The 53,781-nt window shown below is 55.2% G+C and carries 44 protein-coding genes, 1 other RNA gene and 2 pseudogenes (1 of these 47 running past the window's edge); 37 read left to right on the plus strand and 10 right to left on the minus strand.

What is annotated here, in order from left to right; genetic code table 11:
- Both ACQ4N7_RS10120 and ACQ4N7_RS10125 read left to right on the plus strand, forming a co-directional pair.
- Nucleotides 1–2,557, plus strand: the 3' portion of a protein-coding gene (locus ACQ4N7_RS10120) for an MHYT domain-containing protein (RefSeq protein ID WP_430711483.1). 794 nt of this gene lie to the left of the window's left edge; 2,557 of the gene's 3,351 nt are visible here — the last part of the coding sequence; its start codon lies beyond the left edge, outside the window; the stop codon is at nucleotides 2,555–2,557.
- A 12-nt stretch (nucleotides 2,558–2,569) separates the two neighbouring features.
- Nucleotides 2,570–3,769: an adenylate/guanylate cyclase domain-containing protein gene (locus tag ACQ4N7_RS10125; protein ID WP_430711484.1), complete on the plus strand. Its 1,200-nt coding sequence runs from the start codon at nucleotides 2,570–2,572 to the stop codon at nucleotides 3,767–3,769.
- A gap of 19 nt (nucleotides 3,770–3,788) precedes the next feature.
- Here ACQ4N7_RS10125 and ACQ4N7_RS10130 read toward each other — a convergent pair whose 3' ends face one another.
- Nucleotides 3,789–5,435 carry a CTP synthase gene (locus tag ACQ4N7_RS10130; protein ID WP_430711485.1) on the minus strand — a complete coding sequence of 549 codons (1,647 nt, stop codon included), beginning with the start codon at nucleotides 5,433–5,435 and terminating at the stop codon, nucleotides 3,789–3,791.
- 121 nt (nucleotides 5,436–5,556) lie between these two features.
- Complete coding sequence (gene hisD / locus ACQ4N7_RS10135; protein WP_430711486.1) at nucleotides 5,557–6,885, minus strand: histidinol dehydrogenase; 1,329 nt, start codon at nucleotides 6,883–6,885, stop codon at nucleotides 5,557–5,559.
- Nucleotides 6,886–7,109: 224 nt separating this feature from the next.
- Between hisD and rpsT the strand changes: the two genes are divergently transcribed.
- Nucleotides 7,110–7,412 (plus strand): 30S ribosomal protein S20, encoded by a 303-nt coding sequence (gene rpsT / locus ACQ4N7_RS10140; RefSeq protein WP_106866929.1) that lies wholly within the window; start codon nucleotides 7,110–7,112, stop codon nucleotides 7,410–7,412.
- Nucleotides 7,413–7,472: 60 nt separating this feature from the next.
- Nucleotides 7,473–8,315: a TatD family hydrolase gene (locus ACQ4N7_RS10145; protein ID WP_430711487.1), complete on the plus strand. Its 843-nt coding sequence runs from the start codon at nucleotides 7,473–7,475 to the stop codon at nucleotides 8,313–8,315.
- 8 nt (nucleotides 8,316–8,323) lie between these two features.
- On the opposite strand, the gene ACQ4N7_RS10150 is transcribed toward ACQ4N7_RS10145, so the two are convergent.
- Entirely contained in the window at nucleotides 8,324–8,473 is a 150-nt protein-coding gene (locus ACQ4N7_RS10150; protein ID WP_430711488.1) for a hypothetical protein, read from the minus strand.
- Between ACQ4N7_RS10150 and rpoB the strand changes: the two genes are divergently transcribed.
- The 12 genes from rpoB (at nucleotide 8,472) to ACQ4N7_RS10210 (ending at nucleotide 25,476) form a co-directional block, all read left to right on the plus strand.
- Nucleotides 8,472–11,780: a DNA-directed RNA polymerase subunit beta gene (rpoB, locus tag ACQ4N7_RS10155; protein WP_430711489.1), complete on the plus strand. Its 3,309-nt coding sequence runs from the start codon at nucleotides 8,472–8,474 to the stop codon at nucleotides 11,778–11,780. The genes ACQ4N7_RS10150 and rpoB overlap by 2 nt on opposite strands.
- Nucleotides 11,781–11,883: 103 nt before the next feature.
- Nucleotides 11,884–13,758, plus strand: coding sequence for a DNA-directed RNA polymerase subunit gamma (locus tag ACQ4N7_RS10160; protein ID WP_430711490.1), 1,875 nt, complete (start codon nucleotides 11,884–11,886; stop codon nucleotides 13,756–13,758).
- A 47-nt stretch (nucleotides 13,759–13,805) separates the two neighbouring features.
- A complete protein-coding gene (locus ACQ4N7_RS10165) occupies nucleotides 13,806–17,801 on the plus strand; it encodes a DNA-directed RNA polymerase subunit beta' (protein WP_430711491.1) in 3,996 nt (1,331 codons plus the stop codon).
- A 195-nt stretch (nucleotides 17,802–17,996) separates the two neighbouring features.
- Nucleotides 17,997–18,542 (plus strand): hypothetical protein, encoded by a 546-nt coding sequence (locus ACQ4N7_RS10170; protein ID WP_430711492.1) that lies wholly within the window; start codon nucleotides 17,997–17,999, stop codon nucleotides 18,540–18,542.
- 42 nt (nucleotides 18,543–18,584) lie between these two features.
- Nucleotides 18,585–18,962: RNase P RNA component class A (gene rnpB, locus ACQ4N7_RS10175), an RNA gene on the plus strand.
- A 21-nt stretch (nucleotides 18,963–18,983) separates the two neighbouring features.
- On the plus strand, nucleotides 18,984–19,706 hold the full coding sequence (gene rnc, locus ACQ4N7_RS10180) for a ribonuclease III (protein ID WP_430711493.1): 723 nt from the start codon (nucleotides 18,984–18,986) through the stop codon (nucleotides 19,704–19,706).
- Nucleotides 19,681–20,757, plus strand: coding sequence for a Gfo/Idh/MocA family protein (locus ACQ4N7_RS10185; protein ID WP_430711494.1), 1,077 nt, complete (start codon nucleotides 19,681–19,683; stop codon nucleotides 20,755–20,757). Before rnc ends, ACQ4N7_RS10185 begins: the two co-directional genes overlap by 26 nt.
- A 299-nt stretch (nucleotides 20,758–21,056) precedes the next feature.
- Nucleotides 21,057–21,401 carry a hypothetical protein gene (locus tag ACQ4N7_RS10190; RefSeq protein ID WP_430711495.1) on the plus strand — a complete coding sequence of 115 codons (345 nt, stop codon included), beginning with the start codon at nucleotides 21,057–21,059 and terminating at the stop codon, nucleotides 21,399–21,401.
- A 97-nt stretch (nucleotides 21,402–21,498) separates the two neighbouring features.
- Nucleotides 21,499–22,143: a hypothetical protein gene (locus tag ACQ4N7_RS10195; protein ID WP_430711496.1), complete on the plus strand. Its 645-nt coding sequence runs from the start codon at nucleotides 21,499–21,501 to the stop codon at nucleotides 22,141–22,143.
- A 344-nt stretch (nucleotides 22,144–22,487) separates the two neighbouring features.
- Nucleotides 22,488–23,111: a fasciclin domain-containing protein gene (locus ACQ4N7_RS10200; protein ID WP_430711497.1), complete on the plus strand. Its 624-nt coding sequence runs from the start codon at nucleotides 22,488–22,490 to the stop codon at nucleotides 23,109–23,111.
- 416 nt (nucleotides 23,112–23,527) lie between these two features.
- A complete protein-coding gene (locus ACQ4N7_RS10205; protein WP_106872081.1) occupies nucleotides 23,528–24,172 on the plus strand; it encodes a response regulator transcription factor in 645 nt (214 codons plus the stop codon).
- A 98-nt stretch (nucleotides 24,173–24,270) separates the two neighbouring features.
- A complete protein-coding gene (locus tag ACQ4N7_RS10210; protein ID WP_430711498.1) occupies nucleotides 24,271–25,476 on the plus strand; it encodes a glutathione S-transferase family protein in 1,206 nt (401 codons plus the stop codon).
- Nucleotides 25,477–25,567: 91 nt separating this feature from the next.
- On the opposite strand, the gene mutL is transcribed toward ACQ4N7_RS10210, so the two are convergent.
- A complete protein-coding gene (gene mutL / locus ACQ4N7_RS10215) occupies nucleotides 25,568–27,283 on the minus strand; it encodes a DNA mismatch repair endonuclease MutL (RefSeq protein ID WP_430711499.1) in 1,716 nt (571 codons plus the stop codon).
- Between the two features lie 331 nt (nucleotides 27,284–27,614).
- Between mutL and ACQ4N7_RS10220 the strand changes: the two genes are divergently transcribed.
- The 3 genes from ACQ4N7_RS10220 (at nucleotide 27,615) to ACQ4N7_RS10230 (ending at nucleotide 29,398) form a co-directional block, all read left to right on the plus strand.
- A complete protein-coding gene (locus ACQ4N7_RS10220) occupies nucleotides 27,615–27,995 on the plus strand; it encodes a rhodanese-like domain-containing protein (RefSeq protein ID WP_430711500.1) in 381 nt (126 codons plus the stop codon).
- 30 nt (nucleotides 27,996–28,025) lie between these two features.
- Complete coding sequence (gene cofG, locus ACQ4N7_RS10225) at nucleotides 28,026–29,039, plus strand: 7,8-didemethyl-8-hydroxy-5-deazariboflavin synthase subunit CofG (protein WP_430711501.1); 1,014 nt, start codon at nucleotides 28,026–28,028, stop codon at nucleotides 29,037–29,039.
- Nucleotides 29,040–29,179: 140 nt separating this feature from the next.
- The gene (locus ACQ4N7_RS10230) at nucleotides 29,180–29,398 is read left to right on the plus strand and encodes a hypothetical protein (RefSeq protein WP_430711502.1); all 219 of its coding nucleotides are present in this window, start codon (nucleotides 29,180–29,182) and stop codon (nucleotides 29,396–29,398) included.
- Between the two features lie 78 nt (nucleotides 29,399–29,476).
- Here ACQ4N7_RS10230 and mazG read toward each other — a convergent pair whose 3' ends face one another.
- The 3 genes from mazG to ACQ4N7_RS10245 are packed head-to-tail and all read right to left on the minus strand — an operon-like array spanning nucleotide 29,477 to nucleotide 30,921.
- Nucleotides 29,477–30,319, minus strand: coding sequence for a nucleoside triphosphate pyrophosphohydrolase (gene mazG / locus ACQ4N7_RS10235; protein WP_430711528.1), 843 nt, complete (start codon nucleotides 30,317–30,319; stop codon nucleotides 29,477–29,479).
- Between the two features lie 39 nt (nucleotides 30,320–30,358).
- Nucleotides 30,359–30,661, minus strand: coding sequence for a type II toxin-antitoxin system RelE/ParE family toxin (locus ACQ4N7_RS10240; protein ID WP_430711503.1), 303 nt, complete (start codon nucleotides 30,659–30,661; stop codon nucleotides 30,359–30,361).
- On the minus strand, nucleotides 30,658–30,921 hold the full coding sequence (locus tag ACQ4N7_RS10245; protein ID WP_430711504.1) for a type II toxin-antitoxin system ParD family antitoxin: 264 nt from the start codon (nucleotides 30,919–30,921) through the stop codon (nucleotides 30,658–30,660). The genes ACQ4N7_RS10240 and ACQ4N7_RS10245 overlap by 4 nt, the downstream gene beginning before the upstream one ends.
- 851 nt (nucleotides 30,922–31,772) lie before the next feature.
- Between ACQ4N7_RS10245 and ACQ4N7_RS10250 the strand changes: the two genes are divergently transcribed.
- Complete coding sequence (locus ACQ4N7_RS10250) at nucleotides 31,773–32,078, plus strand: hypothetical protein (protein ID WP_430711505.1); 306 nt, start codon at nucleotides 31,773–31,775, stop codon at nucleotides 32,076–32,078.
- Nucleotides 32,079–32,189: 111 nt separating this feature from the next.
- Here the strand turns inward: ACQ4N7_RS10250 and ACQ4N7_RS10255 are convergent, their stop codons facing one another.
- On the minus strand, nucleotides 32,190–32,522 hold the full coding sequence (locus tag ACQ4N7_RS10255) for a type II toxin-antitoxin system PemK/MazF family toxin (protein WP_430711506.1): 333 nt from the start codon (nucleotides 32,520–32,522) through the stop codon (nucleotides 32,190–32,192).
- Nucleotides 32,523–32,524: 2 nt separating this feature from the next.
- Nucleotides 32,525–32,743 (minus strand): hypothetical protein, encoded by a 219-nt coding sequence (locus tag ACQ4N7_RS10260; RefSeq protein ID WP_430711507.1) that lies wholly within the window; start codon nucleotides 32,741–32,743, stop codon nucleotides 32,525–32,527.
- 422 nt (nucleotides 32,744–33,165) lie between these two features.
- On the opposite strand from ACQ4N7_RS10260, the gene ACQ4N7_RS10265 reads away from it, so the two are divergent.
- The 15 genes and pseudogenes from ACQ4N7_RS10265 to ACQ4N7_RS10335 all read left to right on the plus strand — a co-directional run.
- Nucleotides 33,166–34,368 carry an argininosuccinate synthase gene (locus tag ACQ4N7_RS10265; RefSeq protein ID WP_430711508.1) on the plus strand — a complete coding sequence of 401 codons (1,203 nt, stop codon included), beginning with the start codon at nucleotides 33,166–33,168 and terminating at the stop codon, nucleotides 34,366–34,368.
- Nucleotides 34,369–34,770: 402 nt separating this feature from the next.
- Entirely contained in the window at nucleotides 34,771–35,904 is a 1,134-nt protein-coding gene (locus ACQ4N7_RS10270; protein WP_430711509.1) for an SLBB domain-containing protein, read from the plus strand.
- A gap of 168 nt (nucleotides 35,905–36,072) precedes the next feature.
- On the plus strand, nucleotides 36,073–38,385 hold the full coding sequence (locus tag ACQ4N7_RS10275) for a GumC family protein (RefSeq protein WP_430711510.1): 2,313 nt from the start codon (nucleotides 36,073–36,075) through the stop codon (nucleotides 38,383–38,385).
- 60 nt (nucleotides 38,386–38,445) lie between these two features.
- Nucleotides 38,446–40,497: a hypothetical protein gene (locus ACQ4N7_RS10280; protein WP_430711511.1), complete on the plus strand. Its 2,052-nt coding sequence runs from the start codon at nucleotides 38,446–38,448 to the stop codon at nucleotides 40,495–40,497.
- Nucleotides 40,498–40,574: 77 nt separating this feature from the next.
- Nucleotides 40,575–41,573 (plus strand): hypothetical protein, encoded by a 999-nt coding sequence (locus ACQ4N7_RS10285; RefSeq protein ID WP_430711512.1) that lies wholly within the window; start codon nucleotides 40,575–40,577, stop codon nucleotides 41,571–41,573.
- Between the two features lie 913 nt (nucleotides 41,574–42,486).
- Nucleotides 42,487–43,746: a glycosyltransferase family 4 protein gene (locus tag ACQ4N7_RS10290; protein ID WP_430711513.1), complete on the plus strand. Its 1,260-nt coding sequence runs from the start codon at nucleotides 42,487–42,489 to the stop codon at nucleotides 43,744–43,746.
- 275 nt (nucleotides 43,747–44,021) lie between these two features.
- A complete protein-coding gene (locus ACQ4N7_RS10295) occupies nucleotides 44,022–44,447 on the plus strand; it encodes a hypothetical protein (protein ID WP_430711514.1) in 426 nt (141 codons plus the stop codon).
- Between the two features lie 60 nt (nucleotides 44,448–44,507).
- Nucleotides 44,508–45,782 carry an ABC transporter ATP-binding protein gene (locus ACQ4N7_RS10300; protein ID WP_430711515.1) on the plus strand — a complete coding sequence of 425 codons (1,275 nt, stop codon included), beginning with the start codon at nucleotides 44,508–44,510 and terminating at the stop codon, nucleotides 45,780–45,782.
- Nucleotides 45,783–45,807: 25 nt separating this feature from the next.
- Nucleotides 45,808–46,551, plus strand: a complete 744-nt coding sequence (locus tag ACQ4N7_RS10305; RefSeq protein WP_430711516.1) for an FkbM family methyltransferase — start codon at nucleotides 45,808–45,810, stop codon at nucleotides 46,549–46,551.
- A gap of 1 nt (nucleotide 46,552) precedes the next feature.
- Nucleotides 46,553–47,311 carry a DUF268 domain-containing protein gene (locus ACQ4N7_RS10310; protein ID WP_430711517.1) on the plus strand — a complete coding sequence of 253 codons (759 nt, stop codon included), beginning with the start codon at nucleotides 46,553–46,555 and terminating at the stop codon, nucleotides 47,309–47,311.
- Nucleotides 47,312–47,423: 112 nt separating this feature from the next.
- Complete coding sequence (locus ACQ4N7_RS10315) at nucleotides 47,424–48,068, plus strand: hypothetical protein (protein WP_430711518.1); 645 nt, start codon at nucleotides 47,424–47,426, stop codon at nucleotides 48,066–48,068.
- A 12-nt stretch (nucleotides 48,069–48,080) separates the two neighbouring features.
- Nucleotides 48,081–48,953 (plus strand): alpha-1,2-fucosyltransferase, encoded by an 873-nt coding sequence (locus ACQ4N7_RS10320; RefSeq protein WP_430711519.1) that lies wholly within the window; start codon nucleotides 48,081–48,083, stop codon nucleotides 48,951–48,953.
- A 27-nt stretch (nucleotides 48,954–48,980) separates the two neighbouring features.
- Nucleotides 48,981–49,928, plus strand: a complete 948-nt coding sequence (locus ACQ4N7_RS10325) for a glycosyltransferase family 2 protein (protein WP_430711520.1) — start codon at nucleotides 48,981–48,983, stop codon at nucleotides 49,926–49,928.
- Nucleotides 49,929–49,940: 12 nt separating this feature from the next.
- Nucleotides 49,941–50,984, plus strand: coding sequence for a sulfotransferase family protein (locus ACQ4N7_RS10330; protein WP_430711521.1), 1,044 nt, complete (start codon nucleotides 49,941–49,943; stop codon nucleotides 50,982–50,984).
- 85 nt (nucleotides 50,985–51,069) lie between these two features.
- A pseudogene (locus ACQ4N7_RS10335) lies at nucleotides 51,070–51,375 on the plus strand (transposase); the annotation flags it as partial.
- Nucleotides 51,376–51,382: 7 nt separating this feature from the next.
- On the opposite strand, the pseudogene ACQ4N7_RS10340 reads toward ACQ4N7_RS10335, so the two are convergent.
- Nucleotides 51,383–51,616: pseudogene (locus ACQ4N7_RS10340) on the minus strand (transposase); the annotation flags it as partial.
- Nucleotides 51,617–51,705: 89 nt separating this feature from the next.
- Between ACQ4N7_RS10340 and ACQ4N7_RS10345 the strand changes: the two are divergent.
- Nucleotides 51,706–52,764 carry a glycosyltransferase family 2 protein gene (locus ACQ4N7_RS10345; protein ID WP_430711522.1) on the plus strand — a complete coding sequence of 353 codons (1,059 nt, stop codon included), beginning with the start codon at nucleotides 51,706–51,708 and terminating at the stop codon, nucleotides 52,762–52,764.
- A gap of 7 nt (nucleotides 52,765–52,771) precedes the next feature.
- On the plus strand, nucleotides 52,772–53,656 hold the full coding sequence (locus ACQ4N7_RS10350; protein ID WP_430711523.1) for a hypothetical protein: 885 nt from the start codon (nucleotides 52,772–52,774) through the stop codon (nucleotides 53,654–53,656).
- The last annotated feature ends 125 nt before the right edge of the window (nucleotides 53,657–53,781 follow it).

A 53,781-nucleotide genomic window follows, 5' to 3' on the forward strand; every position in this document is an offset into this window, starting at 1 on the left:
GGCTCTGGTCGATAGCGAACAACGCTTTCGGGCCTTGATTCGTGACATGGGAGTTGGGGCGCTGCTGCTCAACGCCAAAGCCGAAATTTTAATCTATAACCAGGCGGCTCAGCTGCTGCTGCACCTGCCCGAGGGCAAGAGCTATCCTCTGGTATTTGGTCAGGCTGGCTACATCCAAAAGGAGAACGGCACACCTTTTTTGGCGGCGGAGCTGCCGGTGCAGCAGGCGATCGCCCAAAAAGCACCCCTGGGGGATGTGGTAATTGGGGTCAGTGCTGCCGAGGCCGATCCGCCGCGCTGGCTGCTGGTAAACGTTGACCCGCAGCTCAATGAGGCGGGGCAGGTCGAACGGGTGGTGTGTACCTGTAGCGACATCACGATGCAAAAGCAGGCCGAGGTAGCCGTACGAGCCGTGGCCAACCGCGAAAAAGCGGTCATGCAAATCGTGCAGCGCATGCGCCAAACCCTCGATCTAGAGGCTATTTTTGCCGCTACTACCGAAGAATTGCAGCAGGCGCTCGGCTGCGAGCGCGTCTGGATCTACCGCTTTAACCCTGACTGGAGCGGTACCGTCGTGGCCGAAGCGCTCACCGACCCCACCGCCCCCTCCACACTGGCGACGGCGACAGTCGACCGCCTCATTGACCAGGATGACTGCGGCGCTCGCCAGCTGCAAAACGGCGGGTTTGACGACGGCTACCTGCTGCTTGAAGACACCTATCTGCAGGAAACCCAGGCAGAAACCTATCGCCATGACCGCACCTACCACCGCGTCAACGACATTTACACCGAAGGGTTTAACACCTGTTACCTGGAGTTCTTGGAGCGCTGGCAGGTGCGCGCCTACGTGATTGTGCCTATTTTTGCGGGCCATCAGCTCTGGGGGCTGTTGGGCGTCTATGCCCACCACTACCCACGAACCTGGGCCCGCAACGAAGTCAAAATGGTGCTTCAGGTTGGTACTCACCTGGGTACAGCTGTACAACAGGCCGACCTGCTGCGGCAAACCCAGCAGCAGGCCCAGGCGCTAGCGGTGGCCAAGCGCGCTGCCGACGCCGCCAGCCAGGCAAAGAGCGACTTTTTAGCCAGCATGAGCCACGAACTGCGGACTCCCCTCAACGCCATTCTGGGCTTTACCCAAATTCTGCACGACGACGACAGTTTAGATGCGGCCCACCGCGACCTAATTGCCATTGTCAACCGCAGCGGCAACCACCTGCTGGGGCTGGTCAACAATGTGCTGTCGCTGGCCAAAATTGAGGCCAACAAAATCACCCTTAACAATGAGGCCTTTGATCTGCACCAGCTGCTGCAGGCCGTAGATGATCTGCTGCAGCTCAAGGCCGAGGCCAAAGGAATTCAGCTAGTCGTGGTGCCACCGCCGCTGCCTTACCAGCTGTGGGCCGACGAGAGCAAGCTGCGGCAGATTTTAATCAACCTGATTGGCAACGCGATCAAATTTACGCACCAGGGCAGCGTTGTGGTGCGATCGCGCCTGTATCAGAACCTGAGCGATTCGGTTCAGCCCTACCGACTCAGCATTGAGGTGCAAGATACAGGCGTAGGCATTAACTCAGAAGAAATTGCCCACCTGTTTCAGCCCTTTCACCAAACGCAGTCAGGGCGACGATCCGCTGAAGGCACTGGTTTAGGACTCTCGCTCAGCTACAACTTTGCCCAGCTGATGGGGGGCGACATCACCGTGACGAGTCGGCCAGGAGTAGGTTCGACCTTTACGGTCAGTTTGCCTGTGGGTATGGCCGTGATGGTCAAAGACCAGACCTCGGAGGCCGTCGCCGCTCGCCTGGCGCAGCTAGACCACGACATTCTCCACCTGGCTCCGCACCAGCCCACTCCCCGCATTCTAGTCGCTGACGACGTGGCTGAGAGCCGACTGCTAATTCGCCACTGGCTTGAGGGGGCCGGGTTTGAGGTGCGCGAAGCCAGCCAGGGTGAAGAGGCTATTGCCCTGTGGCAATCGTGGCAACCTCACCTGATCTGCCTTGATATGCGCATGCCTGTGCTTGACGGCTATGCCGTAGCGCGTCAAATTCGCCAGCTACCCGGGGGTGCTACCACTGCGATTATTGCGGTGACCGCCAGTGTCTTTGAGGAGCAGCGCTCAGAATGCATTACGGCGGGCTGTGATGCGGTGCTGCCAAAACCCCTGCAGCGTCAGGTGCTGCTTGAGCACATTGGCCGTAGCCTCAATCTTGCTTACCAGTACACCGCTGAGTTGCGGCCAGACGACGACTCGACAGGCGAAGACCGCTTCCAGAGAGCGACGGCGGCCTCGCCTGACTACAGTGGACAAAGCTCAATTAAAGACCATTGCCCCCTCACCGAGGCTGACTTTAATTTGCTTACCCCCGACTGGCTCAGCCAGGTTCACCAGGCTGCCCAGGCCGCTGACGACCGCCGCGTGCGCCAGCTCATCGCCCAGCTTTCCCCCGAACAAGACGCTCTAGCGCAGCGGTTAAATCGTTTAGTCAACGATTTTCGCCTCGATGTGATCATTGACCTGACCGCTGTTTCCTCCTCAACGCTTTCCCTGTAGCCGATCGAACCTATGACCACCGCTGTACCCCCTCGCCATCAGGATACAGACTTTAAAGATGCAGACATCTTGTTGGTAGACGATATCCCCGACAACCTGCGGGTCTTGTCTACCATTCTGGAAGCTGAGGGCTACCGCTGTCGCAAGGCCATTAGCGGTGCTCTAGCTCTCAATGCCATTGCGCTGGCTCCCCCAGACCTAATCTTGCTCGACATCACCATGCCTACGATGGATGGTTTTGAGGTTTGCCGTCAGCTCAAGGTGAGCGCGGGTACTCAGAGTATCCCAATTATTTTTCTGACCGCCCGTGATGCCGAAACTGAAAAAGAGCAGGCCTTTGGCCTGGGGGCCGCCGACTACATCGTCAAACCCTTTATGGCCTACGAGGTACTGCTGCGGGTGAAGCATCAGCTGGCCCTGCGGCGACAGCAGCAGCAGCTAGAGGCTCAAAATCAGCAGCTCCAGGCCGAAATTAAAGAACGTCAGCAGGTTGAAGTCGAACTCCGCCGTCAGCGCCAGCGTTCCGAGGAGCTGCTGACTAACGTGCTGCCTTTTCAAATTGCCCAGCGCCTCAAAGAACGGGAGCAGGCGATCGCCGATCAGTTTGACGCCGTCACGATTTTGTTTGCCGATATCGTGGGCTTTAGCCCCGTGGCGGCTCAGCTTGCCCCCTGCGAACTGGTGCACTTGCTCAACCAAATGTTTTCTCGCTTCGACGAGCTGGCCGCCATCTACAAGCTAGAGAAAATTAAAACCATTGGGGATGCCTATATGGTGGCGGCTGGGGTGCCCTGCCCCCGGCCCGACCACGCCCAGGCGATCGCTCAGATGGCGTTAGACATGCAGGCCACCATCAGCGACTTCCAGCGACCCGACGGCCATCCCTTCCGGCTGCGCATTGGCATTAACTCAGGCAGTGTTGTCGCTGGGGTGATTGGCATTCGCAAATTTATCTACGATCTTTGGGGAGACACCGTCAACATCGCCAGCTTTATGGAAACGACCGGCGAGGCTGGCAAAATTCAGGTGTCAGAGCTGGCCTACGCCCACCTCAAAGACCACTTCACCCTCAAACCTCGCGGGCCAGTGTGCCTCAAAAATGGCGACAGCATGACCACCTACTGGCTGACTCCCCAGGAGCAGGCTACCCCCCGACCCACCCAGCTCACGGCCCTGGACTATCCCCCTGGCCCGGCCCTGTGCTGCGGCTAAGGTCTGCTGCGGCTCACCCCTAAGTATCGGCGGTAGCTCCCACTTCTACCGGCACTGGCGTCAGCGGTTTGGTGGCGCTAAGTGCCGCATTCACGAGCCCCAAAAACAGCGGATGGGGCGCGCTGGGCCGCGACTGAAACTCGGGGTGAAACTGGCTAGCAATAAAGAAAGGATGGCCAGGTAGCTCAATAATTTCCACCAGGCGGCCGTCGGGAGAAGTGCCGCTGACGGTATAGCCCGACTCCACAAACAGGTTGCGGTAGGCATTGTTGAACTCGTAGCGATGGCGGTGGCGCTCGTAGACCACCTCAGCCCCATAAAGATGACTGGCCAGGGTATCGGGAGCCAGTCGACAGGGGTAGAGCCCTAGCCGCATAGTGCCGCCCAGATCGACCACATCCTGCTGCTCAGGCAGCAGGCTAATCACCGGGTTGGGGGTTTCGGGGGTAAATTCTGAACTGTCGGCTCCGTCGAGCTGGGCCACATGGCGAGCCCACTCGACTACCGAGCACTGCATGCCCAGGCACAGCCCCAAAAAGGGAATGCCCTTTGTGCGGGCATACTCGATCGCCTGCACCTTGCCGCCGATGCCGCGCGAGCCAAACCCACCCGGCACCAAAATGCCGTTAACGCCGCTCAGGTGGGCCTCTGGGCCGTTGACTTCGATATCTTCAGAATTGATCCAGCGCACATTGAGGGCGGCTCGATGGGCGATCGCCGCATGGCGCAGGGCCTCCACCACCGACAGGTAGGCATCGTTGAGGCTGACGTACTTGCCCACAATCGCAATGTCAACCGGGTGACTGGAGCTGTAAAGCCCCTCTACAATGGTCTCCCACTGGCCCAGGTGGGGCTGGCGCTGGTCTAGGGCCAAAATTTTCAACGCCTGGTGGGCCAGCCCTTCGTGCTCTAGCTTCAGGGGCACCTCGTATATGCTGCTGGCGTCCTGGCAAGTGACCACGGCCTCGGCGGGCACGTCGCAAAACTCGGCAATCTTTTCCTTCATGGGCTGGGGCAGCGGACATTCGCAGCGGCATACCAAAATGTCGGGCTGAATGCCGATCGATCGCAGCTCTTTCACCGAGTGCTGAGTCGGCTTGGTTTTCAGTTCTCCCGCTGAGGCAATGTAGGGCACCAGGGTGACGTGCATGTAGAGCACGTCCTGACGACCCACATCCTTCCGAAACTGCCGAATCGCTTCTAGAAAGGGCAGCGACTCAATATCGCCAACGGTGCCGCCAATTTCGGTAATTACCACGTCGGGGTTGGTGTTGCGAGCTACCCGGTGAATGCGCTCTTTAATTTCATTGGTGATATGGGGAATCACCTGCACCGTGCCCCCCTGGTAGTCGCCCCGGCGCTCGCGGTTGATCACCGCTTGGTAAATAGAGCCGGTGGTGACGCTGTTCAGCCGCGACATAGCCGTATCGGTAAAGCGCTCGTAGTGGCCCAGGTCGAGGTCGGTTTCGGCCCCATCTTCGGTCACAAACACCTCCCCGTGCTGAAAGGGGCTCATCGTGCCGGGGTCGACGTTGATATAGGGGTCGAGCTTAAGAATAGAAACGGAGTAGTCGCGCGACTTGAGCAATCGGCCCAGACTGGCCGCGACAATGCCCTTGCCGATGCTCGACACCACGCCGCCGGTTACAAACACAAACTTCGTCATAGCAGCTTAACCCAGACCCCAGGAGCGTTAACCCGTTAATTGTGCCACAGGGGCCAGGTGATTCGTGCCAATCCCAAAGGCTGCTCCAGCAGACTGAAGGAAACGCGAGTGAGAGAGGGGCCTAGGCGCTGGGAGAACCCTCGCCACCGCCCGCTTCGGGCTGAACTCGTCGCTGCACCGAGTCGCCGTGGGAGGGCAACCCCTCAGTCTCGGTCAGCACCGCGATCGCATCCGCTACCCGCCGCAATGCCTCAGGCGAGTACTGCATCAGGCTGGAGTGCTTCATAAAGGTTTCGGTTGACAGGGGTGAGGCGTAACGGGCCGCGCCCGAGGTGGGCAGGGTGTGGTTGGGGCCAGCCAGGTAGTCGCCCACCGCCTCAGGGGTGGAATGGCCTAAAAAGATCGCTCCGGCGTGGCGAATGTGCTCTAGCAAATCCCAGGGCTCGTCTACTTCGAGCTGCAGGTGCTCGGGGGCAAAGCCGTTGGATAGCTCAGCCGCCCGCTCCAGGCTGTCGACAACAACCGCCAGGCCGTAGTTGGCGATCGCCTTTTCGGTCAGGGTCTGGCGCGGGTGCCCCGCCAGCTGGCGGTCAACCTCAGCGGCCACTCGTTCAGCCAGCACTTCACTAGTCGTAATTAGAATGGCGGCGGCAATGGGGTCGTGTTCCGCCTGAGCCAGCAGATCGGCAGCGACATGGGCGGGGTTGGCCGTATGGTCAGCAATTACCAAAACCTCAGACGGCCCTGCCAGCGAGTCAATGCCCACCGTGCCAAACACCAGTTTTTTCGCCAGCGTGACGTAGATATTGCCGGGACCCGTAATCACATCTACCGCCGGCACTGTCTCAGTTCCGTAGGCCAGCGCCGCGATCGCCTGGGCTCCGCCAACTCGGTAAATTTCGGTAATGCCGGCCTCCTGAGCCGCCACTAGTACCGCCGGGTTCACCGTGCCCGTCTGACCAGGCGGGGTGACCATGACCACCTGCTTGACCCCCGCTACGCGGGCCGGAATCGCGTTCATAATCACAGTGCTGGGGTAAGATGCCCGCCCTCCGGGGACATAAATCCCGGCTCGATCGACAGGCGTGTAGCGCTTGCCCAAGACCACACCATTGTCTTCGAACTGCACCCAGCTCTGGGGTACTCGCTGGCTATGAAAGGTCTCGACATTTTTGCAGGCCAGCCGAATGGCATCCAGCAGCCCCTTACTCACCTGCTGATAGGCCGCATCTAGCTCAGCTCCCGAAAAGCGTAGCCCATCGGCGGCCAGGGTAACTCCGTCAAAGTCCGCAGTATACTGAATAAGGGCCTGGTCTCCCTGGCGGCGAACGGCGTGTAGAATTTCTCGAACTGTGGCTTCCTTATGGACGACTTGGTCGTCGTGGGTGCGGGCACAGATGCGTTGCAGCTCTGTTTTTGCCTCAGGTAGCTGATGGGTGATGCGCAGCATTACAGCCAGGAATCCAGATAAGCCAGCAAGGTGCGATGCGCTAGGTTAGCTGCCTGGGAGTGGTAAAACATCCCGGAAAGGCAGTCAACACCAGCGTTCTAACATCCTAGTCGATCTACAGACTAATTTGGTAGTTAACGAACGCATTCAATTACACCAATCGGCACCAATTGGTGCTAACATGCTTTATCCAGTCAATTAATCTTGTTAAGCTAGGGCGAACTGTGGCAAACATCAAGTCTGCACTAAAACGAATTGAAATTACCGAGCGCAATCGGCTGCACAACCGAGCCTATAAGTCGGCGGTCAAAACGTTGACCAAAAACTATCTCTCTGCTGTTGACGCCTACCGGGCTGACCCTAGCGCCGATGCTCAGAAGCAGGTCGAAGCCACTATGGCCGCTGCCTACAGCAAAATTGATAAGGCCGTAAAGCGCGGCGTGCTTCATCCCAATACCGGTGCCCGTAAAAAGTCTCGTCTGGCTCGGGTGCTCAAAGCTCAAGAGACGGCAGGGGCTGCATCTTAGGTTCCCCTGGGCTCCAGATCCGCTGGGCCGCCTGCTGTTTCTCGTGGCTGCGCACTTGTTATGCCTTTGGTTGATACCCACGTACACCTCAACTTTGATACGTTTGCTGGGGATCTCGACGAACTAACCCAGGCCTGGAGACAGGCCGGGGTTTTGGCTTTGGTGCATTCCTGTGTCGAGCCTGGCGAGTTTGCGGCCATGCAGGCGATCGCCGATCGCATCCCAGAGCTGTATCTATCGGTAGGGCTACACCCCCTCGATATGGATAAATGGACTGGCGCTACGGCCGCCCAGATATTTGAGCTGGCCGCCTCTGATCGGCGGGTAGTTGCCATTGGCGAAACCGGGCTCGATTTCTTCAAGGCGGACGATGAAGCCGTTCAGCGCGAGGCCTTTTGGCAGCAGCTAACCATTGCTCACAGCCTGGGTCTGCCGGTTATCGTTCACTGCCGAGACGCTGCCCAGGCGACAGCTGAGGTGATTGATAAGTTTCAGCGTCAGGTTGGCCCTGTTGCTGGTGTGATGCACTGCTGGGCAGGAACTCCGGCAGAGACTCAGCAGTTTCTTGATCTGGGGTTCTACATTAGCTTTAGCGGTATTGTCACCTTCAAAAACGCTCAACAGGTTAAAGCCTCGGCTCAAATGGTGCCCGCCCACCGATTGCTGGTTGAAACTGACTGTCCCTTTCTAACCCCTGAGCCTCGGCGCAAAGAACGCCGCAATCAGCCTGCCTTTGTGTATCATGTGGCGGCTTACCTGGCTGAGTTACGCCAGGTCGACTTTGAAGCCTTGGCTCAGACTACCACTCGTAATGCTGTGACCTTGTTTAAATTGCCCGAGCTGTCTCAACTGCTTGCCGCTGACTCCAACTTGCCCTACGTAACCACTTCGGCGGGCTGCTAGGGGTTGATTTAGGTGCTGGGGCGATCGCTGTTGAACAGCCTCTCCCCAGCGTTAGGCCGCCCTGCTTTACCGCCCCGATTTGCCCACCCGCTCCGTTCGAGATGCGTCGTTACATCCTGACCCATCTGCACCTGGCTGACCTGCACTAGGAGACCCATGACTGAAACCACCGTTTACCAAGCTCCCCCCAACTTTGTTCTGCCCGACCTGGTAGAAATTCAGCGGTCTAGCTTTCGCTGGTTCCTAGAAGAAGGATTGATCGAAGAGCTAGAGAGCTTTTCTCCTATTACCGACTACACCGGTAAGCTCGAACTGCACTTTTTAGGTAAGCAGTACAAGCTCAAGAGCCCTAAGTACGACGTGGACGAAGCCAAGCGGCGGGATGCTACCTATGCCGTACAGATGTACGTGCCCACCCGGTTGATCAACAAAGAAACCGGTGAGATCAAGGAGCAGGAAGTCTTTATTGGCGACCTGCCGCTGATGACCGATCGCGGCACTTTCATTATCAACGGGGCCGAGCGGGTGATCGTCAACCAGATCGTGCGCAGCCCTGGGGTCTACTACAAGGCCGAAACCGACAAAAACGGTCGCCGCACCTACAACGCCAACCTGATCCCCAACCGCGGAGCCTGGCTCAAGTTTGAGACCGATAAAAACGATCTGGTCTGGGTTCGAATTGACAAAACCCGCAAGCTGTCGGCGCAGGTGCTGCTGAAGGCACTGGGTCTCACCGACAATGAGATCTTTGACTCGCTGCGCCACCCCGACTACTTCCAAAAAACGATTGAAAAAGAAGGGCAGTTCAGCGAAGAAGAGGCTCTGCTGGAGCTATACCGCAAGCTGCGTCCTGGTGAGCCTCCCACGGTTGCTGGCGGGGAGCAACTGCTGCACTCCCGTTTCTCCGACCCCAAGCGGTACGACCTGGGTCGAGTCGGGCGCTACAAGCTCAACCGCAAACTGCGCCTCAACGTGCCCGATGCCACGCGGGTGCTGACACCCACCGACATTCTGTCGGCGATCGACTACCTGATCAACCTGGAGTTCGATATCGGCTCCATTGACGACATTGACCACTTGGGCAATCGCCGGGTGCGCTCCGTCGGCGAACTGCTGCAAAACCAGGTTCGGGTGGGCCTCAATCGCCTGGAGCGGATCATTCGTGAGCGAATGACCGTCTCCGACTCCGACTCGCTGACTCCGGCATCCCTGGTGAACCCCAAGCCGCTGGTAGCAGCGATTAAGGAGTTCTTTGGCTCCAGTCAGCTGTCTCAGTTTATGGATCAAACCAATCCCCTAGCCGAGTTGACCCACAAGCGCCGCATTAGCGCCCTCGGCCCTGGCGGTCTGACCCGGGAGCGAGCTGGCTTTGCCGTGCGCGACATTCACCCCTCCCACTACGGGCGCATTTGCCCGATCGAAACCCCGGAGGGGCCAAACGCGGGCCTGATTGGCTCTCTGGCCACCCACGCCCGAGTCAATGAGTTTGGCTTTATCGAAACGCCTTTCTTTAAGGCTGAGAATGGCCGCGTCTTCAAAGATGTCGAGCCCATCTATATGACCGCCGACGAAGAAGACGATCTGCGGGTCGCCCCAGGCGACATTGCCACCGACGAGAATGGCTACATCATTGGCGACACCATTCCGGTCCGCTATCGCCAGGACTTCACCACCACCGACTCCACTGAGGTGGACTACGTGGCCGTATCGCCCGTGCAGATTATCTCGGTGGCTACCTCGCTGATTCCCTTCCTGGAGCACGACGACGCCAACCGCGCTCTGATGGGGTCTAACATGCAGCGTCAGGCGGTGCCTCTGCTTCAGCCTGAGCGCCCGCTGGTGGGTACAGGCCTTGAGGCCCAGGCCGCCCGCGACTCCGGTATGGTGATTATCAGCCGCACCGATGGCGAGATTGTGTACCTCGATGCCGACATGATCAAGGTGCGTGATCCCGAAGGTAACGTCCACGAGTACGAGCTGCAGAAGTACCAGCGCTCCAACCAAGATACCTGTTTGAACCAGCGCCCAATCGTGTTCCCTGGGGAACAGGTGCAGTCTGGACAGGTGCTGGCCGATGGCTCGGCCACCGAAGGCGGTGAACTGGCTCTGGGGCAAAACGTGCTGGTGGCCTACATGCCCTGGGAAGGCTACAACTACGAGGATGCTATCCTGCTCAGCGAGCGCCTGGTGTATGACGATGTCTACACCTCCATTCACGTGGAGAAGTTTGAGATCGAGGCGCGACAGACTAAGCTTGGCCCTGAGGAAATTACTCGGGAAATTCCCAACGTTGGGGAAGATGCTCTGCGCCAACTCGACGAAACTGGCATCATCCGCATCGGTGCCTGGGTCGAGTCGGGCGACATTCTGGTCGGTAAGGTCACGCCTAAGGGTGAATCGGACCAGCCGCCGGAAGAAAAGCTGCTGCGGGCCATCTTTGGTGAAAAAGCCCGAGACGTGCGCGATAACTCTCTGCGGGTACCCAACGGTGAGAAGGGCCGGGTCGTCGATGTGCGGGTGTTTACCCGTGAGCAGGGAGATGAGCTGCCCCCCGGTGCCAATATGGTGGTGCGGGTCTATGTAGCTCAAAAGCGCAAGATTCAGGTGGGCGACAAAATGGCCGGTCGTCACGGCAACAAGGGGATTATTTCCCGCATTTTGCCCATTGAAGACATGCCCTACCTGCCCGATGGTACGCCCATCGATATTGCCCTTAACCCGCTGGGGGTGCCTTCCCGTATGAACGTGGGACAGGTGTTTGAGTGCCTGCTGGGCTGGGCGGCCGACAACCTGGATGCTCGATTCAAGGTGATTCCCTTCGACGAGATGTATGGCGAAGAAGCCTCTCGAAATTCTACCCACGGCAAACTGATGGAGGCCCGCGAAACCACCGGCAAAGACTGGATCTTTAACCCTGATGACCCCGGCAAAATTGTGCTGCGGGACGGTCGCACGGGGGAGGCCTTTGATAAGGCGATTACAGTGGGTCGGGCCTACATGCTGAAGCTGGTGCACCTGGTCGACGACAAGATCCACGCCCGTTCTACCGGCCCCTACTCTCTGGTGACCCAGCAGCCCCTGGGCGGCAAGGCCCAGCAGGGTGGTCAGCGATTTGGCGAAATGGAGGTGTGGGCGCTAGAAGCCTTTGGGGCCGCCTATACCCTCCAGGAGCTGTTGACGGTTAAGTCTGACGATATGCAGGGGCGCAACGAGGCGCTCAATGCGATCGTCAAGGGCAAATCGATTCCTCGTCCCGGTACGCCTGAGTCTTTCAAGGTGCTGATGCGAGAGCTGCAATCCCTCTGTTTAGACATTGCGGTGCACAAGGTCGAAACCCGTGAAGACGGTACCAGCCGCGATACCGAAGTCGACCTGATGGCCGACGTCAACAGCCGCCGCACCCCCTCTCGACCCACCTATGAGTCTATTGCTCGGGATGAGGAGCTAGAAGAAGTAGAAGACTAGTCCATCCCCGTGTCTGTCCCCAGGATTGTGCTTAGGCGGTCCTGGGAGGTAGACCTTATTCTCCATACCTAGACCAAGCGCCCTTTCAAGGAAAACACCCAGCATGGCCAAGCTAGAACAACGGTTTGACTACGTCAAAATCGGCCTCGCCTCCCCAGAGCGGATTCGCCAGTGGGGAGAGCGCACCCTGCCTAACGGTCAGATTGTGGGCGAAGTGACCAAACCCGAAACGATCAACTACCGCACGCTTAAGCCTGAAATGGACGGGCTGTTCTGCGAGCGCATTTTTGGCCCAGCTAAAGACTGGGAGTGCCACTGCGGCAAGTACAAGCGGGTGCGCCATCGGGGCATTGTATGCGAGCGCTGTGGCGTAGAGGTGACCGAGTCGCGAGTGCGCCGTCACCGGATGGGCTATATCAAGCTAGCTGCCCCGGTAGCCCACGTGTGGTATCTGAAAGGTATCCCAAGCTATATCGCTATTTTGCTCGATATGCCCCTGCGCGATGTGGAGCAGATCGTCTATTTCAATGCCTATGTTGTGCTGGACCCCGGCAATGCTGACAATCTCAGCTACAAGCAGCTGCTGACTGAAGACCAGTGGATTGAAATTGAAGACCAACTCTACGACGAGGAAACCGAGTTGTCCGGCGTCGAGGTTGGCATTGGGGCCGAAGCCCTACAGCGCCTGCTGGAGGACCTGGAGCTAGAGACCACGGCGGAAAAGCTGCGGGAGGACATTGCCAACTCCAAAGGCCAGAAGCGGGCCAAGTTGATCAAGCGCCTGCGGGTCATCGACAACTTTATCGCCACCGGATCGAAGACCGAGTGGATGGTGCTGGACGTGATCCCGGTGATTCCGCCCGACCTGCGGCCGATGGTGCAGCTCGACGGCGGCCGCTTTGCCACCTCGGACCTCAACGACCTCTACCGCCGGGTGATCAACCGCAACAATCGACTGGCACGCCTGCAGGAGATTCTGGCTCCAGAAATCATTGTCCGCAACGAAAAGCGGATGCTGCAGGAGGCCGTGGATGCTCTGATCGACAACGGTCGCCGGGGCCGCACCGTGGTGGGAGCTAACAATCGGCCACTGAAATCTCTCTCTGACATCATTGAGGGTAAGCAGGGACGCTTCCGGCAAAACCTCCTGGGTAAGCGGGTGGACTACTCGGGCCGTTCTGTGATCGTGGTTGGCCCCAAGCTGCAGATTCACCAGTGCGGGCTGCCTCGAGAGATGGCGATCGAGCTGTTTCAGCCCTTTGTTATCCATCGGCTGATTCGCCAGGGTTTGGTCAACAACATCAAGGCGGCTAAAAAGCTGATTCAGCACAACGACCCCAGCGTATGGGACGTGCTTGAGGAAGTAATTGAGAGCCACCCCGTCATGCTAAACCGGGCACCGACCCTGCACCGTTTGGGCATTCAAGCCTTTGAGCCGATTTTGGTGGAGGGTCGTGCGATTCAGCTGCACCCGCTGGTGTGCCCGGCCTTTAACGCCGACTTTGACGGTGACCAGATGGCTGTACACGTGCCGCTGTCGCTGGAAGCCCAGTCGGAGGCCCGCCTGCTGATGCTGGCTTCAAACAACGTGCTGTCGCCCGCCACGGGGCAGCCGATCATTACCCCTTCTCAGGATATGGTGCTGGGCTGCTACTACCTGACGGCGGAGAACCCTGACGCTACCAAGGGCGAAGGCCATTACTTCGCCAATATGGAGGACGCCATTATGGCCTTTGAACAGGGCCTAATTGATCTCCATGCCAAGGTGTGGCTGCGATTTGACGGGGAGGTTGAGTCTGACCAACCTAAGTCGACTGCCCCCGAGCGGATGGAGTCTGAGGACGGCACCATCACTGAAATCTACCCCGATCGCCGCGTGCGTTTAGACAGCGAGGGCAACTTGATTTCTCAGTACATTAAGACCACGCCGGGCCGGATTATTTACAACAAGGCGGTGCTCGACGCGATCGCAGGCTAGGGGCCACAACAACACAGCACGAACATCACACTACAAGGGCAAAACCTATGGCTGAGCAAGGGGCACCTCAATCCTCTCTGATCTTTCGGAACCGTATAATTGACAAAAAGCAGCTCAAGAAGTTGATTGCCTGGTCGTTTACCCAACACGGCACCGCGCGCACCTCCCAAATGGCCGACCGAATTAAGGAGCTGGGCTTTAAGTACGCTACCCGAGCCGGGGTTTCTATCAGCGTAGAAGACCTTCAGGTGCCGCAGCAGAAGAAAGGTATGCTGGCCGCTGCTGAGGAGGATATCCGCATTACTGAGGAGCGCTATACCCGCGGCGAAATTACCGAAGTAGAGCGTCTGACCAAAGTAATTGACACCTGGAACGACACCAGCGAAGAGCTGAAAGACCAGGTGGTCAAAAACTTTAAAGAAAATAACCCGCTCAACTCTGTCTACATGATGGCTTTCTCGGGAGCCCGAGGGAACATCTCTCAGGTGCGCCAGCTGGTGGGCATGCGAGGTCTGATGGCTAACCCCCAGGGGGAAATCATCGACCTCCCGATTAAAACCAACTTCCGCGAGGGGCTGACCGTTACCGAGTACGTGATTTCCTCCTACGGTGCTCGCAAGGGTCTGGTGGATACCGCCCTGCGGACGGCGGACTCGGGCTACCTGACTCGCCGTCTCGTCGACGTGTCGCAGGACGTAATCATCCGTGAGCACGACTGCGGCACTGAGCGCGGTATTCCCCTACGCAGCATGACCGACGGTGAGCGGGTGCTGATTCCTTTAGAGAACCGCCTGCTGGGTCGGGTAGTCGCCGAAGATGTGGTGCACCCCAAAACCGGTGAGGTGCTGCTGGAGAAAGATCATCCTGTGTCGCCAGAAACAGCAGAAATGCTGGCTGAAGCCGGCGTTGAAGGGGTAGTGGTGCGATCGCCCCTGACCTGTGAGGCGACCCGTTCTGTCTGCCGCCTCTGCTATGGCTGGAGTCTGGCTCACTCCGAAATGGTTGATTTGGGCGAGGCCGTGGGCATCATCGCCGCCCAGTCTATCGGTGAACCCGGCACCCAAATGACGATGCGGACCTTCCACACGGGCGGTACCTTTACCGGCGAAGTGGCACCCCGCATTCGGGCTGCCAAGGACGGCACTGTGAAGCTGCCCAAAAACCTCAAGACCCGCGCCTTCCGCACCCGCTACGGCGAAGAAGCCCTCATGCTGGAGGCCAACGCCGACATCGTGATCGAAGGCACGGGCAAAAATAAAACCGAGTCTCTGCCCCAGGGCACGATTTTGTTTGTCAACGACGGCGAGACGGTGCAAAAAGAGCAGCTGCTAGCTGAGCTACCCTCTGCTGGACGCACCCGTAAGGTGACTGAAAAGGCCACCAAGGACGTGACCTCTGATCTGGCTGGAGAAGTGAAATTTGCTGGCCTGGTCCAAGAAGAAAAAACCGACCGTCAGGGCAACACCACTCGTCTGGCCCAGCGGGGTGGTCTGCTGTGGGTGCTGGCTGGCGATGTCTACAACCTGCCCCCCAGCGCTGAGCCCGTGGTGCGCAACGGCGACTACGTCAACGCCGACGACACCCTGGCCGAAACCAAGCTCACGACCGAGCGGGGTGGTTTGGTGCGCCTGCCCGAAGCCGACGACGAGAAGGGCACCCGCGAGGTCGAAATTATTACGGCCTCGGTAATGCTAGACCAGGCTCAGGTCCGCAAAGAGCACGGCCAGGGCCGCGAACACTACTTCATTGAGACTGCCCATGGTCAGCGCTTCTCTCTGATTGCCACCCCTGGGGCTAAGGTCACCAGCGGTCAGGTCATCGCTGAACTTGAGGACGATCGCTACCACACCCAAACCGGCGGTATCGTCAAGTTCTCTGGCGTCGACGTAGCCAAAAAGGGCAAGGGCAAGCAGGGCTACGAAGTGGTGCAGGGCGGCACCCTGCTGTGGATTCCGGAAGAAGCCCACGAGGTCAATAAAGACATCTCGCTGCTGATGGTAGAAGACGGCCAGTATCTGGAAGCCGGAACTGAAGTTGTCAAAGATATCTTCTGCCAAAACAGCGGCGTGGTCGAAGTGACTCAGAAGAACGACATTCTGCGCGAAATTCTGGTCAAGCCCGGCGAAATCCACATGGTGGATGCGCCCGAGGACGTGATGGATCGCGATGGCACCCTAGTCAACGCTGGTGAAGAGGTAATGCCGGGTCTGGTGGCCGACGCTCTGCGCTATGTCGAGTATGTCGAGACTCCCGACGGCCCTGCCCTGCTGCTGCGCCCGGTCGAAGAATACGCTGTCCCCAATGAGCCCGCTGTGCCCAGCCAGGACAGCGCCGCCGATGCCGCCGGTTCAATCAAGCTGCGCGCCATTCAGCGCATTCCCTTCAAAGATGGGGAGCGGGTGAAGTCGGTGGATGGGGTTGAGCTGCTGCGCACCCAGCTGGTGCTCGACATCGAAGACGAGTCGCCCCACGTGGTGGCCGATATTGAGCTGGTGCCCGACGACGAAGACGCCGACCTGATGCGCCTGCAAATGGTGGTGCTTGAAACCCAGGTAATTCGTCGCGACGTGGTGGCTGACCAAACCCAGGGTAAAACCGTGACTCGGCTGCTGGTGGAAGACGGCCAGCAAATTGAGCCCGGAGCGGTGGTAGCTCGCACCGAGATTCGCTGTAAAGAGTCGGGCGAAGTGCGCGGTATTCGCGAAGGGCAGGAAGCCATTCGCCGCGTGCTGGTGGTGCGTGAGGCTGACCGCATGAAGGTCGACCTCCAGGGCAAGGAGCCTACGGTGAAGGTGGGCGATCTGGTGGTGGCAAACACCGAGCTGGCCCCCGGCCTTGTTCACGAAGAATCGGGCGAAGTTACCGGCATCGAGGATGGACAGATAGCGCTGCGTCTGGCTCGCCCTTATCGGGTGTCTACCGGGGCCGTTCTGCACATCGAAGATGGCGACCTGGTACAGCGGGGTGACAACCTGGTGCTGCTGGTGTTTGAGCGGGCTAAGACCGGCGACATCATTCAGGGTTTGCCTCGAATTGAAGAGCTGCTAGAGGCCCGCAAGCCGAAGGAAGCCTGTGTGCTGGCCGAGCGCCCCGGCAATGCTCAGGTGGTCTACAGTGATGATGAAACCGTAGAGGTTAAAATTGTCGAAGACGATGGCGTGGTTACAGAGTACCCCATTAGCCCTGGGCAAAACGTGCTGGTGTCAGATGGCCAGCGGGTCAGCACCGCTGAGCACCTGACCGACGGCCCCGCTAACCCGCACCAGATTCTGGAGGTGTTCTTTAAGTACAACCTCAGCCAGGGGATGGGCATTCACGATGCCGCTCTGGGTGCGCTGCAAAAGGTGCAGTCGTTCCTGGTCAACGAGGTGCAGTCGGTGTATCAGTCGCAGGGGATCGATATCTCTGACAAGCACACTGAGGTGATCGTGCGGCAGATGTCGTCGAAGTGCCGTATTGACGACGGCGGTGACACCACCATGCTGCCGGGTGAGCTGGTCGAAATTTACCAGGTCGAGCAGGTGAATGAAGCGATGGCAATCACCGGCGGTGCCCCGGCAGAATACACCCCGGTGCTGCTGGGTATCACCAAGGCCTCGCTGAACACCGACAGCTTCATCTCAGCGGCTAGCTTCCAGGAAACCACCCGGGTGCTGACCGAAGCGGCGATTGAGGGTAAATCTGACTGGCTGCGTGGTCTGAAAGAGAACGTCATTATCGGACGCTTAATTCCGGCCGGTACTGGCTACAACGCCTATGAGGAAACCCCGTCTCCAGAGCTTGACCCGGCCTATGAGTCGGCTATTTTGGATGACGATATGGTGCTGCAGGATGTGGTGCTGGATGACTTCACCGCCCGCAGCTACGATCTAGAGGGCAACCTCAGCATGCTCAACGACGACGAGATGATCGGCGGCATGTCCTTAGACGAAGGCGGTTCTCGCAATGGTGGGGCAGGCGAGGGCGACTTCGCTGGCCTTGGCAACAGTGCCGGGATGGACGATGATGACCTGCTGATCGACGATCAGACTGAAGCCGACTAGGTTGCGAGCCAGCTAGTATCCCAGTCTAGGCTGAGGTCCCGGTCGAGTCTTAAACTGGCTGGCCAAAGCTATATTAGGCGATCGCACCGACGTCCCGGCTGAGTTAACTCAGCCGGGACGTTGTGCTATTTAGGGTTTAATGAGGAGCTATCGTCGATTTATTGCGATCGCTCTACACATCTCCTGGCCCACGCTATGTCTATCTCTATCTTTTTGAGCTTCCCTAAACCCTGCTTTAAGCAGCAGGAGCTATTTATTCAGCAAGTGCGTGACTATCTTAAAGGCCGCGATTTTGCCCCTCGCACCCTGGGCGTCACTGACTACGATATGGATGCTCCACTGACCGCCATCCGGCGGCTGATGCTGGAGTCCAACGGCTTGATCACCGTAGCCTTTCGGCGCACCTTCATTGAGAAGGGTACAGCTCGCCTCCGTACTGATATTGATACCTTGAGCGAAGAAACCCTTGATGGTCAGTGGCTGACGACACCCTGGGCTCATATCGAACCGGCTATGGCCTATCAATTAGGCCTGCCAATATTGATCTTGCGGGAAAAAGGGGTGATGGCTGATGGCATTCTGGAGCGAGGCATCGCCGGGTTCTACATGCCTGAGTTTGATCTAGAGCAGCCGATTAGCAGCTACTTTTCATCGGGAGAGTGGAACGGCATGATTGGTCGTTGGGAGGGCTATGTCAGAGCCGTGGTCGAGAAAAAAGGTCGTCCACCGCTGCTGTTCTGACCGCTGCTTTATCTACCCCGGGGTTTAAACTAGAGACAAGAGGGAGGTAGCGTAGGTGGTTGCGGACTGGCGTCAGTCAGTCTGAGGAAAGTCCGGGCTCCCGAAAGACCAGACCTGCTGGGTAATGCCCAGTGCGGGCGACCGTGAGGATAGTGCCACAGAAACATACCGCCGATGGCCCTAGGTCAATGACTTGAGGGCACAGGTAAGGGTGCAAGGGTGCGGTAAGAGCGCACCAGCAGCATCGAGAGGTGCTGGCTAGGTAAACCCCGGTTGGGTGCAAGGTCAAGGGGCAAGGTTGGTCTTTTTCCGGCCCCGCCGTTGAGTACCGCAAGAGGCGTCTGGCAACAGACGTCCCAGATAGATAACCGCCCCCCCGGCAACGGGGGAACAGAACCCGGCTTATGTCTACCTCCTTCCCATCTACTTGCTCCACGCGCCGTGACTGAACTACCGCTCTCCCGTCAGCGGCAGCTCGAGCGCTGTGTGCAAACGCTGGGATTACCCGCTAGCCCTAACCTGGCCCGATTAAGCCAGGCGCTGACGCACAAGTCGGCTGATGCCCGCTATAACTACGAACAGCTTGAGCTGCTGGGGGATGCGGTACTGCGCCTGGCGGCTACAGAGTGTCTGCAGGAGAGCTTTTCTGAGGCCTCGGTAGGCGAACTCTCAGCGATTCGCTCGGTGCTGATTAGCGATCGCAGTCTAGCTCAACTGGCCCAGGAGCTGGGGCTGCATCCCTACCTGATTGTTGGCCCCGGCATGAAACCTGGCCCCACTCACCTGGCCGATGCCCTGGAAGCTGTAGTCGCCGTACTGTATTTAGAAACCCACAACCTGGAGCTGGTGCGAGCCTGGCTAGACGACTCGCTGCGCCAGCGGGCGATCGCAGTACACCAAGACCCGGTCAGGCAAAACTACAAAGTGGCCCTGCAAGAACTCACCCAGGCCCACAGCAAGGCCCTGCCTAGTTACCGCACCGCCGAACAGCAACCTGTAGACGGTGACCCCCAGCGGTATCAATCGACCGTATGGTTTCGGGAAACCTGTTGGGGAACCGGCTACGGCCCCACCAAAAAGCAGGCTGAGCAAGCGGCGGCAGCCGTCGCCTACGATCGCCTTCGCCAAACCCTTGTCCATGACCAACCCTCTGGTTCTCCATAATCAAGTTGCCCCCGATCAGGTTTCCCTTGATCTAGCCATTGTTGGCCTGGGCCGCTGGGGCCACCACCTGCTGCGCAACTTTCTCGCTCTGCCCGAGGCCAGAGTGGTTGCCCTGGTAGACCCCGATCGCCAGCGGCTGCACGACCTGTGCGATCGCTTTGGTCTAGCTGGCACTGTAGCCTGCTACGACAGCTGGACTGAAGCCATAGCTCACCCGGGCTTAGACGCAGCGGTGATCGCCACCCCCGCCAGCACCCACTATCCCATGATCAAAGCTGCCCTAGAGCAAGGGCTGCACGTGCTGAGCGAAAAACCGCTCACGCTGGAGCACGCAACCAGTGACGCCCTGGTTCAGCTAGCGGCAGGGCGGCAAAGGCAGCTAATGGTTGATCACACCTACCTGTTCCACCCGGCGGTGCAGCGCGGGCGAGAGCTTTGCCCAGAACTGGGTATGCTGCGCTACGGCTACGCAGCTCGTACTAACCTCGGCCCTGTGCGCCCCGATGCCGACGTGTTTTGGGATCTAGCCATTCACGATATTTCTATCCTTAACCACTGGCTGGGGATGCAGCCTACCGCCGTTGCCGCCTGTGGCCAGGCGTGGCTACAGACCCAGCCTCAGGCAAATGCTGCCTCAGGGCTGAGCGATACAGGCTGGCTGCGGTTGATTTATGACCGGGGCGATCGGTCCCACCCGCTAGAGGTCATGGTGCACATCAGCTGGGCCAACCCCGATAAGCAGCGGCGGCTGGCGCTGGTGGGCGATCGCGGCACTCTGGTGCTGGATGAAAGCCCGCAGGCTAACCCGCTAACCCTCTATCGAGGCCAGTTTCAGACCCAAGCGTACCCTTTTGTACCCATTGGGCCCCAGGTCGAGGCGATCGCGATCGCCTCAAACGAACCCCTGCGCGAAATGTGCCGCCACTTTCTTCAATGCGTTGCCGTCAATCAGCCTTCACCCATTTCCTCAGGGCAGCTGGCCACCGATCTGGTCAGGCTCATGGTCGCTATTACTGCGGCTGTTGAAACTGGCACAACCATTGTCGTTTAGGGACGGCCTTAGGAATAAGTACTCTATCCGCGGGCTAACAAAACTTTAGTGACCTTGCCCTGGTAGTTCTACTGAGGGATTGGGCAACATACATCGACGGGCCGATGTGTGCCGTGTTCCACGCAGGTTACTTTGTATACGTTGCTTCATGAACCTGCAACTTCATGAACCCTAAATTAAGCTTGCTTTGACAATTCAATCTGGCGGGTTATACCTGAAAAAACTCGTCGCCTTTCTGTCAGGGCCAAGGGTTTGAGTTCCTGGTTGTCAGCCTTTATTCTCCCTCACACACCTGAACTATGAACTACTCTTACTGGATTGCCGCGATAGCAGTTTTAGGGATTTGCGGTGTGCCTATGCAGGCTACGGCTGCCCCCCAAGACCTGCAAACAACGCCTATGACCATGGCCGATGCCCTGGCCGTTGAGAGCCACAACCAAGACCGCCTTAACCGTCTAGCTAATGAAGTCGATCAGCAGGTTGGACCGCAGGAAGGTGGCGGCATTGGCGAACTGGCTGACTCTTTGCAGATGCCCTTTCTCAACGACCTTGTAGACGAGTCTGGGGAGGTTAACTTACCCCTGGGGCTAACCGTTTACGATGCTATGGGCACTACATCGGTGGGGTTTGGCACTAAGTTCTAGCCCTGGCCAGCGGCTGCTTGGCCCTAGGCCCAGACTGCACCGCCAAGTTATTCCTCAGCCCGGTATACTACCAGGGAAGGAAAGAGGAATACTGGGTTTGGGCGTCGATCTTCGCAGCTATGTTTACATTGACAATCTTCAACCCCAGCATGCGGCCTATATGGGCACTGTATCGCTGGGGTTTTTGCCGCTGCCGGGCGATGCTTCCCTTTGGATAGAAATCTCCCCCGGTATTGAGATCAACCGCATTCTCGATATTGGCCTCAAAGCAGCGGTAGTGCGTCCGGGCACGCTGATAGTGGAGCGCCTCTACGGGCTGCTTGAGATTCATGCCAGTAACCAGGGTGAGGTCCATGCCGCTGGTGGGGCCATGCTCTCGGCTCTGGGGGTGTCTTCTTACCGCGAGCGGCTCAAGCCCCGCATTATCTCTAGTCAGGTTATTCGCAACCTTGACTCACACCATGTGCAGCTCATCAACCGCACGCGCCGGGGCAACATGATTGTTGCGGGACAAACTCTCTATGTGTTTGAGGTAGAGCCAGCGGCCTATGCCTCTCTAGCAGCTAATGAAGCCGAGAAAGCCGCCTTGATCAATATTCTGCAAATTAGCTCGGTGGGCAGCTTTGGGCGGCTTTATCTGGGAGGGGAAGAACGCGACATTTTGGCCGCTCAGCAGGCCGTGCTGGCGGCCATGGAAGCCGTTCCGGGACGTGAACAGAAGGTTGACCAGCGCAACGAGTAAATTTGGTTGAAGGTGCCGCGCTAGCGACCTGGATGTTGCCCGGTCAAACTATTTGCCTCAACTATTCTTTACAAAACCGAACCTGAAATAGATGGTAGGCCGTTTGACGACGGCAGGGGCTGCTATGCCTAGACTTTTTTGTCGCCCAGTCCTTGGATTGGGCTTGCCTGCTGGGTATTTCTTCGGCAAAGAAAAATTGTTTCAGGCGATTTGGGGAACGAATGGGTTCTATCCCTGGGTAGATAGTCGCCTCTTTTCTCCGTGTTACAACTCTTCAGGTCTGGTTAAGCAATGTAAATTTGTTTTGCCAATAAATTTCAAGCCCCGTTAGGACGTAACTTCACATGACTCCGAACACTTTACGCATTGCATTAGGTCTACTGTTGTTTGGCACTGCCCCCCTGGCTGTTACCGCCTTTCCGCAGCAGGCTATTTCTGATACCCACATGTCTCAGGTTGAGGAGCCTGCTGCTGAGGAGCCTGCGGTTGAAGAGCCTATGGTTGAGGACCCTACTGCTGAAGACCCCGCTGCTGCTGAGGAGCCCATGGCCACAACCGAGCAGTCGATCGCTGAAATTGCTGCTGGCGACGAAAATTTCGAGATTCTCACCGCTGCCATTGAGGCGGCTGGCCTGACCGAAGCTCTGAACAATGCAGACCTCTCTGTCACCGTATTTGCCCCTACCGATGAAGCGTTTGAAGCGCTGCCCGAAGGCACCCTCGAAACCCTGCTGCTGCCCGAGAACCGCGACCAGCTAGCCCAAATTTTGAGCTATCACGTCCTGGATGGTGAAGTGCTCTCTACCGATCTGGCCTCTGGGGAAGTCGATACCCTGGCCGGGGCCCCCGTTATGGTGATGGTGGGTGAAGAAGCGGTCACCATCAACGAAGCAAATGTTGTCGCCACCGATATCGAAGCCAGCAACGGCGTTATCCACGTCATTGACTCGGTGCTGTTGCCGATGTAGCCCCCTGTGACTAGCCAGCCTAAGGTCTTCCTGAAGGCTCTAGGGGGTATTGGGTCATTGACCTGATTACCGTAAGGGCTGCTGGAGATAACGTTGCGAACGGTCGTCCTAGTTTTCAGGGCGATCGTTCGCGTGGGAAGACGCTATGAGGAGAGTTTCGGCACTTCCCAAGGCTAAACCGGGATCGCCCTAGGGTTGGTCTTAGGCCCTACTCACGCTGATGTCAGTTTGTTGAAGTATCATCAGCAATAGGAGCAAAGCCTTGCATTAGACCCAGGAGGGCGCGGCCTAGAAGAGCAGGTGCTGCATCACCCCTGTGACTATACGGAGCTAATAGGGGCATACTTTGCTCTAGGGGCATACTTAGGCTTTAACGACGGTTTTAACGACAGACTAATCGCAGTGATTGTCAGCGCATGAAGGATTCCACTCCCGGTGATCAGAAGCAGCTTCTGCTAATTGACGACGACCCCAACTTGATCTTGCTCGTCAAGGACTATCTAGAGTTCCGTGGCTTTGAAGTCAAAACAGCGGGTAACGGTCGAGAAGCGCTGGACATGCTGGAAGATACCATTCCAGACATGATCATCTGTGATGTGATGATGCCCGAGATGGATGGGCACGCCTTTGTGCGCAACGTGCGCGAAAACCCTGCTACCGAATGGATTCCAATTCTCTTTCTGTCGGCTAAAGGCCAGAGCCAGGACCGGGTTAAGGGTTTAAACACCGGTGCCGATGTCTACATGGTGAAACCCTTTGAACCCGAAGAACTAGTGGCTCAGGTCGAGTCGTCGCTGAAGCAGGCGTCGCGATTGATTAAGCAGCAGATTAAAGGCGGCGGCAGTCCGGCCATTCAGGTGCCCTTTGATGTAGAGCTGACCCCGACTGAGCTGCGAGTGGTGCAGTTTGTGGCCCGGGGTATGGCCAACCGCGAAATTGCCAACGAGCTTCAGGTCAGCCAGCGCACCATTGAGAGCCACGTCAGCAATATGCTGGGCAAGACCGGCCTCAACAACCGCACTGAGCTAGCCCGCTGGGCGATCGAAAACAATAAGGCCTAGCAACGCCTGAATCCCTCGCCTGAAGGTGAGTAGGTGTGAGGGTGAGGGGGTGAATACCTGTCACAATCAGGGGGTGAACTGTTAGCGCATTGCCCTCTATGACAACTGCCCCGTTGAGCTGGTCGGCCCTAAAAGAACTGGCCGATTTTTCGGTTGACTATGTCAATGGCCCCACCAATGCCCAGTCTCGGCTGCGCCTGTTTGGCCAGCCCGAGTCGGCGGTACGGGTGACCCTCTACCGCGACAACCACGCCTGGTGCCCCTACTGCCAAAAAGTGTGGCTGTGGCTGGAAGAAAAGCAGGTGCCCTACCGGATCGAAAAGGTCACCATGTTTTGCTATGGCGAGAAAGAAGCCTGGTATAAGCGCAAGGTGCCCTCGGGAATGCTGCCCGCCCTGGAACTGGATGGGCGCATGATTACCGAGAGCGACGACATTTTGCTGGCCCTAGAAAATGCCTTTGGCCCGCTGGTTTGGGGAATGAAAGACCCGCAGGTGGTGCCCCTACGGCAGCTAGAACGGCTGTTGTTTCGGGCCTGGTGTATGTGGCTGTGCCAGCCAGCGCGGTCGCAGGCGGCAGACCAGCGGGCGGGCGACCAGTTTGTGGGCGTGGTGCAGCGGGTCGAGCAGGCCCTGGCCAGCACCCCTGGCCCCTTCTTTTTGCCGGAGTTTAGCACCGCCGATGTGGTGTTTGTACCCTATGTGGAGCGCATGAATGCCAGCCTCTACTACTACAAAGGCTATTCTTTGCGGGACGAAAATCCTCGGCTGAGGGACTGGTTTGACGGTTTGGAAACTCGCTCGACCTATCGCGGCACGCAGAGCGATTTTCATACCCATGTGCACGACCTGCCGCCGCAGATGGGGGGGTGCTACGAGAACGATTTGCCCCAGACGCGTCAGAACCAGGTTCAGGTCGATCGCGGTCCCTGGTTTGGATTACCCGATGTCGCCTATCCAGAACCGGAAACCGCTCGGGTTGAGGCGCTGAGCCGAATGGTGAAACACCGCGACAACGTGATTAAGGTGAACCCTGCCGCGAGGGATGTAATTGATCTGGCTCTGCGCTGTGCGTTGACGCGTCTGATGACGGGGGAGGTGTGTGAGCCGCCCGCTGGATCAGACCTGGGGCTGCGGTATCTGCGCGATCGCATCAACGTGCCCCGCGATATGTCGATCTACGCCGCTAAGCGCCTGCGCGAAGCTCTAGAAGCCACTGCTGCCCTGGCCGGAGACAGCCAGCCCGAGCCGCTGCCCATTCGTCATCGCCGCGATCAAGACCCAGCCAATTTTGCAATGGTGTAGGTTGTTCGCTAAACAAGGCACCCGGTCCCTTCGGCGGTACACACAAGGGCTTGATGGTTGCGTAGAAGGGACCGGGTGCCCAAGACCCCAGCTAAATGCCGTGGCTTTTGCCCACGACCCAGCTGCGGCGAAAGAAGCGGGCCAGGCTAGTTTCGCTCAGCGTCAGGCAGATCGGTCTGCCGTGGGGGCAGGTGCGCGGGTTGCGGGTGCGCTGCCAGTCATCGAGCAGGGTTTGCATGGTAGAGAGATCGAGCGGGGTGCCGTTGCGAATGGCGGTGCGACAGGCGATCGCCACCTGAGCCGTATTCAGGCTTCCGCCCAGGCTGAGTTCAAGCAGGGCGTCGGGCAGGTCGTCGCGATCGCACAGCGGTTCTGGCGCTTGCCGAATCGCCCAGCGGCTGGGGCCAAACTCCTCAGGGGCGAGGCCCAGCTGATCGAGCTGCTGGCGCTGCTTTTCGCTCAGCCCCTCCAGCACAACCGGCGTGGTCAGGGGCACCAGCCGCCACTGGTCTTGCAGTCGTTCGTAGAGCACTCGCTCGTGGGCGATGTGCTGCTCAATCAGGCAAAGACCGTCTGGCTGTTCCGCCAAAACGTAGCGATTGTGCACCTGGGCGATCGCCTGTAGTCTGCCGGGGCGATCGCGGTAGGGTAATGCATCCGACAGATCGCCAGTCGCGCCATAGACGCCCCCCGGTTCTGCCGTCTTGAGCAACTGGGTCACCCGCTGCTGGCTGCCGTCGGACAGACTGGCCCCCTGCTGGCCCAAGAGAGACTCAATGTGGCGCTGGCAGTGCATTACCCAGTTGTCAAGCTGGTGCAGATAGAGGGTGCTCTTGTCGGGGCGGCGGTTCCAGTCGATGTCGCTGGGGGCAACGCTCAGGTGAATAAAGGCCAGCGGGTAGCGGTGGCGGGGCAGGGTGTGACGAAACGCCTGTAGAATGCCCTGCTCTAGCTCGGGCACCGTGACCAGCCGCCCGTTCACCGCCACTTTGACCCAGTCGGGTCGGGGGCGATGGCAGCGATCGGGCAGGCCGATTAAGCCATAGATGCCTGGGGTCAGATCGATTTCTGACGTTGAAGGCACCGCCCGCCAGCCCTCGTGCAGATCGACCTCCGCGATCGCACGCACCAGCTGCGGCACCAGCCCCCGAGCGGTAGGGCTGGGGGTGAGGGCCAGCCAGGGGCGATCGTTGAGCTGAGCCGCCCAGGTCACGGTGGGATGGGCCAAAGCACAGTGGTACAGCACCCGCTGCACCTGGGCCAGCTGGCGCGGAGTAGCGGGCAGCCGCTGACGACGGGCGGGCCACTGGGCAAACAGGTTGGTCAGCGTGACGACGCTGCCGGGGGCCATCGCCACGGGGGTTGTGGCCAGCGGTTCTCCCTGGGCCGAATAGGTGACCCGCCAGCCCGACTCATCGCTGGAGGGGCGACTGCAAATCTCCAGCTGGGCCACCTGGGCCAGGCTGTGCAGAGCTTCGCCCCGAAACCCCAGGCTCTGCACCTGCCACAGATCGGCCTGGGTGCGAATTTTGCTGGTGCTGTGGGGAATCGCCGCCTGGTGCAGATTTTCTAGGGCCATGGCCATGCCGTTATCGGCCACCTGCACCCGCCCCTGCTCGGGCCAGAGGGCGACGGTGATGTGGGTAGCCCCTGCGTCGAGGGCGTTTTCAACCAGTTCACGCACCGCTGCGGCTAGCGAGTCAATCACCTCTCCGGCGGCAATGCTGTGCACCACGTCCCCAGGCAGCGGTTGAATGGGGCGGCTAGGATCGGTGGGGGGCGAGTCAGCGACAGAAATAGGAACCACTCTCCAGGGGCAACTCTCTCAATGCTACTGCGAGATGACTGGACCAGTACAAAGGATCGAGGGTGGTTGCAACCACGGGGGTGGCGTCAGGCGTGATGCTCTTGCTGCTGCTAGCGGGTGCGATGCTCGAATGCTTTTTCAAAAAAATACAGCGAGCAAAAAATGGCAAAATTCGCGCTCAGGGCTTTTTTGAGGGCAAATGATTGAATTTGTTCAATCAATTTGAGTAAATTAGAGGGTAGTTTTGTCTACATATTGCCACGAAAGTTTGCCGGACCTATTAAGGTTTGTTACATTGCAGGAGAACGCCTTCCTCAGGATCCTCCTCACCATGAACCGCTTCTTTGGCCTTTTGCCCAAGCCTTCTCCCCTGCGGCCCAAGTCGCGTGTGTACGACCTGAAAGAACGGCTTGACTGGGGCGAGCCAGCGCTGACCATTATTGACGTGCGCGATCGCGACGACTTCAACCAGAGCCACATCACGGGTGCTATCTCCATTCCGGTTGACTCGCTGCTAGACACGGCGGCCCAGTGCTTTGAGGTCACCCGCGATCTCTATATCTATAGCAACACCGATGACGAAGCTACGGCGGTGGCCGAGCAGCTGCGAGCCGCTGGCTTTTCGCGGGTGGCGATCGTGCGCGGCGGGGTTGCCGCCTGGAAGGCCGCTGGGTTTCCGGTAGAGGTGATTCGCAGCGGTAGCCTAAACTGACCTAAAGGCGCGGTGGTTGGCGGCAGGGTGATGGAGCAGACGACAGATTTTGAGCGGAGTAGCCGTCAACTCGCAACCGTAGCTCAGCCGCTAGGGTCGGTAACTTACAGCCGCGCCCACACCCTGGTGCCCACCTACGAATGCTTTAACCGCTGCACCTACTGCAACTTTCGGGCCGAACCGGGGCGATCGCCCTGGCTCGGTCTCGATCAGGTAGCCCAACAGCTGCCTATACTGCGTCAGCGAGGCGTGGGTGAAGTGCTGGTGCTCAGCGGTGAGGTGGCCCCCGGCAGCCCCCGCCGCGCCAGCTGGCTGCGCCACATTTTGCAAGTTTGTGAGCTGGCCTTAGAAGCTGGGCTGCTGCCCCACACCAATGCTGGCCCCCTGAGCCGAGCCGAGATGGCGCAGCTGCGCGAGGTCAACGTCTCGATGGGGCTGATGGTGGAGCAGATAACGCCAAAGCTGTTGGAAACGGTGCACCGTCACGCTCCCAGCAAGCGCCCCGAGGTGCGCCTTAGCCAATTAATCCAGGCGGGCGAGTTGGGTATTCCCTTTACGACCGGGCTGCTGCTGGGGCTGGGGGAAACGGAAGCCGACTGGGTGGAGTCGCTGGGGGCGATCGCCACCATTCACCACCGCTACGGCCATATTCAAGAAGTGATCTTGCAGCCCCACAGCCCCGGCCAGCGCCAGCTACAGCCCGGTATGGCGCTGGATGAACCCGCCCTAGTCAAAGCTGTGCAGCTGGCCAAAGACCACCTGCCGCCGGAAATTGCGATTCAGATTCCGCCCAATTTGGTCAGTCGGGATGGGCTGCTGGCCTGCCTGGCGGCGGGTGCCCGTGACCTGGGCGGCCTGAGCCCCATCGATGAGGTCAACCCCGACTACGACCACCCCACACCGGAGTCGCTGAGAGAGGCGATCGCCCCCGCTGGTTGGCAACTTCAGCCCCGCCTGCCCGTCTATCCTCAGTACGACCCCTGGCTACCCAAGCCTATGCAATTCCTGGTACAAACCTGGCGCACCTCACTCACCAACCCTTGAATTCAAGCACTTACCTACGCCTCCCTTCGACTCCGCTCAGGGACCATTGCCCATCCACCCACCTACTCATCCGCCCATCTACCCATCCACTCCCCTACCCCCACAGGGTAAAATCCTCACAAGTCAACTGAGGTAAACCCATGGCTGCTCCCCAAACCTGCCCTGTCTGCGGCGTCAAAATTTTGGTGGGTATTGTGGGGGGCGATCGCGTTCTATTTTCTGCTGGCCCACCGGGCACTCGCGCCCGACTCTATGCGCGAGTCTGTCGCTACGTCGACAAGCCCGGCTGCATCAACAAAGACGGCGGCAGCCAGACCGCCAGCCCCAACGACTACTACAAACCCGATGCGCCGCGATAGGTCTGCGATGGGGTTTATTTTGGCGTTGTTGAATGGTGGGCACTGCCCACCATTCACCTAAGCTTCAATCCAAAGGCTTTAGTTCTGAGGCTTGGCCAGCTGCGCCTTCGCCTTTTGCCACAGCGCCTCTAGCTCTTCAATGCCATACTCCCCGAGGGGCTTCTCGGCTACCGATTCCACCAGCTCAAAGCGCTTGATAAATCGGCGATTGGTGCTTTGCAACGCCTCGGAGGGGTCGAGGTCGTACCAGCGGGCCAGGTTCACCAGAGTAAACAGCAGGTCGCCCAGTTCCGCCTGCTGATTTTCCTTGGGTTCATTCGCCAAGGCGGCGCGAAACTCGTCTAGCTCTTCGTGGAACTTGTCCCACACGCCGTCAACATCGTCCCACTCGAACCCGGCTTTGGCGGCTTTGACGGAAATTTTGCTGGCGGCCATCAGCGGCGGCAGGGTGCGGCTGTACTTGACCAGCTTGGGCGTCAGCTGGTTGGGGTTGTGGGGAATGCCTTTCTCTGCGGCCTTGATGCGGTCCCAGTTTTGGCTGACTTCTTCAGGCGTTTCTCCGCTGGCGTCGCCAAAGATGTGGGGATGGCGGCGCACCAGCTTGTCGGCAATGCCGGTGGCCACGGTGCCCAGGTCAAAGTCGCCGTTGTCGCTGGCCACCTGGGCCTGGAGCACCACTTGCAGCAGCAGGTCGCCCAGTTCTTCTGCGATTGCATCTTTTTCCCCCACCTGAATGGCATCGACCACCTCGTAGGCTTCTTCGATCACGTAGGGAATCAGGCTGGTGGGGGTTTGGGCCAAATCCCACGGGCAGCCGGTTTCGGGGTGGCGCAGCTGGGCGATCACGTCGATCAGGCGTTCCAGGGCAGCGAGAATAGCGGCGCGATGGGTAAAGAGGGGTTCGTCTGGCATGGCGTTGATCCTGGTTAAACCACTTGACAATGGGCCACTGGCACGAGGCTACTGATCTGTTTCAAACAGCGCTGTCAGGTCTTGATACCCACTCACGACGCGGAAAACCTCAACATTATCCAGCAACCGATAAAAAATCAGGTATTGCCGATAGGGAAGGCTACGCAAATTGGGATACAGTTCATCGCGCTGGCGGCCGATATAAGGAAACTGACCAATGCGCTGCAAGACCCGATCGACCTCAGTTAGAAAGGTTTCTGCACTGGCTAGATTAGTCTGGTTGGCCAGGTAGTCTGCGATCGCTTCAATATCCTGACTGGCCTGCGGTGTAATGCGGCAAACGCGGCTCATGACTCGGCGTGTCGCTGGCGCAGCCGCTGACGGATAGCGGTAATTTCTTCAGAGGCATCTAAGAGCTGGCCTTGCTCAGCCTGGGCTGCGCCTAGCAAAATGTCGTGGCGCAGTTCCTCAAACCGCCCTTGGTACAGTTGCTCTCGCTCGACTAAAGCCTGCAAGCCAGCCAAAAGCACCTCGTCTAGAGAAGTATATCGACCGCTGGCAATTTGGCGTTCTGCAAACTGTTGGAGTTCAGGAGGCAAGGACAATGCCATAGCAGAGCCAGAGTGGTTGTTAGGTGCTTTTTAGTCTAGCTCACCCCCTACCGGAGTCGGCGGGTGTCATGCAGTTGGTAACGTTGATGGTTTGTAGCGAGCCACGCTGCTTCTGTGTACCCGATCTCTTGCGTATGCCCCTAAGCTTGGGTGGATGTTGCGGCAGATTGAAGCGAGTTTTGGTGTGACAGTCGTGATGTAGCGTGTGACAGAAGGGTTTGCACCAAAAACAGCAGCACTGTGTACTGCACCAACAAAGATGTAGCGGGTGATTATTCGAAGTTGCTCTATGACAGAAGCGCTGTGCATTGAGCAGACAAAAGTGCGGCGGGTGATTATTTGAAGTTGCTCTATGACAGAAGCGTTGTGCATTGACAACTTAAACAATTGCGGCTTCACACTAAAGGATGCAGCCGTCACATTAAAGGATGCAGCCGTCACACTAAGCATTGCGTCGCTGCACCAAAGTTTTGCGCTGTCGCACTAAAGGATGCAGCCCTTACACCAAAGCTGCGGCGGCTGAATGGAACGCTGCGCGGCGACACCGTAAAGGTGTTGCGGATCAATACCGAGGGGCGCTACGCTCTGTAGCAATTTTGACTTGATTTAAGGGGTTGGATAGGGTACGTTACTGAGCTATGGCTGTGTGCGTGCAGTCTGAGCGTCCCAAAAATTTGGTCAAACGCCACTGGAAGGTGCTACCAACACCAACCAGCGGCTAACCCCTTCAACAGGTAGTAGCTGTCTCGGAGGCTAGGGCTATTATTGCCCAGGCCGTCCTGAACTGCACCAGTTTAGGGCGGCCAAGTTTTTGGGATTCCTTACCCATCGTCAAAAGGAATCCCTGAACTATGTTGTGTTTTACCCGCCAAGATCCCCGAGTTCTTCAAGAACTCGGGGATCTGAGTCCCCTACGCCTTGCAAACCCCAGTGCTCAGCCGGGGCGCGAGCGATTGCGCCATTTGGTGATTGGCTCCCCAGAAGGGGTGAGGGCGACAATCAACCTGCTGCATGTGTTGAAATACGCAGATCAGGCGACTTGGAGCCAGTTGGTGATCGTGCCGCGATCGGGGATTTTGATCACCCCGGAGCAAGGCGAGGTGTTTAGTCTGCTGAGGCGCGATACTTACGGAGTGGACATTAAGGATCAGCGCTAGCTCTCTCCAGGGGTGCTCGGCCTGAGGATGGCGAGGGCTTGCTGGTAGAAGCGCGATCGCTCTACCAGCAAGCCCAACCGACAAGACCTGAAAACTCCGATGCTGGTGTGGCTATTGGCTTAGACTCCACAGCGCGTTGAGAACGCTCCTAACTCTGGCCCAATCCTGGGCTGAAAGATGCCCTAAACAGCGACTAACCGTCCCTTTCTCCAACGTTGCAAGCTTGTGTAGCCGCACTACTGAAGGCAGCAACAAACCCGCTTCAGCCTGATCTGAAAGAGCAACATCAAACGCTGTTGTGTAGAGTTGACTGGTAATTCTGGCTACTACAATATCGGGATCGCCAGTATCTATCAGAACCAGGGCTGGGCGCTGTTTTTGACGAATGCCGTCAGTGAAGGGAAACGCCAGCAGAACAACATTCCCGGGCTTATAAGTGATCATCGCTACAGCGTGTCGTAGATGGCATCGGCATCACTGTATCCCACCAAAAACTGTTCGGCCGCCATCGCCTGCCATTCGGCGTTTTCCTCATCTTCGGGAGTGTCTTGCACGAGCACAATAACTCTAACGGCGTGGTGCCCAGCCAACTGCGCCAGGGCAGTCTCTGGCAGTTTGATCTGCCCATCAGCCATCACCTCTCCTGCAAATTCATAGGCTTTCATCGCTGTTTACCTCCAGTTATCAAGTCAAAGACGATCAGCTACTTCCCGCCCTCCATGTACCGGGTGCCTTGGCAACACCTCAGGTTAGTTTTGCCAGTCTGATAGGCACCCGGTACCTAATCTAACTTTGCCAGGTTCTCGCGGCAGCGCAATGTCCAGGGATGCTCGGCCCCAGTTTGGACTCGAGGATGGCGAGGGCTTGCTGGTAGAGCGATCGCTGCTGTCATAGCCCCGCGCCGCATGTCATCAGATCTTGCTAAACCGTCGTAGTGCAGGGCGGGCAACTCCAGATAAGATAGCCATGGCCAGATTGCCAGAGCCTCACGATACCTATATAGACGTTGAGCTGTGGTAAGTTTGGCGGGTCGTCCTGCCGGGACGACGGTTGACTAACCCCCTTAGCGGAAAGCAGGAAGTTGCCCATGGGTCGCGCAGAAAAAGTTGTTCTAGCCTATTCCGGTGGCGTGGATACCACCGTGTGTATTCCTTACTTAATGAATGAGTGGGGTGTAAAAGAGGTGATTACCCTGGCGGCAGACCTGGGCCAGGGCGACGAGCTAGAGCCGATTCGCCTTAAGGCGCTGAATGCCGGGGTCAAAGAATCCCTCGTCGCTGACCTGACCGAAGAATTTATTACCGACTACGCCTTCCCCGCCATTCAGGCCAACGCCCTATACGAAAACCGCTACCCCCTCTCCACCGCCCTGGCTCGCCCGCTGATCGCCAAAGCCCTGGTTGAGGCCGCCGATCGCTACGGGGCCGATGCCGTGGCCCACGGCTGCACCGGCAAGGGCAACGACCAGGTGCGCTTTGATGTGGCGATCGCCGCCCTCAACCCCAACCTCAAGGTGCTCGCCCCCGCCCGCGAGTGGGGCATGGGCCGCGAAGAAACCATTGCCTACGGCGAAAAAACGGGCCTTGAGTTTCCGGTAAAAAAATCCAGCCCCTACAGCATCGATCGCAACCTGCTGGGCCGCAGCATCGAGGCCGGGCCGCTCGAAGACCCCATGACCGAGCCCTTGGAAGAAGTGTTTTTGATGACAGAGGCGATCGAAAACACCCCCGACGCGCCAGAATACGTCGAGATTGGCTTTACCAAGGGGTTGCCCACCCACCTCAACGGCCAAGCGGTGGGTCCGGTGGAGCTGATTACGCAGCTGAATGCGATCGCCGGTCGCCACGGCGTGGGCCGCATCGACATGATCGAAAACCGCCTGGTGGGCATCAAGTCGCGCGAAATTTATGAGGCCCCCGCCCTGCTGGTGCTAATCGACGCCCACCGCGACCTGGAGAGCCTGACGCTGACCGCCGATGTCACCCAGTACAAGCGCGGCATTGAAGAAACCTATAGCCGCCTGGTCTACAACGGCCTCTGGTACAGCCCGCTAAAGCTGGCGCTCGATGCCTTCATTCAGCAGACCCAGGAGCGGGTGACGGGCACCGTGCGGGTGAAGTTGTTTAAGGGCAACTGCCGGGTGGTGGGCCGTAAGTCAGACCTGGCCCTGTACAGCGAAGCGCTGGCCACCTACAGCTCCGACGACCAGTTCGACCACCGCGCCGCCGAAGGGTTCATCTACGTGTGGGGTCTGCCCACGCGGGTATGGTCTGAGAAGCTGCGCGGGTAGCGCTGCTGCACTCAAGTAGTGCATCCAACTTAAAACTACAGATCGCGGGATACTCCGTTAGGGGCAGGGCACCGTGTCGCTTGAGGAAAACCTGACAGCGCTGACACGCCGCTATGCCCCTGCGTCGAGCTTCATTTAATCTTTATGCCCTTTACGGTGAGATTTGGTAGAACCTTAGGAACAGTCACGGTGGCCATGCGTCGATTACCCGTATTAGCCTTGGGCACCGCACTGAGTCACCGCGCGTTAGTCTCTAGCCGCTTTTGCCGTATCTAGGTAAACCTTTACAAACCACCGAGGCCAAACCAAGGCGAATCGACCAAGATAGGCTATCGCGGTGCTGTGTGACATTTTCTATGTAACGTTTCATGGGGTTGTCCGAACAGCCTGAGGAAGCCACTTATGAACCGCTTTTGTCTGCTGAGTTGGAGTCTGGGCCCCCTGGCGCTGATCTTGACGCTAGGCGTTAGCCCAGGGTACGCCCAAAGCGACCCCCTGCCCCTGACCACCGAAACCGAGGAAACAGCATCCCCCAGGCCACGATTGCCAAACGTTCTTGCCCCAGAGCCTGAAGCCAGTTTTCCGGAGGCCTATGTGCTGGGGCCGGGCGATCGCATCCGCATCGACATCTTTAATATTCCTGAATTTAGCGGCCCCGAAAATGGCGTTCATGAGGTGCTGGTCGACGGCACGCTGGCGCTGCCTATGGCTGGCACCGTGGATGTCCAGGGCCTTACCCTGGCCGAAGCCCAGGCGGCCCTAACCGCGAAGTATGCTCCCCTGCTGACTCGCCCGCCCCAGCTCACCGTGACGCTGCTGTCGGCTCGTCCGGTGCGGGTGGTGGTGGCGGGCGAGGTCAACCGCCCCGGCACCTACACCATCGACCTCGAAGCCGAAACCAGCGGCGGTGGCGGCTCCACGGCTGGCCGCCAGTGGCCTACCCTAACCCAGGTGATTCAGGAAGCGGGGGGCATTACCCAGCAGGCCAACATCAAAGACATTCAGGTGCGGCGGCAGCAGCTCCAGGGCGAAGCAATCATTACTACCAGCCTGTGGGACTTGATTCGCACGGGCGACATCAGCCAGGACATTCGCCTGCGCGATGGCGACACCATTGTGATACCCAAGGCTGTGGCTATTTCGCCCGAGGAGTCGGTGGCCGTATCGAGCGCTAATTTTTCACCCGACGAGATGCCGGTGCAGGTGGTGGGTGAGGTGGCCAGCCCCGGCGGCGTCACCCTGCCGGCCAATGCCACTTTGAATCAGGCCATTTTGGCCGCTGGTGGGTTTGAGCGCAGCCGCGCCCAGACCTCTACAGTGCAGCTAGTGCGGCTCAACCCCGACGGCAGCGTTGACCAGCGTACGGTGAATGTCAACCTGGCCGCCGCCGCCAACGACACCACCAACCCCATTCTGCGCCCCAACGATGTGGTGATTGTCGATCGCAACATTGCGGCAGCCACTGGCGATACGCTCGGCCTGTTGCTGCGCCCCTTCACCTCGCTAACCACCGTTCTGCGCATTCTAGGTTTTTAGTTAAGGTTTTAGCTCCGTGCCCTTGTACCGCTAATGTTGGCGGTTTTAACCAGACCAAAAGAGAACGACACAACCAAGTTTTGCTCCATATTGGCCCTAATCAGGTCAGGTTTTGAGTTTTGAGCTATAAGTTTATGAATTCTTGGGAGCAATTCCCAGATTTACCCTATGCCTTTCCCCCCCTCCTCCACGCCCCGCGAAACAAATGGTCACGGCAACGGTCATGGCAACGGTCATGGCTCTGGCAGGCCCGAGTTTGTGCCTGTGATGACTCCACCACCCTCCCTGGTCGAGAAGGGCGATGACCTTGACATCAACCGATTGGTTGGGGTGCTCAAGCGCCGAGCCGGTGTCTTTCTAGGGGTCGCAGCCCTGTCCTTTGGTGGATTGACCTTCTGGCACCTAAGCCGTCCTCCGGCCTACAGCGGTAGCGTTAACCTTCTGGTTGAGCCCGTCACTAACGTTACCCCTGTAGCGCTGGAAGAGGTCGTCGGAGCCCAGGGCGGGGGAGCCTCAAGACTCGACTACGACAGCCAAATTCGGGTGCTGCGCGGCCCGGCGGTGATTGAACCTATCTTGGCTGACATTCAACGCCGTTACCCCAACATTACCTACAACGCGCTGCTCAACCGCCTGACGATTACCCAGGAAGGGGAATCAAAGGTGCTGCGCATCGCCTACAGCGATGCCGACCCGGCGGTGGTGTCGTTTGTGCTCAACCAGGTGATTAAAGGCTTTGTCGATTACAGCGTGCAAGACCGCCAGGGCGATCTGCGCCGGGGGCTAACGTTTTTAGATGAGCAGCTGCAGGAAAAATGGCAGGAAGTTGAGGCGATTGAGAGCGACCTGAGCGAGTTTCAAAAGCGCTACGACATTGTCAACGTCAACGCGACCAGCGAAAGCGTGACCCAGCGCCTCAACCAAATGCTGGCCGACCAGGAGCAGCTGCGGGTCGAGCTGCAATCCCTGGAGCCGCTGTATGACAATCTGCGCGACCAGGTGGGCTTTGACCCCGATACGGCGATTCGGGTCGCCAACCTCAACGAGTCGCCTACCTACCAGTCGCTGCTGGGCGATCTGCGCGAGCTAGAGCAGACGATCGCCGCCGAGTCGGCCCGGTTTCAGACCGATACGCCCATGATCGAGGCCCTAGAAGACGAGCGCCAGCAGCTTTTGCCCCTGCTCGAAGCCGAGGCCCAGCGGCTGGTGGGGCAAGCTGTGGAAGCCGATACCTTAGGGTACAAAGGCTCGGTGAGCCAGGGGTTGATGCAGCAGCTGGTGGATACCGCCAACCAGATGCAGGTGCTGCAAACTCAGGATCAGGCCATTGGCCAGACGGTGCAGCAGCTGCAGGCCGAAATTCAGCGGCTGGCCGATTTGTCGCGATCGTTTCAGCAGATTGACCGTGAGCTAACGGTGGCCGAAAGCAGCCTCAATCAGCTGCTGGCCAGCCGTCAGGAGCTGCGCCTGCAGATGGCTCGGCAGGCATCTCCCTGGGAGGTTATTTCTCCCCTCAACGAGTCGAGCATTACCCAGACGACTAACTTACCCCGCAAGCTGCTGCTCAGCACGGTAATAGGGCTGATGCTGGGCGGGGTGGCGGCTCTGCTGCGCGATCGCATGGATCAGGCTTTCCACAGCACCGATGAACTGATTAAAACCACTCAATTACCTAATCTGGCAACTATCCCCAACGCCCCGGCCCTGCAAAAGCAGCCGCTGCTGATCGAGCCCAATCTGGCCGTCACTATGGCCGACGTGCTGACCCAGAGCCAGAGCCCCGAGAAGCTCTTCACCTCCTTTAGCTTTGCCGAGGCGTTTTACTCCCTCGAAGCCAACCTGCGCATGCTCAGTTCTGACGTGCCAGTGCAGGTGGTGGCGCTGACCTCGTCGGTGCCGGGGGAGGGGAAATCGACCATCTGCGCTCACCTGGCGATCGCGGCGGCCAATATGGGCCGTCGGGTGCTGCTGATTGACGGCGATCTGCGCAAGCCCAGCCAGCACCTGATCTTTGCCCAGCCCAATCGCCAGGGACTCAGCGACCTGATTACCCAGGCCATAGATGACCCCAACGATCTGGTGCTGCAGCTGCCGGGTAACCCCAACCTGCACCTGCTGACGGCGGGTGCCCGCCCGCCCGCCCCCGGTCGGCTGCTGTCTTCGCGCAAGATGCAGCAGCTGACAGAGCAGTATCGCCGCCACTACGACCTAATTATTTTTGATACACCGCCTCTGTCCGGCATGATCGACGCTAAACTTACGGCGGCTCATGCCGATGGGTTGCTGCTGGTAGTGCGGCTGCATCGATCGGAGCGATCGGAAATTCAGCGGGTGCTGGCCGATTTGGGCAATACCGCCCAGGCCCCGCTGCTGGGGCTCGTCATCAATGGTGTGCCCCAGAGTCGGCAGAGTGGCTACGACTATTACTACGGCTACTATGGTCGCCCCCAGGTGGCGGTCGGGCTGGAGGAAAATGTCTAGCCAGGGACCGCTTAGCAGCGACGGGTGCAGCAACAACGACGGGATGTGAGGAGCATGATAATGAAGCGCAAAACAAAACCCCTGATCACTGGCGGGCTGCTGGGGCTGGCCGGTTTGGGGCTGCTGCCTCAAGGAGCCGAGGCCAATACTAGCCTGCCGGTCGCGGTTCCCGACCCGAACCTGGGCGCGACTCTGGCCGAAGATCCGCACCCGGTCGTTGTGCCTGAACCTTCGGCCCAGACAACGGCCCCCCAGACCGAGGAGCAGGGGGCGGCTCAGCCGACCTGGACGCCTGAGGCCGATTCACCCGTACTGGCGGCGGCAGAGCCCGCCCCAGCCCCCAGCCCCCAGCCCAAACCTGCGGCTGTAGAGAGTACTGTTCCAGCCCCCAGCGCCCAGGCAGATATCGTGGCTCCAGAGGCTACAGCAGTTTTGCCAGCCCCTGCGCCTGACGCGATTGCGCCTGTGGTTGAGCCAAGCCCTTCTCTAGAGATTTCGGAGCATGCGATCGCTGAGCTAGCCGCCGCTTCTGCTTTAGAGCCACGGCCAGCGGATGCGGTTCCTCAGGGTGTGGTTCTCCAACGTGAACCTGAGGCGATCGCCAGTCCTCCTGTGGTTGCTCCAGCGGCGACCCCAGAGCCCTCTGCGCCTGAACCCCCAGCGGCCTCTACTATTTCCACCGAGCCATCGATCGCGCCCAAGCCTGCCGCGGCTAAGCCCCTGGCCCAGGCGGTTCAGCTGCCTGAACTAGCGCCAGCAGCACCGGCTAATCGGGCGAATGATGATGATGGACAATCTGACGCGATCGCGATCGCGCCAGCCGTTACTCCAATTCGCTCAGCAATTCCCCCTGCCCCGGCTGCGACGGCCCGTCCGTCTGCTCGGCAACCGGCCTCGGATGTGGCTACCCTCCGGTCGCGGGCCGCAGCGGTGCAGTCACTGCTGCACGACCTGCGATCGGCCTACGGCATTGAAGCCCCGCTCACCGCTACCGATGCTACGGCTACCCCAGCCGCTCCCCTGCGGCAGGTATCCCGGCCCGAAACGCTGAACCGAGGGCCACAGCTGCCGCCCCTGCCGTCGCGATCGGCTCGCCGTCGCCCGGCGGTTCAACCGCAACCCGTAGCGGCAGCCATAACCGCTCCAGCTGCAAACGCTCCGCAGCTTTCGCCTTTGCCGGGGCAACCCCCCAATGTGGCCCTGGCGTTGCCGACACCCCAGCCGGTTATGTCATCGGGACAGGCCGTTTATCTGACGCCGTCAAACAGCGGAAATACGCCTCCAGGCTCCTCAGCAGAGGTGGCCGCTAGCCCTCCTCCGGTGGCGCAGCCCTCAGCCGTAACCACTGCCCAGGCTACTCCGTCTACGCCAGAGGCAGACCAGGTGCGCGACGATCTGCGCATTGAGCCGCTAACCACCGCGGCCAACCCGGCCCAGAGCTTTCCGCCCTCGCCCAATGCCGGTATTCCCTCTGCTTTTGGGGCTGAATGGGGCGATGTCTTCTTTAGCGCTTCGCTCTCTGGGGCCGACCGTCTGCGGGCCGAGGCTGACGGCAGCCTCTCGATGGGGTTTGGCCTGGGCGATGCGCGGCGGGCCGTAGGGGTAGAACTGGCCTACAACCTGCAGAGCATTCGTCGGTTTGGTGAGAACGGCGGTTTTGATGCCAAAGTGCACCGCCAGGTTTACAGCAGCGACACCACTCAAGTGGCTGCCGCCGTAGGGGTAAACAACTTTGTTTCCTACGGAGCCGACACAGCGGGTACGAGCACTAGCGTGTACGGCGTTGTGACGGCGGCGCATTTGCTGCAGCCGGAGCACCCGGTCAACCGTTTGCCGATTACCACTACCCTGGGCGCGGGGAGCGGCTACTTTTCTGGAGACAACAGCGATGTCGGCGTGATTGCCGGGGTTGGTCTTCAGGTGCATCCCCAATTTTCAATTAACACGGCCTGGAGTGGGGCGGGTTTGAACGTCGGGGCGTCTATCGTGCCCGAGCCCACCATACCGCTGACCCTTAACCTGCTCTACGGGGATATCGGCAACAATACCCGCGCCGGTTCCGTCGCAGTGCTTAGCATTGGCTACGGCTTTAATTTTGGCCCCCGGTTTTAGGCCGCTTTAGCGGTAGTCCTACTGCTCAATCTTCTAGACCTCAAGCCCTACAACTCACCCGATTTAGGAGAACAACCGTGGAACAACTGGCGGGCCAACTACGGCGACAACTCTGGCTTCTGCTGACTGTGGTGGGCGCTAGCCTGGCGATCGCAGTCCCAGGGCATACCGGCTCTGTGCCAACGGGCCAGGGCAGCGGCGTGACGGTGGGAGGCTCGTCCATTTTAACGATTGGCGCGCCCTGCCTCAGCAGTGAAGAGCAGCTAGACTCCAATGAAGTGTCTTGCTTGGGTAGCGGAGAGTATTTAGAATCGACCACACCCAATGCTACGGTTGACCCTTTTACCGGTGAAGTAACCCTGACCGCCGGAGCGCAGCAGACCCTCAATGCTTCTGCTAACCAGGTATTACAGGGGTTGCAAAGCACCAATCCTGCGCTGGCGGTAGCTTTTACCACCCCAGGTGGGATCGACCTCAGCAGCCCTAGCCCAGTGGAAGCCACAGATGAGGGTGAAGCAACTGCGCAGACCACGGCTGCGATTGCGGTCGCGGCCGCCAATGCGATCGCCACTGGTGGAAGCGTCTCTTTGACCAGTAGCCAGGGCATGTTAAGCATCGCTGCCCCTACCGACGTTACTGACGTTCAGTCCCCTATCCTGGCGACCTCCGCTGTCTTTACGCCTGTGGGCGGTACACCAATGGTCATGCCCCTGCGCGGCACTCTCGATCAAATTGCCAACGCCGCCGGGTTTTTAGCAGCCTCCTTTGCCGCTGGGTTAGCTCCTAGCCAGGTGGTCACCTTTACCGAAATGGCCCTGGTCGGGGTAGACTACGCTGACCTGATAACCCTGTACAACGCCGTCAGTGGCCTACTGCCTGCTCAGCCCCAGGGCACAGACACCACCCTCGTCAACGCCACCCAGCTTGAGTCGGCTATTCAGGCCTACAACCGCATTCTAGATGACACCGATCCGGCTGCCCTAGTTACCCTGGCCGAGTTCGAGGATTTTGTGGTTTTGGGTCGATCGCTACAGCAGTTAAGAGCCGCCGTTGATACCCAAACAGCATCCGACTAAATCGGTTTAGAAAATTGCACTTGACAAGAAGCGCTTGGAGACTATCTTTAAGCGCTTTTCAAATTGTGTAGCCTGCGCCAGGCCAGCTGTGCAATTTGAGGATTGTTGTATCGGAGTTTGTGAGTTTATGGGTTGCTATTGAGATCAAGGATGCGATGGCTCACCAAGGTGAGCCATCGCTATATTTCTACGCTGTGGATGTCAATCCTTTAGATTGAGTTAAATCAGGATCTAAAGCGCAGAACAGACGTTTTTAAGCGGCTGTTGTTCCCATTCCCTATAAAGAAATATTGTTTATGGTCAATCTGGTCAGACTGAGTTCATTGATACATTTTTAGTACTACTTTGTAGTTCTTGAAACAGATTTTCTTTGAGAAATATTTCATTGATAGGTTCGGCTTTGAGCAATCTAACCCGATCCGGTTGGTTTGGATAAAATGCAATATAATTAACGCCAATGTCTGGTAAAGTACGGTATCCTTCTTCATATTCTCTAAGCCAGGAGAGAATTATGTCAAGAAATGTTGAAGTTTGCGATCGAGTCTTGCCCTATCTATTTGGCCGAAAATCTTCTTTTAGCTAAAGCTGCCTGACTTGAAACGGGAGATTCTTGCGGTAGATTAATTCACTGGACTGAGTCAGGAAGGACGCTTTTTGGCAGCTGTTTTGCTTGATGAGCTGTTTCTCGTTTTTGCGGCTTTCTATTTTGATTTTTGTCTAGATTAGTTCTTATATCGACCGCTAGATAGATGTGCGAACGCTGTCCATAAGGCAGAACTTGTAGTGCTTAATATGATTCAACCGGAGGCTAGAAGAAACCGTTTGGTGCCGCTTTTCTGCATGCAAGTAAAGGCTGATGACGCTAATGAAATCGATGCATTTTGATCCGGGTGTATCTCCAAAGCTATCAATTTTGACTCAGTTTTTTCCCCCTGACTATGCGCCTACTGGGCAGCTAATGGCAGAACTGGCCCAGGGATTGAGTCGCCAGGGCTTGAAGGTGCAGGTGTTCGCTGGCCAGCCAGGCTATGCCTACGATCGCTCCCTAGCTCCCCAGCAGGAAATCGTTGACGGGGTAATGGTGCGGCGCACTCGGACCTCCCGCCTTTGGCCTCAGCGCATCCGGGGGCGAGCCGTGGGTGGGCTACTGTACTGCCTGCGATCGCTGGTTAAGCTGCTGCACCCGGCTCGGCGGGGCGATCTGGTGCTTGTCACCACCGAGCCTCCCTACCTGCCGGTGATGGCCTATCTGCTGCACTGCTTGTTTAAGCAGCCCTATCTGTGTGTCGTTTACGATCTTTACCCTGAGGTGGCGGTGGCGCTGCGCGTGGTGCCTAAAACCCATGGTCTAGCTCGGCTGTGGCACGGGCTCAACTGCCTGACCTGGCGTCATGCTGAAGCGATCGTGGTGCTCAGTCGCACAATGAAGCAGCGCATTGTCGATCACTGCCCTGAGATCAGCGACAAAATATCGGTCATTCACAACTGGGCCGACCCTGGGCTAATCTATCCTCGCCCTAAGGTTGACAACTGGTTTGCCCACCAGCACGGACTAACCCAAGTCTTTACAGTGCTCTACTCCGGTAATATGGGTCGCTGTCACGACCTAGACACCATCATGGCGACGGCCCAGCTGCTGCGCCACGCGCCCGTTAAGTTTGTATTTGTGGGCGGTGGGGCCAAACGCCAGCCCTGCGCCGACCAGGCCCAGACAGCGGGGTTGACGAACTGCCTGTTTTTGCCCTATCAATCCAAGGGCGATTTACCCTACTCGCTCACCGCCTGCGATTTGAGCCTGGTCAGCCTGGTGCCGGGAGTGGAGGGGCTGGTGGCTCCTAGCAAGCTCTACAGCAGTCTGGCAGCCGGTCGGCCGGTAGCGGCTATCTGTGAGGCTCACTCTTACCTGCGATCGCTGCTGTCCGAAGGCGGGTTTGGCCGCGCCTTTAGCAGTGGCGATAGCAGGGGGCTAGCCGACTTTATTCACACGCTGATGGCTGACCCAGCCCTGGTTAAGCAGATGGGCGATCGGGGCCGCCACTACATGCAGCAAAAGTTTACCCCGGAGCAAGGCGTCCTTCGCTACGTTGAAGTGGTTGAAACCTGTCTCTATGGCTCCATACCTATCCCTGCTCCCCACGCTTCGCCTCCTAAGACTGCGGCTTCTCGGCTGTAGTCTTAGGAGGCGAAGCGTGGCTAAAAATCTTAAATGTTCTGGCTCTAGGCCTTGCTTAATTTAATAATTCCGCTACTCTTTCTGGCATGGAGCGGGCTTCGACGGTCTCAGGATCTCAGTCTCTCCCCCGTAGTCTTAGCCGCGCCCTAAGACCGTACGTAGGACAAGTGTGCCTAAGAATATCCGTCTCACCTACTACCTCTCCCAGCGCACCTGCACCCTAAATATCCCTTGCACCCTAAATACATCAAATACTGCGTTGTTGGTTCCTCGTCATGGCTTCATCTCGTCGCAACCGCAGCCGATCTAAACGGCGCTCTATCTATTGCCCCGACCATGGTACTTACCTCGACAGCGTCAGCCAAAAGTATCCGCTTTACACCACCCAAGCCGAGCATTTGCAGCAGCGGGGGTTGAGCCGCCTGCGATCGCTTACCGTGATTGCTGGCTACGGCACTGTGCCTCTAACCGGCGAATGGCTCGAAGCCTTTTGGTGCGACCACTGCCAAGAAACTCGCTGGTACCACGTGCATAAAACCGCTGCCAACCAATACACCCTTGAAGTTGCCCCCGAAACCCTCTGGATGCAGGCCAGCGGCGTTATTCAACCCACCGGCAACCCTACCGTTAGCGAGTTTACCCGTCGCCAAGCCCGCCAAACCCAGTACCAGGGCATCAAAGATTTTCGCCGCATTGGCTAAAGGCCTCTGGGACAAACACCCCCACAGCTCTTCTTCTATGACCTTTTACCTGCGGCTCCAATGTCTGACACAGTGATTCGGGTTGAAAACCTGGGTAAAAAATATATCATTGGCCATCAACAACAAGAGCGCTATACCTCTTTGCGAGATGTGCTATCTAGACAAGCCAAAGGTATTACCCAGCTTTTTAATCCCAAATCTAGAGTTCACACTCCTAATCTTGAAGAGTTTTGGGCTTTAAAGGATGTCTCGTTTGAGGTTAAGCAGGGCGATCGCATTGGCATCATTGGCCGCAACGGCGCAGGTAAATCCACCCTGCTCAAAATCCTCAGCCGCATTACAGAGCCGACCGAGGGGCGCATTAGCATCAAAGGTCGAGTAGCCAGTCTGCTAGAGGTAGGCACCGGGTTTCACCCTGAGCTAACCGGGCGAGAGAATATCTACCTGAATGGTGCCATCTTAGGTATGAGCAAAGTAGAGATTCGCCGTAAGTTTGATGAAATTGTTACCTTTGCAGAAGTAGAAAGGTTTTTAGACACCCCCGTCAAACGGTATAGCAGCGGTATGTATGTGCGACTAGCATTCGCGGTAGCCGCCCACCTAGAACCTGAGATCTTGGTGGTAGATGAAGTGCTGGCCGTAGGCGATGCCGCATTCCAGAAAAAGTGCCTTGGCAAAATGGAGGACGTCAGTAAAGAAGGACGAACCGTTCTCTTCGTTAGCCACCAGATGGCAGCTATTGAAAAACTTTGTGAGCAAGGGATCTTCTTACGTAATGGAAAAGTAGAATTTTTAGGAAACCAAAATGAAACGATTACTCAATATTTAAAAGGTATAACAAGCAAACCATCTTCATTGAGAAGTAGATTAGATAGAAGAGGGAATGGCGAAGTTAGAATTATCGCTATTGAGATCAAAGACACGGAAGGTAATGTATTAGAGGTTGCCGCATCGGGGCAAACAATCGATCTGTATTTTTATTTTGAGGCGAGCAAAGAGAACATTTCGAGAGTCATAGCAAGTTTGTTAGTAAAAACTCCGCTAGACGTGCCGGTTTTTCTTCAGCATAATCGCCTAACTCAAAATGATTTTGGGCCTTTACCCAAGCAAGGTGCTTTTGTATGTCGCATCACCAAGCTGCCACTCCCCTCAGCAGACTATCAGCTGACTTACTCCTTGCTTAAGGACGGAACATACTTAGATGCTTTGAACAACGCGATTAGCCTATCAGTTGTTGATGGTGACTTCTACGGCTCTGGCGAAGTCCCGCCCATAAGTGCTGGTGTGTGTTTGGTAGATGGCAAATGGCATATTGAATCTTTAGTGATTGCTTAAGTCCACTTCTTTGAGAAATCGAATCATGATTCAAGTTAAAAAAATTAAAGACGGATTTAAAAAAATTAGTCGCAAAAGAATTGCTTCGCCTTTTGAGGTAGAGAAAGCAGAGCAAATTTTTTATATTTCTTACTTAAAGAAAGGTATGACGGTTTTTGATGTAGGGGCAAACATTGGAGAATTAAGCCTGCTGTTTTCTAGATTTGTCGGCACCTCTGGGAAAGTGCATGCTTTCGAAGCCAGCAGCAACACTTTTCAAAGACTTTTAGGTATATGCAAGCATGCAAACCGATCTCAGATTCAGATAAATCACTGCGCCGTTGCGGATGTAGAAGCAATCATGTCGTTGAATGTATACGACGAACAACATTCAGGATGGAGTTCTTTGGCAAACCGTCAGCTTGAGCAATATGGCATCAATGTTACACCAGTTTTCTGCGAAGAGGTTAGTTCTATCACTTTAGACAACTACTGTAAATTCAATGATATAAAACACATTGATTTGCTCAAAATTGACGTTGAGGGAGCTGAATATCAGGTTATGCTTGGGGCAAAAGAGTTATTTCAAAACCAACAAGTTAAGTGCTGTGTCTTTGAATTTGGTGCAACTACATTTGACATGGAAAACACACCTCAGGAAATTGAAAGTTTTTTAACTAGCTGTAATTACAAGATCACTAATGTAGTACCGGGTAATCCTGTGTTTCCTGGAAAAAAATCTGCAAAGAATGCCCAGTTTTCGATCCATATCGCAAGACCACTAGCTTAAAATGCTCAAGGAAACTATATGGGTTTTAGCTCGCTGGAAAGAAGGTTTCCGGCCTCGTAGATCATTAAGTATATGGTGTAAAAAAATAGCTCAGTGGTCAAGGTTCTGGGAAAGCTACAAAAAATACAATGAATTGGCTAGTACAAAAGGTCATTCTTTATTATTACAAGATCTTTATCCTTGTTTGGGAGAAGATGTAGAGGAAACTTCCATTGAGCCAATTTATTTTTATCAGGACACCTGGGCTTTTGAGAAAATCGTTGAACAAAACCCTAAACATCATGTGGATATTGGTTCTCATCATAAATTTGTTGCCTTTTTATCTAAAATAATTCCTGTTACGATGGTCGATATTCGACCTCTGTCTCTTCCCCTAAACACTCTTCAATTCAAAGAAGGTTCAATTTTAGATCTACCTTTTGAAGATAATACTATTCATTCTCTATCCAGTTTATGTGTTGTTGAACATATTGGGTTGGGCCGATATGGCGATCCCTTAGATCCTCAGGGGTCTGAAAAAGCGATTGCTGAATTAAAGCGCGTTCTATGCCCAAAAGGAAATTTATATATTTCAGTACCTATAGATGATTGCAACCGAGTGTTTTTCAACGCCCACCGTGCATTCAAAGAGTCATACATTGAACAACTCTTAAAACCCATGCAAATTATAGAGAGAGCGTATGTTAAAGGTAGAAAACTTTTAAGGGAAAGACCAGATGGTTTTAGTATTGGACTATATCATATAGTTAGTAATGACTGATCTTAAAGTAGCAAAGAAGTTTTAGGGAAACTTGATTATGGGCTTAGTCAGAATGGGGCCTCCCGAAGAGCTAATACAAAAACTAGTGTCCAGATCTTATATCGAAATCTTTGTGGAAACTGGTACTTACTATGGTCGAACTTCCGTTTGGGCTTCAAAAATATTCAAGAATGTTTTTACTATCGAATATTCGCGAGAAATCTTCGAAATTGTAAGCTCCAAGCATAGTAATATTGAAAACATAAAGTTCTCCTTTGGTGACTCAAGATCTCAACTCAGCAAGGTTCTTGAAGAAATCAAAGGTCCTGCTCTTTTTTGGTTGGATGCTCACTGGTCGGGTGGTCTTACATATGGAGACAATGATCAGTGCCCACTAATTCAAGAAATTAATATATTGAATTCTACAGGTCAGGATCACTTTATATTGATTGACGATGCCAGATTGTTTCTTTCTCCGCCCCAGCCACCTCATGAGATTAATCAGTGGCCATCGATTAGCGAAGTCATTAATGCGCTCAGGTTCAAGTTTCCCGACAAATACATTGTAGTGATTGAGGATGTCATTGTTGCTGTTCCTGACTCTGCAAAGTCAGTGGTAGCCGACTACTGCCAGAAAGTGAATGCTAAAATTTGGGATGATCGAAGTAAATTCATAAAGCAAAGTAACCTTCAAAAAGGATTAAACTTAATTACGGTAGATTTGAAATCCAGAATTAAATATATGACTACATATCTTGGAAATCCATTTTCTTCCTAATTTATAGGTTTTATGTATCTCTTTAAAGAGTCAGGAAGACTGGGTAATCAGTTATTTCAATATTCAGCGTTAAAAACTTTATGTGGTAACAGTAAAGGCTTGGCATTGCTAGGGTTCAAAGAGCTACAGGCCATGTGTGATGGGATTGATGCCGTTGTCGTCAATTCAAATTCGCCTAAGAGAACAAAAACATTTTATTCCCTTTTGTATAAATATACTGACACTTGGTCTCAAAAGGGAATTTTCCCTAGAGTTAAAGAATCTAAAGGTTTTCCGAAGGTGATCCATACTCCAGGGTTGTTTAATCAAATAACCTTTGTTGAAAAATCTTATTTTCAGTCAGAAGCCTTTTTTAATCCCAATGTTCTGGAACCATTGAGACTTAAATCAAAGCTTCTAGACCAAGCCAAAAAGCTACTACATACTTGCTCACCTGAAAGAGCACCTATTTTTGTTCATATTCGCCGAGGAGATTATCTAACTTGGCCATCTGGAGAATCCCCAGCTGTGTTACCGGCCCAATACTACTGGGATTGTATGAACTATATTAGAGCGGATGTCCCTAAACCTTTTTGGATATTTACTTCGGATGACCTTTTTTATGTCGAAGATGTATTTGGAGATGTAGAGCATAGCTATATTTCCAAAGGTTCTAGTTTGGAGGATTTTGCTCTAATGACCCAATGCCAGGGTGGAATCCTGGCAGCTAGCAGTTTTTCCTGGTGGGCTGCTTATTTGTCTAAGTACTGGGGAACTGGCTCACATTTCATAGCACCTAAGTATTGGGCAGGGCATAGAACAAATGTTTGGTTCCCTTCTTTGATTAAATCTAACCACTTAGAATATGTGTGCTACAAAAATGACTTTTGGAATTTAATCAATTAGCCCCTATTAATTACATGCTGATTTTATATGCCAAATTCTTTAGGTAGCAAAAGCCAAAGGTTAAGTGGTTCAACTAGTCCACTGGTTTCAGTAATGGTTACTAGCTATAACCAAAAATACGTTATTTCTAGAGCAATTGAGAGCGTACTCTGTCAAACTTATAACAACATTCAGGTTGTAGTTGCGGATGATGCTTCTACTGACGGTTCACAGGAACTCTTAAAATCTTTTTCAGAAAGGCACCCAGGATACTTTAAATTAGTTTTTTCTGAATCTAATCAAGGTATAGCGAAAAACAAGAATAATGGATTTCGTAACTGTGATGGAGAATTTATAACGTATTTAGATGGGGACGATTTTTATTTTCCTAATAAAATAGAGCGCGAAATTAATGTTTTCAGCAGAAACCCTAGAGTCGATGTAGTCTATTCCAATTTCGTATATGCCGATGTTGATGGAAAGCCCATAAGAGTCTGGAAGGACGAAAACACGAGAGTACCAACTGGCTATATTTTTGTGGATGTATTCTCTAGAAGTTTTCCATATAGAACCCTCTATAGAAATGAACTGATTAAGTCAAATGCTTTGAAGTCTTTTGATTACTACGATGAGTCACTTGCGACCTATGAAGATTGGGATTTGAGGATTCGAATGAGTAAAAAACATTTTGTAGCTTTTTCAAATTATGTAGGTTCTGCATACGTGGAAGATCCGCACGGCATTTCCAAAGTATCTGCTCAAACAACACTCATTAACGACTTTAGATATGTAGTTAATAAAAATAAAATCTTACTGACGGATTTTCCTTTTGTCAAAAAAATGAATATTTTAAGACGGCTGGAAGCTTTGGTTGTCAGGCAAGAATTGTCTCTTCATTCTAGTTCTTTCATTCAACACTTGCTTAAGTATTTTTTGTTGACTGGTGACTTGAGATTGATTAAAAGGTATTTCACAAAGAAATTTAGAAGCATATAGGACTTTAGAGATTTGTCTGAAGATAATCAAAGAAAAGGCGAGAATCTTATATTTTTGATTTCCCAACCTAGAGCAGGTTCTACACTTACGCAAAAGATTCTCGGCAATCATCCCAGCGTGTACACTACATCTGAACCTTGGCTACTGTTACATCCACTGTATGTTTTCCGCAAAGCTGAGTATAAGGCAGATTACAACAACGACCATGCTGTATCTGGCCTAGAGAGTTTTCTGGATACCCTCCCAGATCATAAACAGGCTTACTTTAATGCCATAGCAACAGGATATAGTCAGCTTTATGCTCAAGCTCTAGACAAACATCAAAAGCATTATTTCCTTGACAAGACTCCCCGATATTACAATATTATTTCGGAGATTCATCACGTATTTCCTGAAGCGAACTTTATATTATTATTCCGTAACCCTTTAGCAGTTTTATGCTCCATCATAAATACGTGGATAGGAACCAATTGGTTAGGTCTCAAAAATTACAAAAATGATCTTTTAAAGGCTCCTTTGCTTTTGGTTGAGGGAATGAATAATTTGGGTGAAAAAGCCATTATCCTCCATTATGAAAGGATTTTAAAGAGTCCGGAAGATTCTTTTAAGATGACGCTAGAAAGAATGGGGCTGGAGTTTTTCCCTAATTTACTTCACTATGGAAACAGGGATGAAATCAAGTGGGACATGGGTGATCAAATTAGTGTCCATAAGCATTCATACCCAAATTCACAGAATCTTAATTGCTGGACATCCAGTCTAGAATCTCCACAGATTTGGCGGCTTGCTAGTGAATATTTAGATTTTTTAGGACCAAAAACATTGAAACTAATGGGATACAGCTATGACGAACTAAGGCTTTGCCTGAATAAATACTATCCAGGCAGGTTTAGTTTGTGGAACACCCTGCCCCTAAGCTGGCTTACTCAAGATTCAAAAGACTTTAGTTCATTTAACTACGGTTATTACCCTGTGAGACTCATGAATGCAATACAAAGGAAGGGAATATGGGGTACTGGAACTGAGGGTATTCGAAAGCTTTTCAAACCCTCTTAGAGGGTGGTTGAAAAGTTAGGGCTTGAGTAAAAAAGCTCACTCCGTATAAGTTGCAGCTGGATGTCAGCAATGCCGGAGTGAGACGATGAGTAAAAACTACCCCAGCAACTTAACCCGAGACCAGTACGAGCTTCTGAGGGATTTACTGCCCGCCGCCAAGCCCGATGGCCGTCCGCGAAGCGTTGATTTGTGGGAGATTCTCAACGCCATCCTGTAGTTACTAGTCGAGGGGGTTCAATGGCGGGCATTACCGGGAGACTTTCCGCCGTGGCAAACGCTCTATACCTACTTTCGCAACTGGCGGAAAGACGGCACCTGGATTGCCCTTCATGACCCTCTCCGGGAATGGGGACGCATCGAGCACGACCGCCGTGCCCAACCCTCAGAGGCGTGCGATGAGACTTACCGAAGGAGCGACCTGTCGCCCGCAGACCCAACCCTTCTGTGCGTACATTCAGCGCCGCAGAGACGATGGCAGCAGGCACCCTTAACCGGGCCATCGGGGTATTGGTATGTTCGTTAAATCGCTTGTTACAGTCACGACACAGATATCGTTGTCGAGGGGGTTGCCCCTTCAATGTGGCGGTGCCGTTTTTCACAGTGCGGTCACTCTGGCAGTGTGGGCATTTCATGGGCTAGAACTCAGATAACATAAACATTCTAGCCATCACCCGTTAAAGAGCCAGTGCCCGAATATTGCTATATCGCACTTATGCAATAAATGAAGAAAGTTATCACTCTTAATGATTTGCCTTCACCTCCACCTGGTAAAACTGGGTGGCCCTGGACAGAACAAAGTGAGCCTGTGGGCGACCAAATGCCTGATGGTTCTGAATATCCGCGTATTAGCATTGTGACACCCAGCTACAATCAGGGACAGTTTATAGAAGATGCGATTAGGTCAGTTTTATTACAGAGTTATCCTAATCTTGAGTACATCATTATTGATGGGGGAAGTACTGACAATACAATTGAAATCATTAAGAAGTATGAGGGCTTTTTGGCTTTTTGGGTTAGTGAAAAAGATGAAGGACAAAGTCATGGTATTAATAAAGGATTTCATCGTGCTACCGGTGATTTAGTGGGGTGGCAAAACTCAGATGACTTCTATTACCCCAACGTGTTTTTTAAGGCCGCAATTAAATCTAAACTTTTTTCAGGCTATTCTGTATTTTACGGTACTAAAACATATCTGAATTTAGAGAATCAAGGGGCCTTTACTGAAGACGTTAATATGTCTGACTTTGATCTCCTAAAGATGATTCCTCATAGCAATATGTCCAATCAGTCAATGTTTTTTAGGCGAAAAATTTTTCAAGAAGGGAATTTCTTAGATCAATCTTTTAACCACTGTATGGATACAGAATTTTTTTGGAGGCTGATAGAAAGAGGCTATAAATTTAAGTTTGTGCCTGAATTGAAAGGATGCTACCGTCTGCACGAAAACTGCAAGGGTCAATCCGATAACAATAGTTATCTCTCTGATATTCTAAAAATATACGAAAGAATTTATTTGAATAAAAACTTCAAGCCTGCGGTTAGAAAGAAGGCCTGGCAATCTCTTAGAGCTTCTTGCCTAGATCTTTATGGTAAGTCACGGCTTCCAGAGTTTAGGAAGCGTTGCAAAGAACTCTGGAAATTGAGCGGTTTCGATTCTAATAATTTGATGCTGCTCGATTTTGAAATCATTGGCAAGTATTTATTGTCTATTTGTGGAAATTCTTCCTTACAGCAAATCAGATACTACAAGTCTACTCTGCTGACTCAACGTAAGTCATAGAAGGGGTATGAAAAAAGCGATTGTAACTCTGATTATCGGAAAAAAATATCAAGAAAGATGGCAATCAACCTGTAAAGAAAATTGGTCGCGATATGCTGAAAAATATGACTATGACGTCATCTGCATTTCTGAATCCTTAGATGAGTCAAACCGAGCTTTAGCTCGGTCTCCTGCTTGGCAGAAGTGCCTAATTTTAGGCCATGAAAAAGTTAAGCAATATCATCAGATCGTATGGGTAGATTCAGATGTACTGATGAATCCTTATGCTCCTTGTATAGCCTCTCAAGTTAGAGAGCCGCAAAGGATAGGGGCGGTCGAGATGTTTTCTGGCCCTTTAGGTGAAACTTTTCCTAGTACTTCTACCAAGCTTGAGTCGTTAGCCGATAGGTCTAAATTATTTTGGAACTGGCCATTTAGCACAGGAAAAGAATTTTATAAAAATGTAAGCTTATCAGACGATTTTTCAGAGGTAGTTCAGACAGGTGTAATGGTTTTATCTCCTAAACTCCACCGCGACATCTTTGAGTATGTGTACCATACATATGAGCATCGAGATGGCCAAGCCTTTGAGATGGAATGTCTCTCGTATGAACTAGTTAAGGCCAACCTAGTTGATTGGCTTGACTATCGATTTAATCGATTATGGATTGAGTGCATCTTACGAGATTATCCATTTTTGCTTCCTTCAGAACCAAGCAAAAATAAAATCATACGACGTGGGCAGAAATACTTGCATCATATTTCCAAACTTTCTAAGAGAAAAATGACTAATCGTTGTATTAATACTGCTCTAATAAATAATTATTTTTTGCATTTTGCAGGTACGGCTCAATTCATGAATGATTTTGAGCCTTGTGCTTCTTCTTGGCAGCAATTAATAGGTAGTCTATAAGCCAGGGCCATTTCATTCTCAAGGAAGGCTGAAGATGCTAGAGTTTCAGGCTGATTCATCTTTTCCTTAGGCTCTATGCATCTTTCTCCTCCATCCCCTGCTACGGTTCCCCAAACCCACCCCGA

The organism is Nodosilinea sp. AN01ver1 (genome assembly GCF_050565655.1).
Taxonomy (GTDB): Bacteria; Cyanobacteriota; Cyanobacteriia; order Phormidesmidales; family Phormidesmidaceae; genus Nodosilinea.

Coding starts and splice junctions, on each gene's coding strand:
- ACQ4N7_RS10325 (WP_430711520.1), top strand. CDS start 48,981: ATGCCAAATTCTTTAGGTAGCAAAAGCCAAAGGTTAAGTGGTTCAACT.
- ACQ4N7_RS10220 (WP_430711500.1), top strand. CDS start 27,615: ATGAACCGCTTCTTTGGCCTTTTGCCCAAGCCTTCTCCCCTGCGGCCC.
- ACQ4N7_RS10255 (WP_430711506.1), bottom strand. CDS start 32,522: ATGATCACTTATAAGCCCGGGAATGTTGTTCTGCTGGCGTTTCCCTTC.
- ACQ4N7_RS10160 (WP_430711490.1), top strand. CDS start 11,884: ATGGCCAAGCTAGAACAACGGTTTGACTACGTCAAAATCGGCCTCGCC.
- rpoB (WP_430711489.1), top strand. CDS start 8,472: ATGACTGAAACCACCGTTTACCAAGCTCCCCCCAACTTTGTTCTGCCC.
- ACQ4N7_RS10265 (WP_430711508.1), top strand. CDS start 33,166: ATGGGTCGCGCAGAAAAAGTTGTTCTAGCCTATTCCGGTGGCGTGGAT.
- ACQ4N7_RS10270 (WP_430711509.1), top strand. CDS start 34,771: ATGAACCGCTTTTGTCTGCTGAGTTGGAGTCTGGGCCCCCTGGCGCTG.
- ACQ4N7_RS10130 (WP_430711485.1), bottom strand. CDS start 5,435: ATGACGAAGTTTGTGTTTGTAACCGGCGGCGTGGTGTCGAGCATCGGC.
- ACQ4N7_RS10145 (WP_430711487.1), top strand. CDS start 7,473: ATGCCTTTGGTTGATACCCACGTACACCTCAACTTTGATACGTTTGCT.
- ACQ4N7_RS10350 (WP_430711523.1), top strand. CDS start 52,772: ATGAAAAAAGCGATTGTAACTCTGATTATCGGAAAAAAATATCAAGAA.
- ACQ4N7_RS10320 (WP_430711519.1), top strand. CDS start 48,081: ATGTATCTCTTTAAAGAGTCAGGAAGACTGGGTAATCAGTTATTTCAA.
- ACQ4N7_RS10125 (WP_430711484.1), top strand. CDS start 2,570: ATGACCACCGCTGTACCCCCTCGCCATCAGGATACAGACTTTAAAGAT.
- ACQ4N7_RS10210 (WP_430711498.1), top strand. CDS start 24,271: ATGACAACTGCCCCGTTGAGCTGGTCGGCCCTAAAAGAACTGGCCGAT.
- ACQ4N7_RS10245 (WP_430711504.1), bottom strand. CDS start 30,921: ATGGCATTGTCCTTGCCTCCTGAACTCCAACAGTTTGCAGAACGCCAA.
- cofG (WP_430711501.1), top strand. CDS start 28,026: ATGGAGCAGACGACAGATTTTGAGCGGAGTAGCCGTCAACTCGCAACC.
- ACQ4N7_RS10150 (WP_430711488.1), bottom strand. CDS start 8,473: ATGGGTCTCCTAGTGCAGGTCAGCCAGGTGCAGATGGGTCAGGATGTA.
- ACQ4N7_RS10300 (WP_430711515.1), top strand. CDS start 44,508: ATGTCTGACACAGTGATTCGGGTTGAAAACCTGGGTAAAAAATATATC.
- ACQ4N7_RS10200 (WP_430711497.1), top strand. CDS start 22,488: ATGACTCCGAACACTTTACGCATTGCATTAGGTCTACTGTTGTTTGGC.
- ACQ4N7_RS10190 (WP_430711495.1), top strand. CDS start 21,057: ATGAACTACTCTTACTGGATTGCCGCGATAGCAGTTTTAGGGATTTGC.
- ACQ4N7_RS10345 (WP_430711522.1), top strand. CDS start 51,706: ATGAAGAAAGTTATCACTCTTAATGATTTGCCTTCACCTCCACCTGGT.
- ACQ4N7_RS10170 (WP_430711492.1), top strand. CDS start 17,997: ATGTCTATCTCTATCTTTTTGAGCTTCCCTAAACCCTGCTTTAAGCAG.
- ACQ4N7_RS10305 (WP_430711516.1), top strand. CDS start 45,808: ATGATTCAAGTTAAAAAAATTAAAGACGGATTTAAAAAAATTAGTCGC.
- ACQ4N7_RS10240 (WP_430711503.1), bottom strand. CDS start 30,661: ATGAGCCGCGTTTGCCGCATTACACCGCAGGCCAGTCAGGATATTGAA.
- ACQ4N7_RS10250 (WP_430711505.1), top strand. CDS start 31,773: ATGTTGTGTTTTACCCGCCAAGATCCCCGAGTTCTTCAAGAACTCGGG.
- ACQ4N7_RS10230 (WP_430711502.1), top strand. CDS start 29,180: ATGGCTGCTCCCCAAACCTGCCCTGTCTGCGGCGTCAAAATTTTGGTG.
- ACQ4N7_RS10185 (WP_430711494.1), top strand. CDS start 19,681: ATGACCAACCCTCTGGTTCTCCATAATCAAGTTGCCCCCGATCAGGTT.
- ACQ4N7_RS10310 (WP_430711517.1), top strand. CDS start 46,553: ATGCTCAAGGAAACTATATGGGTTTTAGCTCGCTGGAAAGAAGGTTTC.
- ACQ4N7_RS10260 (WP_430711507.1), bottom strand. CDS start 32,743: ATGAAAGCCTATGAATTTGCAGGAGAGGTGATGGCTGATGGGCAGATC.
- ACQ4N7_RS10295 (WP_430711514.1), top strand. CDS start 44,022: ATGGCTTCATCTCGTCGCAACCGCAGCCGATCTAAACGGCGCTCTATC.
- ACQ4N7_RS10205 (WP_106872081.1), top strand. CDS start 23,528: ATGAAGGATTCCACTCCCGGTGATCAGAAGCAGCTTCTGCTAATTGAC.
- ACQ4N7_RS10165 (WP_430711491.1), top strand. CDS start 13,806: ATGGCTGAGCAAGGGGCACCTCAATCCTCTCTGATCTTTCGGAACCGT.
- ACQ4N7_RS10275 (WP_430711510.1), top strand. CDS start 36,073: ATGCCTTTCCCCCCCTCCTCCACGCCCCGCGAAACAAATGGTCACGGC.
- ACQ4N7_RS10280 (WP_430711511.1), top strand. CDS start 38,446: ATGAAGCGCAAAACAAAACCCCTGATCACTGGCGGGCTGCTGGGGCTG.
- hisD (WP_430711486.1), bottom strand. CDS start 6,885: ATGCTGCGCATCACCCATCAGCTACCTGAGGCAAAAACAGAGCTGCAA.